The 48,330-nt window shown below is 74.2% G+C and carries 45 protein-coding genes; 26 read left to right on the forward strand and 19 right to left on the reverse strand.

Going from position 1 to position 48,330, the window contains the following annotated elements:
* On the forward strand, window positions 1-337 hold a 337-nt coding region (locus ACFPZN_RS43975), incomplete at its 5' end, for an HD-GYP domain-containing protein (RefSeq protein WP_378288771.1).
* Between the two features lie 469 nt (window positions 338-806).
* Window positions 807-1,940 (forward strand): PucR family transcriptional regulator, encoded by a 1,134-nt coding sequence (locus tag ACFPZN_RS43980; RefSeq protein WP_378288773.1) that lies wholly within the window; start codon window positions 807-809, stop codon window positions 1,938-1,940.
* A gap of 9 nt (window positions 1,941-1,949) precedes the next feature.
* Here ACFPZN_RS43980 and ACFPZN_RS43985 read toward each other — a convergent pair whose 3' ends face one another.
* A complete protein-coding gene (locus tag ACFPZN_RS43985; protein ID WP_378288775.1) occupies window positions 1,950-3,953 on the reverse strand; it encodes a hypothetical protein in 2,004 nt (667 codons plus the stop codon).
* A 298-nt stretch (window positions 3,954-4,251) separates the two neighbouring features.
* On the opposite strand from ACFPZN_RS43985, the gene ACFPZN_RS43990 reads away from it, so the two are divergent.
* Both ACFPZN_RS43990 and ACFPZN_RS43995 read left to right on the forward strand, forming a co-directional pair.
* Entirely contained in the window at window positions 4,252-5,211 is a 960-nt protein-coding gene (locus ACFPZN_RS43990) for an isopenicillin N synthase family dioxygenase (RefSeq protein ID WP_378288777.1), read from the forward strand.
* 14 nt (window positions 5,212-5,225) lie between these two features.
* Entirely contained in the window at window positions 5,226-6,653 is a 1,428-nt protein-coding gene (locus tag ACFPZN_RS43995) for a purine-cytosine permease family protein (RefSeq protein ID WP_378288779.1), read from the forward strand.
* Here the strand turns inward: ACFPZN_RS43995 and ACFPZN_RS44000 are convergent.
* The 5 genes from ACFPZN_RS44000 to ACFPZN_RS44020 form a co-directional block, all read right to left on the reverse strand.
* Window positions 6,605-7,894: an adenylosuccinate synthetase gene (locus tag ACFPZN_RS44000; RefSeq protein ID WP_378288781.1), complete on the reverse strand. Its 1,290-nt coding sequence runs from the start codon at window positions 7,892-7,894 to the stop codon at window positions 6,605-6,607. The two genes, ACFPZN_RS43995 and ACFPZN_RS44000, sit on opposite strands and share 49 nt — an antisense overlap.
* 31 nt (window positions 7,895-7,925) lie before the next feature.
* A complete protein-coding gene (locus ACFPZN_RS44005; RefSeq protein WP_378288783.1) occupies window positions 7,926-8,894 on the reverse strand; it encodes a hypothetical protein in 969 nt (322 codons plus the stop codon).
* 30 nt (window positions 8,895-8,924) lie between these two features.
* Window positions 8,925-9,965, reverse strand: a complete 1,041-nt coding sequence (locus ACFPZN_RS44010) for a serine/threonine-protein kinase (protein WP_378288785.1) — start codon at window positions 9,963-9,965, stop codon at window positions 8,925-8,927.
* On the reverse strand, window positions 9,962-10,768 hold the full coding sequence (locus ACFPZN_RS44015; protein WP_378288787.1) for an NUDIX hydrolase: 807 nt from the start codon (window positions 10,766-10,768) through the stop codon (window positions 9,962-9,964). The genes ACFPZN_RS44010 and ACFPZN_RS44015 overlap by 4 nt, the downstream gene beginning before the upstream one ends.
* A gap of 152 nt (window positions 10,769-10,920) precedes the next feature.
* Window positions 10,921-12,900, reverse strand: a complete 1,980-nt coding sequence (locus ACFPZN_RS44020; RefSeq protein ID WP_378288790.1) for an amino acid permease — start codon at window positions 12,898-12,900, stop codon at window positions 10,921-10,923.
* Window positions 12,901-13,136: 236 nt separating this feature from the next.
* Here ACFPZN_RS44020 and ggt point away from each other — a divergent pair, with 236 nt between their 5' ends.
* From ggt to ACFPZN_RS44035, 3 genes are all read left to right on the forward strand, one after another.
* Entirely contained in the window at window positions 13,137-15,071 is a 1,935-nt protein-coding gene (gene ggt, locus ACFPZN_RS44025; RefSeq protein ID WP_465252309.1) for a gamma-glutamyltransferase, read from the forward strand.
* Between the two features lie 56 nt (window positions 15,072-15,127).
* Window positions 15,128-15,526, forward strand: a complete 399-nt coding sequence (gene cutA / locus ACFPZN_RS44030) for a divalent-cation tolerance protein CutA (RefSeq protein WP_378288792.1) — start codon at window positions 15,128-15,130, stop codon at window positions 15,524-15,526.
* Between the two features lie 138 nt (window positions 15,527-15,664).
* A complete protein-coding gene (locus ACFPZN_RS44035) occupies window positions 15,665-16,534 on the forward strand; it encodes an oxygenase MpaB family protein (RefSeq protein WP_378288794.1) in 870 nt (289 codons plus the stop codon).
* A 19-nt stretch (window positions 16,535-16,553) separates the two neighbouring features.
* Here the strand turns inward: ACFPZN_RS44035 and ACFPZN_RS44040 are convergent, their stop codons facing one another.
* From ACFPZN_RS44040 to uraH, 6 genes are all read right to left on the reverse strand, one after another.
* Window positions 16,554-16,802, reverse strand: coding sequence for a metal-sensitive transcriptional regulator (locus ACFPZN_RS44040; RefSeq protein ID WP_378288859.1), 249 nt, complete (start codon window positions 16,800-16,802; stop codon window positions 16,554-16,556).
* Between the two features lie 320 nt (window positions 16,803-17,122).
* A complete protein-coding gene (locus ACFPZN_RS44045) occupies window positions 17,123-17,731 on the reverse strand; it encodes a histidine phosphatase family protein (RefSeq protein ID WP_378288796.1) in 609 nt (202 codons plus the stop codon).
* A 17-nt stretch (window positions 17,732-17,748) separates the two neighbouring features.
* Window positions 17,749-18,864 carry an alanine dehydrogenase gene (gene ald, locus ACFPZN_RS44050; RefSeq protein ID WP_378288798.1) on the reverse strand — a complete coding sequence of 372 codons (1,116 nt, stop codon included), beginning with the start codon at window positions 18,862-18,864 and terminating at the stop codon, window positions 17,749-17,751.
* A 206-nt stretch (window positions 18,865-19,070) separates the two neighbouring features.
* Complete coding sequence (locus ACFPZN_RS44055; protein ID WP_378288800.1) at window positions 19,071-19,880, reverse strand: SAM-dependent methyltransferase; 810 nt, start codon at window positions 19,878-19,880, stop codon at window positions 19,071-19,073.
* 112 nt (window positions 19,881-19,992) lie between these two features.
* Window positions 19,993-21,183, reverse strand: coding sequence for a glycerate kinase (locus ACFPZN_RS44060; protein ID WP_378288861.1), 1,191 nt, complete (start codon window positions 21,181-21,183; stop codon window positions 19,993-19,995).
* Window positions 21,184-21,325: 142 nt separating this feature from the next.
* Entirely contained in the window at window positions 21,326-21,745 is a 420-nt protein-coding gene (uraH, locus tag ACFPZN_RS44065) for a hydroxyisourate hydrolase (RefSeq protein WP_378288802.1), read from the reverse strand.
* A 90-nt stretch (window positions 21,746-21,835) separates the two neighbouring features.
* Here uraH and ACFPZN_RS44070 point away from each other — a divergent pair, with 90 nt between their 5' ends.
* The 8 genes from ACFPZN_RS44070 to ACFPZN_RS44105 all read left to right on the forward strand — a co-directional run bounded on the left by ACFPZN_RS44070 (window position 21,836) and on the right by ACFPZN_RS44105 (window position 31,389).
* Window positions 21,836-22,306, forward strand: a complete 471-nt coding sequence (locus ACFPZN_RS44070) for a PucR family transcriptional regulator (RefSeq protein ID WP_378288804.1) — start codon at window positions 21,836-21,838, stop codon at window positions 22,304-22,306.
* A gap of 65 nt (window positions 22,307-22,371) precedes the next feature.
* Window positions 22,372-23,694: a tetratricopeptide repeat protein gene (locus ACFPZN_RS44075; RefSeq protein WP_378288806.1), complete on the forward strand. Its 1,323-nt coding sequence runs from the start codon at window positions 22,372-22,374 to the stop codon at window positions 23,692-23,694.
* 153 nt (window positions 23,695-23,847) lie between these two features.
* The gene (locus ACFPZN_RS44080; protein WP_378288808.1) at window positions 23,848-25,137 is read left to right on the forward strand and encodes a DUF5685 family protein; all 1,290 of its coding nucleotides are present in this window, start codon (window positions 23,848-23,850) and stop codon (window positions 25,135-25,137) included.
* A 42-nt stretch (window positions 25,138-25,179) separates the two neighbouring features.
* A complete protein-coding gene (locus ACFPZN_RS44085) occupies window positions 25,180-26,862 on the forward strand; it encodes an AMP-binding protein (RefSeq protein ID WP_378288810.1) in 1,683 nt (560 codons plus the stop codon).
* 57 nt (window positions 26,863-26,919) lie between these two features.
* The gene (locus tag ACFPZN_RS44090; RefSeq protein WP_378288812.1) at window positions 26,920-27,240 is read left to right on the forward strand and encodes a hypothetical protein; all 321 of its coding nucleotides are present in this window, start codon (window positions 26,920-26,922) and stop codon (window positions 27,238-27,240) included.
* Complete coding sequence (locus ACFPZN_RS44095) at window positions 27,233-29,356, forward strand: bifunctional copper resistance protein CopD/cytochrome c oxidase assembly protein (protein WP_378288814.1); 2,124 nt, start codon at window positions 27,233-27,235, stop codon at window positions 29,354-29,356. Before ACFPZN_RS44090 ends, ACFPZN_RS44095 begins: the two co-directional genes overlap by 8 nt.
* A gap of 108 nt (window positions 29,357-29,464) precedes the next feature.
* On the forward strand, window positions 29,465-30,730 hold the full coding sequence (locus tag ACFPZN_RS44100) for a sensor histidine kinase (RefSeq protein WP_378288816.1): 1,266 nt from the start codon (window positions 29,465-29,467) through the stop codon (window positions 30,728-30,730).
* Entirely contained in the window at window positions 30,727-31,389 is a 663-nt protein-coding gene (locus tag ACFPZN_RS44105; RefSeq protein ID WP_378288818.1) for a response regulator transcription factor, read from the forward strand. Before ACFPZN_RS44100 ends, ACFPZN_RS44105 begins: the two co-directional genes overlap by 4 nt.
* Window positions 31,390-31,402: 13 nt before the next feature.
* On the opposite strand, the gene ACFPZN_RS44110 is transcribed toward ACFPZN_RS44105, so the two are convergent.
* On the reverse strand, window positions 31,403-32,311 hold the full coding sequence (locus tag ACFPZN_RS44110) for an LLM class F420-dependent oxidoreductase (protein WP_378288820.1): 909 nt from the start codon (window positions 32,309-32,311) through the stop codon (window positions 31,403-31,405).
* A gap of 102 nt (window positions 32,312-32,413) precedes the next feature.
* On the opposite strand from ACFPZN_RS44110, the gene ACFPZN_RS44115 reads away from it, so the two are divergent.
* From ACFPZN_RS44115 to ACFPZN_RS44125, 3 genes are all read left to right on the forward strand, one after another.
* Window positions 32,414-32,995 carry a TetR/AcrR family transcriptional regulator gene (locus ACFPZN_RS44115; protein WP_378288822.1) on the forward strand — a complete coding sequence of 194 codons (582 nt, stop codon included), beginning with the start codon at window positions 32,414-32,416 and terminating at the stop codon, window positions 32,993-32,995.
* Between the two features lie 70 nt (window positions 32,996-33,065).
* Complete coding sequence (locus ACFPZN_RS44120) at window positions 33,066-33,860, forward strand: SDR family NAD(P)-dependent oxidoreductase (RefSeq protein ID WP_378288824.1); 795 nt, start codon at window positions 33,066-33,068, stop codon at window positions 33,858-33,860.
* Window positions 33,861-33,993: 133 nt separating this feature from the next.
* The gene (locus ACFPZN_RS44125) at window positions 33,994-35,091 is read left to right on the forward strand and encodes a baeRF3 domain-containing protein (RefSeq protein WP_378288826.1); all 1,098 of its coding nucleotides are present in this window, start codon (window positions 33,994-33,996) and stop codon (window positions 35,089-35,091) included.
* Between the two features lie 27 nt (window positions 35,092-35,118).
* Here ACFPZN_RS44125 and ACFPZN_RS44130 read toward each other — a convergent pair whose 3' ends face one another.
* From ACFPZN_RS44130 to map, 4 genes are all read right to left on the reverse strand, one after another.
* The gene (locus ACFPZN_RS44130; RefSeq protein WP_378288828.1) at window positions 35,119-35,835 is read right to left on the reverse strand and encodes a metal-dependent hydrolase; all 717 of its coding nucleotides are present in this window, start codon (window positions 35,833-35,835) and stop codon (window positions 35,119-35,121) included.
* Window positions 35,836-36,003: 168 nt separating this feature from the next.
* A complete protein-coding gene (locus tag ACFPZN_RS44135) occupies window positions 36,004-37,008 on the reverse strand; it encodes a DNA polymerase ligase N-terminal domain-containing protein (protein ID WP_378288830.1) in 1,005 nt (334 codons plus the stop codon).
* A 19-nt stretch (window positions 37,009-37,027) separates the two neighbouring features.
* Window positions 37,028-37,675, reverse strand: a complete 648-nt coding sequence (locus ACFPZN_RS44140; RefSeq protein ID WP_378288832.1) for a ComEA family DNA-binding protein — start codon at window positions 37,673-37,675, stop codon at window positions 37,028-37,030.
* A gap of 124 nt (window positions 37,676-37,799) precedes the next feature.
* A complete protein-coding gene (map, locus tag ACFPZN_RS44145; protein WP_378288834.1) occupies window positions 37,800-38,651 on the reverse strand; it encodes a type I methionyl aminopeptidase in 852 nt (283 codons plus the stop codon).
* A gap of 69 nt (window positions 38,652-38,720) precedes the next feature.
* Between map and ACFPZN_RS44150 the strand changes: the two genes are divergently transcribed.
* Window positions 38,721-38,912: a hypothetical protein gene (locus tag ACFPZN_RS44150; protein WP_378288837.1), complete on the forward strand. Its 192-nt coding sequence runs from the start codon at window positions 38,721-38,723 to the stop codon at window positions 38,910-38,912.
* Between the two features lie 23 nt (window positions 38,913-38,935).
* On the opposite strand, the gene ACFPZN_RS44155 is transcribed toward ACFPZN_RS44150, so the two are convergent.
* On the reverse strand, window positions 38,936-39,538 hold the full coding sequence (locus ACFPZN_RS44155; RefSeq protein WP_378288839.1) for a hypothetical protein: 603 nt from the start codon (window positions 39,536-39,538) through the stop codon (window positions 38,936-38,938).
* 91 nt (window positions 39,539-39,629) lie between these two features.
* On the opposite strand from ACFPZN_RS44155, the gene npdG reads away from it, so the two are divergent.
* The 4 genes from npdG (at window position 39,630) to ACFPZN_RS44175 (ending at window position 42,402) form a co-directional block, all read left to right on the forward strand.
* Window positions 39,630-40,319 (forward strand): NADPH-dependent F420 reductase, encoded by a 690-nt coding sequence (gene npdG, locus ACFPZN_RS44160; protein ID WP_378288841.1) that lies wholly within the window; start codon window positions 39,630-39,632, stop codon window positions 40,317-40,319.
* 1 nt (window position 40,320) lies between these two features.
* The gene (locus ACFPZN_RS44165; protein WP_378288843.1) at window positions 40,321-41,346 is read left to right on the forward strand and encodes a potassium channel family protein; all 1,026 of its coding nucleotides are present in this window, start codon (window positions 40,321-40,323) and stop codon (window positions 41,344-41,346) included.
* Window positions 41,347-41,410: 64 nt separating this feature from the next.
* Window positions 41,411-41,734, forward strand: a complete 324-nt coding sequence (locus tag ACFPZN_RS44170; RefSeq protein ID WP_378288845.1) for a hypothetical protein — start codon at window positions 41,411-41,413, stop codon at window positions 41,732-41,734.
* Window positions 41,731-42,402, forward strand: coding sequence for a hypothetical protein (locus ACFPZN_RS44175; RefSeq protein WP_378288847.1), 672 nt, complete (start codon window positions 41,731-41,733; stop codon window positions 42,400-42,402). Before ACFPZN_RS44170 ends, ACFPZN_RS44175 begins: the two co-directional genes overlap by 4 nt.
* Before the next feature lie 75 nt (window positions 42,403-42,477).
* On the opposite strand, the gene panB is transcribed toward ACFPZN_RS44175, so the two are convergent.
* A complete protein-coding gene (panB, locus tag ACFPZN_RS44180; RefSeq protein WP_378288849.1) occupies window positions 42,478-43,341 on the reverse strand; it encodes a 3-methyl-2-oxobutanoate hydroxymethyltransferase in 864 nt (287 codons plus the stop codon).
* A 222-nt stretch (window positions 43,342-43,563) separates the two neighbouring features.
* On the opposite strand from panB, the gene ACFPZN_RS44185 reads away from it, so the two are divergent.
* The 3 genes from ACFPZN_RS44185 to ACFPZN_RS44195 all read left to right on the forward strand — a co-directional run bounded on the left by ACFPZN_RS44185 (window position 43,564) and on the right by ACFPZN_RS44195 (window position 48,046).
* A complete protein-coding gene (locus tag ACFPZN_RS44185) occupies window positions 43,564-45,138 on the forward strand; it encodes an MFS transporter (protein WP_378288851.1) in 1,575 nt (524 codons plus the stop codon).
* 13 nt (window positions 45,139-45,151) lie between these two features.
* The gene (locus ACFPZN_RS44190; RefSeq protein ID WP_378288853.1) at window positions 45,152-45,778 is read left to right on the forward strand and encodes a TetR/AcrR family transcriptional regulator; all 627 of its coding nucleotides are present in this window, start codon (window positions 45,152-45,154) and stop codon (window positions 45,776-45,778) included.
* Between the two features lie 144 nt (window positions 45,779-45,922).
* Window positions 45,923-48,046, forward strand: coding sequence for a SpoIIE family protein phosphatase (locus ACFPZN_RS44195; RefSeq protein ID WP_378288855.1), 2,124 nt, complete (start codon window positions 45,923-45,925; stop codon window positions 48,044-48,046).
* Window positions 48,047-48,330 lie beyond the last annotated feature (284 nt).

Here is a 48,330-nt window from a genome sequence, read left to right on the forward strand (position 1 = left end):
GCACCACCACGAGAAGATGAACGGCCGCGGCTACCCGATGGGCCTGGCCGGCGACGAGATCCCCGAGTTCGCGCGGGTGATCTCGGTGGCCGACGCGTTCGACTCGATGACCTCCACCCGCTCCTACCGGCCCGCCCGCTCCGTGGAGGAGGCCGTCGAGGAGCTGCGGCGCTGCTCCGGCTCCGACTTCGACCCGGTGGTGGTGGCCGCGTTCCTGCGCGCCCTCGACGCGCACGGCTGGCGGCTGCCCGGTCCCGTGTCGGTGCCGGGCAACGGCGTCGCGGAGGTGGCCCAGCAGGACCACGACGATCCCACCGCACCCATCGAGGTCCGCTGACCCGCTCCCCGGGTCAGGGGCGGGGCATGAGCTCCGGCTTCACTTGACGCTGACCTCCCCGCGCACGTGCCCCTCGTCCGTCTCGATCCGGTTCGCACACGACGGCTTCGAGACGACGAAGGAGAGGATCGTGTTCGGCCAGCAGGAGATCATGCATTTCGAGACCTTCGGGTACGTGGTGCCGCGCGAGGCGTTCGGCGGTCGCGCTGCTGGTCGTGCCGGGGTCCCATGAGCCGGGCTTCGCGCGCCGGTGCGCCGCCTACTTCCGGCGCGACCCGTCCTGCCAGGGTTTTTCCCGGTCGGCCGGTGCCCGCGGTCGTGCTGGAGACCGAGCCCGGCGACGCGATCGCGTTCGACCTGCGTCTGCTGCCCCTGTACCGGGCGGGTAGATCTTCGTAACCTGTCAGACATTCCTTGCGGCGGCGCTCCCGACGCCGCGCACGTCCCGACACCGTTCCGGAGGCTCCCGGTGGACAGGTCCACGGTGGTCGCCGCGACCGTCGCGTCGCTGCGGCAGGAGGCGGAGACGGTCGTGGACCTGGTGGTCGACCGCATCGTCGAGGAGATCCCGTCGTACGCCGCCGTGCCGCGCGAGCGGCTGCGCCCCGGGGTGGCGGCCAGCGTGCACGACGGGATCGGCTTCCTCCTGGACGGCGGGTTCCCCGGCGGGACGTCCCTGGCCGCCGCGGTGGACGCGGCGGCCGTGGGCGCCGACCGGGCCGAGCGCGGCATCCCGGTGGAGGACCTTCTGCACGCCTACCGGATCGGCGTCCGCACGGTCTGGGAGCGGTTCGCCACGGCGGCCAGGCGCAACGACGCGGACCCCGGAGAGGTCCTCGCCCTGGCCGAGCGGGTGTGGGAGTGGGCCGACGGCGTGATGGTACGGGCCGCCAGGGAGCATCGCAGGGTCGACCTGGAGGCGGCCCTGGACGCGCAGCAGAGGCGCGGCGCCTTCATCCGCGCCCTGCTGTCGGGCACGCTCGACCGGGCCGGGCTGCACCTGCAGTCGGCGGCGTTCGGGCTGGACCCGGACAGGGAGTACGTGCCGTTCCGCGCGCGGGGCGGCCGGGACGTGCGGGCGGTGGTGAAGGCACTGGTGCCCTACTTCCCCCACACGACCCCGCCCGTCACCCTCATCGACGGGGACGTGGCGGGGCTCCTCGCCCGGCGGCCGGTCGGCCGTGCGCGCGGCGACCTGGTGGTGGGGATCGGCCCGGCCGTGCGGCTCGCGGAGGCGGCGGGAGCCTTCGAACGCGCCACACGCGCGCTGGACACCGCGTCGCGGTTCAGCATGAACGGCGTGTACGACCTGGCCGATCTGGGCCTGCACGCGGCGGTCGTCGCGGAGTCCGAGGTCGGGGAGTTCCTTCACGAGCGCTACCTCGCGCCCCTGAAGGGGCTCCCCGACATCGAGCGCACTGTCGTCACGTACCTGGAGGGCGGGATGCACGTGGAGGACACCGCGCGCAGCCTGTTCGTCCACCCGAACACGCTGCGGAACCGGCTGCGGCGCTTCGAGGAGCTGACCGGCGCGGACCTGCGCGACCACCGGACCCTCGCCGAGCTCTGGTGGGCGCTGGCCCACCAGAGGCTCAACAGGTAGCGGGCTGCGCTACCGGGCGGGGGTGATGACGCAGGGCGCCCCGCCGCAGACGTCCACGACCTGTCCCGTGGTGAGGAAGACCGCCTTCTGGCGGCGCGCCTCGGGTGTGTTGCGCGGGTCGGAGTGCGGGTCGCGTCCCTCCGTGGGCGGGGTGTTCGTCAGGGGCGGCACAGGGGCGCCGCTGTCCCAGATGACGAGCGCGGACCCGTTGTAGGGGGAGGAGGGGATGGACGGGATCCCCCAGTACGGCACCTTGTCGGGCAGGCGTCCGGGGCGCACGGCCGGGGTGTGGATGCGGGCGCCGATCGTACGGGCCTGGACCTCCGCGGCGACCGGCGCCACCTGGTGGTCGCCGAACGCGACGTGCATCAGGACCCTGTGCCGGGGCGTGCCCGGGAGGGGCCGGTTGGTCATGTGGTGCGCGTAGCCGTTGGCCTCGCCGCGGTCCCACAGCATCTGGATGAGCCCGAAGGCGATCTGCTGGTCGAGCTTGTCCGGGTAGAAGGTGCCCAGGACCTGCCCGTAGGTCGGGTAGTCGGAGCTGCGGTTGAGCAGCGTGCTGTAGTTCATCGCGGGCACGCCCAGGACGGCGCGGCGGATGTCGGGGGAGACGGCGGTGAGCGCGCCGCCCATGATGCCGCCCTGGCTGTTGCCGTCGAAGGTGAGCTCGGCGCGGGTGTCGATGAGCGGCCGTCCGTCGGCGGTCTGGAACGCCTCGTGCCCGGTGAACCCCCGCGTCATGGCGCGGCCGAGGAAGGTGAAGCCGAGCATGCCCTGCTGGAGGCGGTCCGCGACCGTCTGGAAGCGGGTCAGGTCGGCCAGCGCGGTCACGACGTTGGGTATGTCCTCACTGGCCATGCCGATCCACTTGGTGGCGCAGAACGCGAAGCCGTGCTCGGCCGCCATGGCCTTGACGTTGCCCGCCGCCACCTCGCCCTCGCCGCCGAGCAGACCGTGCCCGTACAGGGCGGGCCTGGCCGGTCGCCCGTCGAACGCCGACCGCGGGATCTCGCACTGGAACGGGACGGGCTGGGTGTTGCCGGGCAGGCGGGCGGGCCTGCCGTCGCGGCCGAGGTGGAACCGCGACCCGGGCGGCCCGCCGGGCAGGTCGAGGTAGCTGGGGGCGAAGACCAGGCCCTTGACCTCGCGGCCGATCCGCTCGTCGACGTCGTCGGTCACCTGGGTGACGAGGAACGTGGGGGAGGAGCGGCCGAGGCGCTTCAGGGCGTCGTCGCGGATGTGCAGCATCCGCGAGGTCAGGCTCTGCCGGCTGGCGACGGTGAAGTCCCAGGCCAGGTAGAGCCCGTCCCGGCCGATGCCGTGGCGGTCCAGGTCGGCCAGCACGGCGCGGCCGGCGCGCTGCCGCTCGTGCAGCGGGTCGGAGGAGGGCAGCGTGGGGCCGAGGACCTTGGCGAACGCCGCGTTCGGCCTGAGGAGATCCCCGCCGGAGTCCCGCAGGCCGCGCAGCGCGACCACGTACCGGTGGCCCTCGCGGAAGTTGCGGGCGGGCCGGACGATCAGCGCCCGCCGCTCGGGCCGGTCCGCGTTCGCGTCCAGCTCCGCCCAGTACGGCCAGCGCTCGCCGGTCGCGGTGTCGATGACGACGATGGGCGCGTCGCGGCGCAGCGAGGCGCCGATGTCGGTGACGGGCGCGGCGCCGCTGCGCGCCAGGTCGACGCCCGGTACGTGGCCGAGCAGCATCGAGCCGGGGGAGAAGCCGTCGGCGCGGTTCCACTCCTCCGGGCGGACCGGGACGCCGAGCGCGTTGCGGAGCGTGGTCCGCATGTTCACGCGGCGCCCGGTGGCGGTGGAGCCGTCCCGGACCGTGTACCAGTCGCTGGGGAACGGCAGCAGGCACGCCGCCGGGTCGATCGGGTCGCATCCGTCGCCCGACGCCGGGGACGCGGACGCGGCGCCGGGCGCGGCCTGGGCCTCCGGGGACGACGGCGCGACGAGCACCGCCGTGAAGAGCGCCAGGGCCGCCGCCGCGACGCGCAGGACTCGGGTGCGCAAGGCCGACCTCCATTGCCGGACGCCGCGGGCTGGCCCTGACGTCGCCATCGGGGATTCCGTGGTGATCAGACCGCATGGCCCTGGACCGGTCAATCGGCCTTCGCACAACGGACGGCCGGCGGCCTTGTGCGTTCGCACTTTTCCCGCCCGCCCCCGCCGCGCGGCCGAAACGATCTTGTTTCGCGGGTGTTAAATCGCCCGGCCGGGCCGTTGCGGGTCGGTTTCGGGGCTTCTCAAGACGCCGCCGTCGGGTGATAGTTGGCCCGTCGTCTGCGGAGTCACCGAGGAGGAACGTTCCATGGACGCGGTCCCGACCATCGATCTCACCCCCTGGTTCCACGGCGGCGAGGACGACCGCAGGGCGGTGGCCGCCCGGGTCGACGCCGCGCTCAGCGCGATCGGCTTCCTGGTGGTCACCGGGCACGGGGTGCCGCCCGGCGTCAGGAGCGCCATCCGGGACGCCGCCCGGCGGTTCTTCGCCCAGCCCGAGGAGGTCAAACGCGCCTACGCGGTCACCGTGGGGGAGCGCGGCTGGCTGCCCCCGGGCGTGGAGGCCAACGCCTACGCCGAGGGCACCGAGACCCCGCCCGACCTCAAGGAGACCTTCGCCGTGGGCGCCGACCGGCGGATCGGCGACCCGCTCTTCGACCGGGAGTGGTTCCTGCCCAACGTCTGGCCCTCCGAGGTGCCCGAGCTGGAGGGGCTCCTCACCGACTACCTCGCGCGGATGCGCGCACTCTCCGACGAGCTCCTCGTCCTCTGCGCGGCCGCGCTGGGGCTCGACCCCGGCCACTTCACCGACTACACCGGGCACCCCTCGTACACGCTCAACATCAACCGCTACCCGCCGCTGTCGCAGCTCGGCGAGCCCGAGCCCGGGCAGTTCCGGATCGGGCCGCACACCGACTTCGGCACCGTCACGGTGCTGGACCGCCAGGACGGCGTGGGCGGCCTGCAGGTGTACTCGGAGGAGTCGGGGTGGGTGAACGCGCCCTACGTCGAGGACTCCTTCACCATCAACGTGGGCGACCTGCTGGCCGTCTGGTCGGGGAACCGCTGGAAGTCCAACCGGCACCGCGTCCTGCCGCCCGATCCCAGCGCGCCCGACGAGGAGCTGCTGTCGCTCATCTTCTTCTACGAGTGCGACCCCGGCGCCCGCATCCAGCCCCTGGCCCCGCCGATCGGCCGCACCGCGCTCGAACCGGTGCGCGCCCACGACTTCCTGCTCGAAAGGCTCGACGCCATCACCGTCGGCTGACTGAAAGGCTCCACATGACCGACCTCCAGGCCGGTAGGCAGCACACCGATCCGCCCGCCGGCGTGGTCGTGCGGGAAGGCGACTACGGCGACCGGCTCGCCGCCGTGGAACCGGGCGGCGCCGAGTTCATCCCGCTCGACCAGCGGCACGGCCGCCCGCTCAAGCTGCTGTGGACGTGGACGTCGCCGCAGCTGGAGTTCGCCACCATCTTCCTCGGCGTGCTGGCCGTCGCCGCGTTCGGCCTGTCGTTCTGGCAGGCGGCGGCCGCGGCGGTCCTGGGCACCGCGCTGGGCGCGCTCACGCACGGCGTGCTGTCGGCCCGCGGCCCCCGGCACGGGGTCGGCCAGATGGTGCTCGGACGCGTCCCGTTCGGCTACCGGGGCAACGCGCTGCCCGCGACGCTCAACACCATCGCCGGCGGCGTCGGCTGGTTCGCCGTCAACAGCGTCAGCGCCACCCTCGCCCTGGCCACCCTCACCGGACTGCCCAAGCCGCTGTGCCTGCTCGTCGTCGTCGCGCTCCAGGTGACGATCGGGTTCTTCGGGCACAACCTGGTGCACACCGTGGAGCGCTACGCGTTCCCGGTGCTGGCGGTCGTGTTCGCCGTCGCCTCCTTCATCATCCTCAGCAAGGCGAATTTCGGCGCCCCGGCGAGCGGCGAGGGCGGGGGCCTGGGCGGGTTCATCATCGCGACCGCCGCCGCCTTCGGGTACGCGGCCGGCTGGAACCCCTACGCCGCCGACTTCACCCGCTACCTGCCGCCCGGCACCGACCGGCGCTCCGTCGGCCTCTACGCCGGGCTGGGCGTCTTCCTCGGCTGCGTCAGCCTGCAGATCGTCGGGGCCGCGGCCGTCACCATCGGCGGCGACGCGCTGGGCGACCCGACCGGGACGTTCACCGGCCACCTGCCCGCGCTGGTCGCCGACCTGACGCTGCTGGCCATCACCCTCGGCGCCATCTGCGCCAACGCCATCAACATCTACTCGGGCGCGATGTCGTTCGTGACGCTGGGCGTGCGGCTGCCGGTGGCGCTGCAGCGCGCGATGGCCGCGCTCGCGTTCGGCGTCCTGGGCCTGGTCGTGGCCTACTTCGGGCTGGACGACGCGGGCCACGACTACGAGGCGTTCCTACTGATCATCGCGTACTGGATCGCGCCGTGGCTTGGAGTCGTCCTGGCCGACCTGTGGCTGCGGCGGGGAGGCGAGCCCGTCGACGCCCTCTTCTTCGACACCCGGCACCGCAACCCGGCCGGGCCGATCGCGATGGCCGCGGCCATCGCCGTGTCGGTCCTGCTGTTCTCCAACCAGGAGCTGTACGTGGGGCTCGTGCCCAAGCACGTCGAGTCGGTCGGTGACATCACCGCCCTCGTGGGCTTCCTCCTGGCCGCGCTCGGCTACATCGCACTGCGCCGGGTCTGGCGCCCGAGTTCCCCGAAGGAGTAGGCCCTGCTCTTGTCGAAGGCGGTGGGACCGTACGACCCCAGCGCCACGGGCGTGTCCAGGGCCTCTGAGATCGTCGCCAGGGGGTTGGACGTGAGCGGCGCGTAGACGGGACGGGCCGTCAGAAGGCGTTCGGTGAGCGCGGCCTGGGCTTCCAGGTCGCCCGCAGGGTGCACGGGGATGCGCTCCATGCCCTCGTAGGCGACGCACAGTTTCAGGTCCGTGCGCTCCTGCGCCACGTCCAGGTGCGTGACGGCCAGTGCGTCGACTGGGCCGGTGACGTCGAGGGCGTAGCGCAGGGCCACCGCGTCCAGGTGCCCGACGCGGAAGGCGCCCTGCCACGGCCCCGTGCCGTTGTGGCGGTCGGGCAGGTCCGCCGTGAGCGCGGGGTCCTCCGTGACGAAGGGCCCGGGGCCGTGGCGCGTGGCGTAGGTCCTGAGCACGCCCAGACGGGTCGCGGATCCGGGCGCCACGCCCGCCTCCGCCAGGAGCGTGTCCGCGTTCGCGAACGTGGTGGTGGACCAGGTGGTGTACGGGTGGAAGCCGTGCCACTCGTCCAGGAGAACCCCCTGCGCCCCCTCGAACACCACGTCGCCGGTGCGGAGGAGGTGGTGGAGGTGCTCCTCGCCCACGATGCGGACCCGCTCGGCGAACGCGGTGAAGGCGTCCACGCAGTCGTCCACCGGCGGCACCGCCTCCCCGCCCGGGAACTCCTCGCGATACCAGTCGCGCACGGCGGTGAGGCCGCGGCGCAGGCGCGCGGGGGAGAGGCAGTCGCCCGCGCGGGGCGCGTCCACGTGCGCGAGGGAGTATGCGACGGTCTCGCCGATGCCCATGCCGCACGACCCGTGCCGGGCCCCGCCACGGGCGCTCTCGCGCGCCCGGTTGGCGGCCCGGTGGTACGGCGTCGTGAGCAGCGCCCCGCGGTCGACGGTGAGGCGGTCCAGCGCGTCGTGCACGCCCAGGTCCCGCAGATGGGCGGCCTCGGCGGCCAGCGCCAGCGGGTCGACCAGCATGAACCGCGACAGGTGGGTCCGCACGCCCGGAACGAACGTCCCGGACCCGAACTGCGCGAACGTGTGGTGGCGGCCGTCCGGCGCCACCACGTTGTGCGCCGCCTGCGCGCCGCCGTTGAAGCGGACGACGGCGTGAACCGGCTCCGGCCCCCGCGAGCAGAGCCAGTCCACCACCGTGCCCTTGCCGGCGTCCCCGAACCCGAGGTCGACGACGATCACGTGCCCCATGTGCCCGCTGCCCTCCGCGGCCTCCGCCGGCTCACAGGCGGGTCGTGCCGGACGGGGCGGACCCCAGCCCGCGCGGCCCCGGCGACACCGCCACCGACGCGCGGGAGGCCTCCAGCCGGGCCAGCGCGCGCGACACCGAGGCACCTGCCTCCGAGCCCACCTCGTCCAGGTGGCCCAGCCCCTCCTCCAGGTCGATGGCCTCCTCGCCCAGCCCGACCGTGAGCGCGATCGTCTCGCAGACCGCGTCCAGGTCGTCCAGGTAGAGCACGTTCTGGCCGAGCAGGTCCTGCCAGAAGTCCTTCAGCTTGCGGCTGCGCGCGTGGTGGGCGCCCTCGGGGATGATGAAGTACACGTCGAAGCGGGTCTGGAGCTCGCGCACCAGCTCCCGGACCGGGACGTCCTCGGGGACGCTTTCGCCGATCACCTTCTCGATCTCGCGGCGCTTGGCGGCCGGGTACGCGAGCTCGTCGCCGATCATGAACAGGTACCCGCGGCGGCCGCGCTTCTCGTGGCAGTCGATCGCGGTGTGCCGGGACATGAAGTACATGGCCAGCTCGTAGGACTCCATCATCTGGCCGCCACCGCCGCCCTCCAGCAGGATTCTGCCGAGGTCGTCGTCCATCCGGTTGTCGGCCTCGAACTGGCCGACCTGCAGCGGCGCCCGGTCGCAGGTCGCGTCCCCGATCCCGCCGAACATGATGTGCGGGTGCTCCACGTAGCCCTTGCGCTGCAGCAGCCCGAGCAGGCTGGGCAGCTTGGTCTGCAGGGTGCGCGGCACCGTGCCCATGGACCCGGTGACGTCGAACAGCACCGCGATGGCCAGCGACTCGGGGTGGTCGTCGGAGTCGCGGCTCTCCCGGACGGTCACGCCGCGCGGGTCCAGGGACGGGTGGGTGGTGGTGGCGCCGCCGTCGCTGTAGGCGAAGGCGCTGGCGCCGGTACGGGCGCGGTAGGAGCTCGCCGCGTCGTAGACGTTGGTGGACCAGTGTCCGCTTCCCATTGGGGCTTTCCTCCCAGAGAGGGGCCGCGCTCAGCGGCCGGGCATGGTGAACGGGCGGAACCGGCGCGGGCCGTAGAGGCGTTCGAGCACTTCGTCGAACTCGGCCAGCAGCCGCCAGGCGTCGTCGGGGCGGCGGCGCTGCAGGGCCGTCAGGCAGCCCTTCGCGAACAGCCGCATCGGCTTGGGCGCCTTGTCGCCCATCAGGTGGGTCATGCATCGGGTGGCCATGTAGATGTCGGTGGCCGCGCTCGCCCGCTCCCTGGCCGGGACCTCCGGCGGGTACCAGTCGGCGTAGCGGGTCACCAGCGCCGGGACGCGGCCGCTGGAGTCGACCGGCGCGTAGCACCCGGGCACCGAGTAGCACCAGTCGACGAGCACCAGGCCGTGCTCCTCCGGATGGATGAGCACGTGCTCGGGCAGCACCGCCCCGTGCAGCACGCCCGCGCGGTGGGCGAAGCCGAGGCCCACCAGGAGGCGGCGCCACATCCATGCCGCGTCCCGGGGGTCGAGGCCGCCGGGGTAGGCGTCGTGCACCTCGGCCAGGGTGGAGAAGCCGTCGAGGGCCACGATGGCGTTGGCCCGCCGTTCGGCCCCCGTGTCGGCGTCGCGGTGGCGGAACGACTCCACCAGGCGCGGCACGTACGGCAGGAACCGTCCGTCGCCGTCCTTGGGGAGCTGCCTGAGCGCCACCGCCTCGCGCTCCAGCAGGTCGCCGTCTCCAGGGTCGCGCGGCAGCTTGATGACCACGGCCTGGGCGCGGGGCCCATCGCGGGGCCTATCGTGCTTCGCGTCGTAGAGGTCGGCCAGATCGCCGCCCGCCCGCTTGTCGCCCACGTGGAAGGTGTGGCGCCGGGTGGTGATGGTGACCGGGCCGGAGCGGTTGTAGCTGCGCCACAGCGCGTTCAGCCGGGTGAAGTCGTCGCCGGTACGGCCGCCGGTGGCGTCGGGGTGCACGAGCCGGGCCAGCTGCCGGTACGTGCGGGCCGCCTCTGCGGTGTCGAGGCCGAACAGGTCGGCGGGCGTGCGGGCGCGGCCGAGCCGGGCCAGCGCCTCGCCGAGGGCGCCCGTCATCGGATCTCCTCCTCCCGGCTGGGCCGGAGCAGCGCGGGGTGCAGCAGGCGCGCGTCCCCCGCGCGGTAGAGCTTGGGACGCGGCCCGCCCTTGCGGCCCGCCTTGTCGGAGGTGGTGCCGGTGCTCTCCACGAACCCGGGGACCGACAGCACCTTCCGGTGGAAGTTGCCCGCGTGCAGCTCCTCGCCCCAGACCGCCTCGTACACGGCCCTCAGCTCGGGGATCGTGAACTCGGGCGCGCAGAACGCCGTCGCCAGCGGGGTGTACTCCAGCTTGGCGCGAGCGCGCTCCAGGCCGTCGCTGAGGATCCGCGCGTGGTCGAACGCGAGCCTGCGCGTGGTGCCCGGGGCCTGGTCGCCCCCGTCGGTGAGGCCGAGCCGGCCGACCGGCGTCCAGGCCGCGTCGGCCGCGTCCCCGCCCGCCTCGGGGTCGGGCAGCTCGGGCGCGAAGGCGAGGTAGGCGACGGAGATGATGCGCATGCGCGGGTCGCGGCCGGGCTTCCCGTACGTGCGGAGCTGCTCCAGGTGGATGCGCTCCAGCGGCCCCTGCTTCGCGCTGAGCCCGGTCTCCTCGGCCAGCTCCCGCACGGCCGCGTCCGGCAGGTCCTCGGCGTCGCGCACGCCCCGCACGAAGCCGCCCGGCAGCGCCCACATCCCGGCGTGCGGGGCGTGCCCGCGCCGGACCAGCAGCACGTGCAGCTCGCCGTCGCGGATGGTCAGCGCGACGACGTCGACCGTGACCGAGACCGGGTCGTAGTCACGGGGGTCGTAGGACTCCAGGAACTCGCTCTCGCTCTCGGTCATCGCGGCCGGTCTCCATCCAAGTCAGTCTCAAGTTGAGTTCATCTCTCTATGAGAAGAACATAGGTCATGGTGGACCGTTCGTCCAGCCTGAATTCCGGCGAAACGGGGACGCCGCCCCTCCCGGTGGCCGGGAGGAGCGGCGTTCGTGCGGGTCAGCGGCGGTGTCGTCCGCCCGGGTGCGGCGGCTCCCGGTGCGGCGGGTCCTGCCGGGGCGGCTCCGCCTGCGGCCCGTCCGGGCGCCGCCGGTAGCGCGGCTCCCGGGGCTCGAGCGGCTGCGACAGCTCCGGCTGCGGCGGGCGCTGCGGCTGCCACGGCCGCCGCTCCGGCGACTGCCGCGCGGGCGGCTGCGGCTGGGCCGGGCCGTGCCCCTGCCCCTGGTGCGGGCCCCGGTGCGGGCCCTGGTGCGGGTCCTGGTACGGCGACTGCGCCGGACGTGCGGCCGGGTAGGCGTCCGTCCCGTACGGGGCGCTTCCGCCGGGCGGCACGGTGTCCACCCGCCGGCCGGCCGTCGCCTGCGGGGCCATCACCGGAGGCCGGCCCGCGACCCGGGAGCCGGGCGCGGGCGGGGCCAGCCCGGCCAGGTCCGGCGGCGGCGCCGACATCGGGGCGGCCACCGGGCGCGGCGGCGGGGGCAGGTCGAGGAGGCGCCGCATCTCGCTGCTGCGCCGCCCGTACAGCAGGTAGAGCGCCAGCCCGGCCGCCATCCACACCAGGAAGTAGACCCAGGTCTCGACCTTGAGGTTGAGCATCAGCCAGCCGGTCGCCAGCATCGCCAGCACCGCCGTGAGCGGGGCCGCCGGCATCCGGAACGGCCGGTGCAGGTCGGGCCGGCCGCGGCGCAGCGCCAGCACCGCCGCGCACACGAACAGGAACGCGAACAGCGTCCCGATCACGACCATCTGCTCCAGCGTGAGCACGTCGAGGGTCTGCGACATCACCGCCGCCGCGCCGCCCGCGGCCAGCGTCGCCCGCGACGGCACCCGGTAGCGGCTCATCCCGGCCAGCCCGCGCGGCAGCAGCCCGTCCCGGGACATCGAGAACACCACCCGGGTCAGGCTGATCAGCACCACCAGGATCACCGTGGTCAGCGCGATCACCGCGCCGATGTCGATGATCTTCCCCATGGAGCCGGCGCCGACCATGGTGAACGGCGTGGTCAGCACGACCTTGTCCGGGTCGAGCCGGCGGTAGGACACCATCCCGACCATGGTCACCGCCACCCCGACGTACAGCACGACCGCCACGACCAGGCTGGTCAGCATGCCGCGGGGCACCTTGCGCGGGGCGTCGTCGGTCTCCTCGGAGGCGGTGGCGATCAGGTCGAAGCCGATGTAGGCGAACGCGATCGCGGGCGCCGCCGCCAGGATCCCCCAGACGCCGAACACCTGCGGGGAACCGCCGGTGATCGCGCCGGTGAGCGCGTCCAGCACGCTCTGCCCGCCGCCGTCCCCGGCGGGCCGCGCGGGCGGGACGAACGGCCGCAGGTTGCCCGGGTCGAAGTAGGTGAGCCCGACCGCGATGACCAGGCCGATCACGATCACCTTGGCCATCACCATGAACCACAGCGTGCGCAGCCCGAGCCTGCTCCCGGTCGCCAGCAGCACGACGAGCAGCACCAGGATGCCGAGCGCGAACACGTCGAAGCCCTTGGGCTGCCCGATCACCCCCGCGAGCCACTCCGGGACCGGCACGCCCAGGTCGGACAGGGCCTGCGCGGCGTACAGCGACCAGGCCCGCGCCACCACCGAGGCGGCCAGCAGCAGTTCGAGGATCAGCGACCAGCCGACCACCCACGCCCAGACCTCGCCGAACGCCACGTAGCTGAAGGAGTAGGCGCTGCCCGCCACCGGCACGATCGAGGACAGCTCGGCGTAGGCGAGCGCGGCCAGCAGGCAGACCCCGCCGGCGATGAGGAAGGACAGGATCACCGCGGGCCCGGCGCTGGCGGCCGCCTGCACCCCGGAGATCTTGAAGATACCGGCGCCGATCATGACGCCCAGGCCGAGCACCACCAGGTCGCGGGTCCGGTAGACCACGCGCAGCCGGTGCCGGCCGCCGTACAGCTGCCCGGTCGCCTGCTCGACCGGCAGTCTCCGGAACATGGTGTTGCGCATGCGGCCATCCCAGGTCATAGGTTCTCCCCAAGCCCTGAACCCGCGCCGCTGTTCGCGAGACAGTCGATGTCTAAGCCCCTAACACTTCACCACATTTCGGTAAAACCGCAATTACTTTGCCCTGATCGGTTCCGGGGGCGGGGAACGGGACGGGAGGGGACGCGGGGTCCCCCGCGGGGCCGGGGGCGGTCGGGACGCTGGCGCCCCGGAGAGATCAATGACACTGTGGTGCCGCTGAGCTCCCGGGAGGTCCCGTGCCGTTGACCGCGTCCGCCGCCTCGTCCGCCGCCCCATCAGGCCCGTCGGGCCCGTCGGGCCCGTCCGCCACGGGCGCGTCCCGGCGCCGCAGGCGGCTCGCCCCGCTGGCCGTGCTGGTGCTGTCGGCCTCCCTGGCCGTTCCCGGCCAGGCCGCCGCCGCGCCCTCCGCGCCGGCCGCGCCCGTCCTGCCCGCGGCGCCCGCCGCGCCGGGCAAGCAGGCCGTGGCCACCGGATACGGCGGCGCGGTCGCCACGGTCGACCTCGACGCCAGCCGCACCGCCATCGAGGTGCTCAAGAACGGCGGCAACGCCATGGACGCGGCCGTCGCCGCGGGCGCCACCCTGGGCGTGACCGAGCCGTACGTCGCCGCGATCGGCGGGGGCGGCTACATGACCTACTACGACGCCAAGCGCCGCAAGGTCTACACCGTCGACGGCCGCGAGACCGCGCCCAAGGCCATGCGCGCGGACTCCTTCGTCGACCCGGCCACCGGCAAGGCCATCCCGTTCGACCAGGCGGTCACCAGCGGGCTCGGCGTCGGCGTCCCCGGCACCCTCGCCCAGTGGGACACCGCGCTGCGCCGCTTCGGCACCCGCGACCTGGGCACGCTGCTCAAGCCCGCGATCAGGGTCGCCGAGCGCGGCTTCACCGTCGACCAGGAGTTCCGAGACCAGACCGCCGTCAACGAGGCCCGCTTCCGCGACATCGTCCCGACCCGCGAGCTGTTCCTGCCCGGCGGCAAGCCGCCCGCGGTCGGCTCCACCTTCCGCAACCCCGACCTCGCCCGCACCTACCGCGAACTGGCCCGGCGCGGCCCCGCCTGGATGTACGAGGGCGGGCTCGGCCGCGAGATCGCGCGCACCGTGCAGAAGCCGCCGGTCGACCCCGCCGCCACCCGCAACGTGCGCCCCGGCCTCATGAAGGACGGCGACCTCGGCGCCTACCGGTCCCGGACGCCCGCACCCACCCGCGTCTCGTACCGGGGCCTGGAGGTGTACGGGATGCCGCCGTCGTCCTCGGGCGGCTCCACCATCGGCGAGGCCCTCAACATCCTCGACGACTTCCAGCTCGGCGCCGGCGACCCGGTCAAGGCGCTGCACTACTACCTGGAGGCGTCCAAGCTCGCCTACGCCGACCGCGGCCGCTACGTCGGCGACCCGGACAAGGTCGACGTCCCCCTGAAGGAACTGCTGTCCGACGGCTTCGCGCGCGAGCGCGCCTGCCTCATCAAGCCCGACCGGGCCGCCGCCGCGCCCGTCGCGCCCGGCTCGCCGGACGGCGACTACGCCCCGTGCGTCCCGCCGGGCGGCGCCACCCGCGCGCTCGCGTACGAGGGCCCGCAGACCACCCACCTCGTCGTCGCCGACAAGTGGGGCAACGTCGTCGCCTACAACGTGACCATCGAGCAGTTCGGCGGCAGCGGCATCACCGTCCCCGGCCGCGGGTTCATCCTCAACAACGAGCTGACCGACTTCACCCTCCAGCCGCCCGCGCCGGGGAGCCCGCCCGACCCGAACCTGCCCGGCCCGGGCAAGCGGCCCCGCAGCAGCATGGCCCCCACGATCGTGCTGCAGGACGGCAGGCCCCGGCTCGCGCTCGGCACCCCAGGCGGCTCCACGATCATCACCACCGTGCTGCAGATCCTCCTCAACCGGATCGACCTCGGCATGGACCTGCCCGCCGCGGTGGCCGCGCCGCGCGCCACCCAGCGCAACACCCCGCAGGTGTTCGCCGAGCAGGCGTTCATCGACCGGTACGGCAGGGCGCTGGCCGAACGGGGCCACCTGGTCGAGCTGTTCGCCGGTCCGCCCGCCGGGGTGATCGGCGCCGCGACCGGGCTGGAGTTCCTGCGTCCGGGCCTGGTGCAGGCCGTCGCCGAGCCGGTGCGGCGCGGGGGCGGGAGCGCCCTGGTCGTCCGCCCGTCCAAGTAGCCGCGGCGGCCGCGGCGGCACGACTACGATCAGGCGATGGGGGAAGGAGTCGTGCCATGGCCCAGTCGTACGTACAGGTGACGACGACGACCGACTCGCGTCCGGAGGCCGCGGAGCTGGCCCGGTCGGCGGTCGCCGAACGGCTCGCGGCGTGCGCCCAGCTGGTCGGCCCCATCGCCAGCACCTACTGGTGGGAGGGCGAGATCGAGTCGGCCGAGGAGTGGATGGTGGTGTTCAAGACCACCGGCGCCCGCTTCGACGAGCTGGCCAGCCTCATCACCGAGGGCCACTCCTACGACAGCCCCGAGATCATCGCCACCCCGGTGGTCGCGGGCAGCATGGACTACCTGGCCTGGGTCAGCGAGCAGACCGAGCCCGCCGGTGACGAGGACGAGGACGAGGACGAGGACGACCTCGGCGGCGACCTCGACGACGACTCCGTCCCGGTGGACTGACCGCCGCCCCCGCCCGCGGATCTCTCGCCGGACCGCCGCCCGCTATGCACTTTTTGTGTGACGTGGGGCATAGTGGGGAGAATAAGTCCTTGGTTACGTTCGGGGTGCGGCAGATCCCGGGCGAGGAGGTCGGCGACGGTGCACGAGGACGAGCACGGCGAGCGCGGCGATCACGGCCTGTTCGGGCCGGAGTCGGTGACGTGGCGGGTGATGGGCGAGCCCGTGCTGATGGTGGGCGGCATCCGCGCCCTGCTGCTGCAGGCGCTGCATCCCCAGTCGATGTGGGGCACCGCGCAGAACTCCGAGCTGATGGACCCGCACGCCGCCTGGGCCCGGCTCGGCCGCACGGTGGAGTTCGTCCGGGTGCGGACGTGGGGCACGCGCGAGGAGGTCGAGCGGGTGGGCCGCCGGGTCCGCAAGCTGCACTCCAAGCTGACCGCCCTCAACCTGCGCACCGGCGAGACGTTCCGGGTGGACGAACCGGAGAACCTGCTCTGGGTGCACATGGGCGAGGTCGACTCCTACCTCGACGTCGCCCGCCGCGCCGGGGTGCCGCTCAGCGACGCCGACGCCGACCGCTTCGTGGACGAGCAGCGCCGCGCCGCCGCGGTCGTCGGCCTCGACCCCGCCGGCGTGCCCGCCTCGGTCGCCGAGATGGAGGAGTACTACCAGGACATGCGCGGCCGAATCTGGGCCTGCCGGGAGGCGCGCGAGGGCCTGCTGCGCATGTTCAACCCGAACGTGCCGAGGCAGCTGCTGCCGCTCAAGCTGGCGGCGCCCGGCATCGGCCTGCTGGTCGTCTCCACGCTGCCGCGCTGGGCGCGGCGGATGTACGGGCTGCCCGGGCTGCCCACCTCGGACCTGGCGGCGACGCTGACGCTCAAGGGCCTCTACCGGACCACCCACGTCATCCCCGAGCGGCTGCGCTACCAGCCGGACGCGCTGCGGGCCCGCGAGCTGATCCGCGAGCGCGAGGACGGCGCCCGCCCCCTCGTCATCGCCTCCTGAAGAGGAGAGGGGCCGGGGCTCAGCCGCGGCGCATCAGGCGGCCGACGGCGGCCATCAGCTCGGTCGACATGACGTCCGACTTGCCCTCTTCGGCGCCCTCGGCCACGCAGTGCCGCACATGCCCGTCGAGCAGGCCCAGCGCCACCTTGTCCAGGGCGGCCTGCACGGCGCTGATCTGGGTCAGGACGTCGATGCAGTAGCGGTCGTCGTCGACCATCCGCTCGATGCCGCGCACCTGGCCCTCGATCCGCCGCAGGCGCGTCTGCAGCTGGTCCTTGGTGGCGGTGTAGCCCCGCGTGGGAGTGTCGCCGCGCGCCGGGGCGGCGGCGCCGGGCGCGCTGTCGCCCTGCGCCGCGGGCCGCTCCTGCGCCGCGGGCTGCTCCGGTGCGGGCCTGTCGTCCCTGGTGGGGGTCTCGCTGGTGGCCATCGTCGTCCTCGCAATCACTCCGGAGGGTGCCGTTCCGTGGGACCCGCCGGGGGATCAACCCTCTAGGGGTACCGTATATGCCCGCGCCGACGTTCCGTCCCCCCTGCGACCGGCCGGTTTCGTCCCCCGGTGACCGTTCTCGGCGGGGTCGCGGGCGGCGGTCAGCCGTGCTCGGCCGCGGCGGACGGCGGGACGTTCCACGCGCTGATCACCGGCCGGTCGTGCTCGGTGCCGAGCGCGGACAGGGTGCCGGTCTCCAGCGCGAACAGCCGCCCGTCGGCGGGCTCCAGTCCGAGCCGGCGCGCGGTCAGGACGCGCAGCACGTGCCCGTGCGCGACCAGCGCCACGTCACCATCGGCCAGCAGCGGCCGGATCCGGGCCAGCACCGCGTCGACCCGCTCGCCCACCTGCTCGACCGTCTCGCCGGGGTGGTCGGCGTCGCCGGGGATCACGCCGTCGGCCCACAGGTACCAGCCGGGGCGGTCCTCGCGGATCCGCGCGCTGGTGATCCCCTCGTAGCCGCCGTAGTCCCACTCCCACAGGTCCGGGTCGGTCGCGTCCACGCTCAGCCCGGCCAGCTCGGCGGTGCGCAGCGCGCGGGAGGCGGGGCTGCACAGCACCCGGGCGAACGGCCGGTCGCGCAGCACCGGCGCCAGCGCCCGGGCCTGCTCCTCGCCGCGCTCGGTCAGCGGGAGGTCGGTGCGTCCGGTGTGCCGCCTGTCGCGGCTCCACTCGGTCTCGCCGTGCCGCAGAACGATCACTTCCCCCATGCGATCCACTCTACGGGTCAGGCGAGGACGGCCTCCGCGGGCACGTGGGGCAGGCCGTGCGCCTCGGCGACGTGGTCGTAGGTGAGCCGGCCGTCGTGCGCGTTCAGGCCGTGGACCAGCGCGGGATCGGCGCGCAGCGCGTCCCGCCAGCCCCGGTCGGCGATCTCCAGCGCGTACGGCAGCGTGACGTTGGTCAGCGCGTGCGTGGAGGTGTTGGGCACCGAGCCGGGCATGTTCGCCACGCAGTAGAAGATCGACTCGTGCACCCTGTAGGTGGGCGCGTCGTGCGTGGTGGGGCGGGAGTCGGCGAAGCAGCCGCCCTGGTCGATCGCGATGTCGACCAGCACCGAGCCCGGCTTCATCGCGGCCACCAGCGTGTTGGGGACCAGCGTGGGCGCCTTGGCGCCGGGGATCAGCACCGCGCCGATCACCAGGTCGGCGGCGCGGACCTCCTCCTCGACCGTGTAGGCGTTGGACACCAGCGTGCGCAGCCGGCCCTGGTAGATCTCGTCGATCCGGCGGAGCCGGTCGACGTTGACGTCCAGGACGGTCACCGCGGCGCCCATCCCGACGGCGATCTGCGCCGCGTTCAGGCCGGAGACGCCGCCGCCGATCACCGTGACGCGGGCCGGGGCCACGCCCGGGACGCCGCCGGGCAGCACCCCGCGGCCGCCGTTGGAGCGCATCAGCGAGTACGCGCCGACCTGCGGCGCCAGCCGCCCGGCCACCTCCGACATGGGGGCCAGCAGCGGGAGGGCGCCGCCGGGCAGCTGCACGGTCTCGTAGGCGACGGCGGTCACGCCGGAGGCCAGCAGCGCCTCGGTGAGCCCGCGGGACGCGGCCAGGTGGAGGTAGGTGAACAGGATCTGGCCGCGCCGCATCCGGTGGTACTCGGCGGCGATCGGCTCCTTGACCTTGAGGATCAGCTCGCCCTCGGCCCAGACCTCGTCCGCGCCCTCCAGGATCTTGGCGCCGGCGGCGGTGTAGTCGTCGTCGGGGATGGCCGAGCCCAGGCCGGCGCCGCGTTCGACGAACACCTCGTGCCCGCGGCGGGCGAGCTCGTGCGCCCCCGCGGGGGTGATCGCCACCCGGTACTCGTGGTTCTTGACCTCGCGCGGTACGCCGACCTTCATCGCTGCCCCTCTGCGCCCTCCGGGGCCGCGGCCGCCGGATCTTTGCCCGCGATCCGGCCTCCGCGCCTCAGGACTTCCCGTCTCCACGCCTCAAGAGTGCGGTCTCTACGCTCAAGGGTGCGGCCTGCGGCACCCGCGCTGCCATCGGCAGCATGTAAAGGAAGGGCGCGGCTTGCTTACAGGCTGTAAGTGGGCGGGGGAGAGGATCAGGGCTTGCGGGCGATGCCGCCGTACATGAGGCGCTGCCCCACCGTCAGCTCGGCCGGGACCTCCCCGTCGGGACGCCACAGCGGCAGCGGCACCACGCCCGGCTCCAGCAGCTCCAGGCCGCCGAAGTAGGCGGTGATCTCCTCGGGGGTGCGGAAGCGGCCGGTGCCCAGCAGCGCCAGGTACTGCTCCTCGGCGGCGCGGGCCTCCTCGCTGGAGGCGCAGAAGTGGGTGACGAACAGGTGGCTGCCCGAGGGCACCGCGTCCAGCAGCGTCTCCACGATCCGCTGCGGCCCCTCCTCGTCGTGCAGGTGGTGCAGGATCCCGACCAGCATCACCGCCACCGGCCGGTCGAAGTCGATCAGCCGCCGCACGTCGGCGTCGGCCAGCACCTTCTCCGGCTCGCGCAGGTCGGCGGTGACGACCGTGGTGCGGTCGTTCTCGGCCAGCAGCGCCCGGCCGTGCGCCAGCACGATCGGGTCGTTGTCGACGTAGGCCACGCGGGCGTCGGCGGCCACCTCCTGGGCGACCTGGTGGGTGTTCCGCACGGTCGGCAGCCCCGACCCCAGGTCGAGGAACTGCCGCAGGCCCACCTCGCCGGCCAGGTACCGCACGCCGCGGCCGAGGATCTCGCGGTTGTAGGCGGCGACGTCGTACAGCTCCGGGATGATCTTCACGATCTGGTCCACGAAGGCGCGGTCGACCTCGAAGTTGTCCTTGCCCTTCAGGACGACGTCGTAGGCCCGGGCGATGCTGGGCTTGGTCACGTCGATCCCGAGCGAGGCCCAGTCGTACTCCTGCTCCGCCATCAGCGGGCCCTCCACCCTCGCGCGACCCCCGTACGGCCGTGTCGGAACGATCGTAAACGCGGGCGGGCCGCCGCGCCGCCCGGTTATGGATCTTTGTCCGAAGTGACGGTGCTCACAGTCGCGCCGCGCCGGGCGTGCGGCCGGGCGGCAGCCACTCGTCGGCGATCGCGACGGTCAGCTGCTCCAGCAGCGGGCCCGCCTGCCGCATGCAGCGCGCCGCGTCCGGCTCGATGTCGGTCAGCGCGTACACCGCCTGGACGCGGGCCTTGCGGGCCTGCTCGCCGGTCAGCCCGCGGCGTCCGACCGCGGCGACCACCGGGACCCCGGCGCGGGCCGCGGCGCGGGCCACCCCGATCGGCGCCCGGCCGCGCAGCGACTGCACGTCCAGGCAGCCCTCCCCGGTCACCACCAGGCGGGCGCCCCTGGCCTTGTCCACGAAGCCGAGCAGGTCGAGCATCAGGCCGATGCCGGGCTCGACGGTCGCGCCCAGGAACGCCAGCGCGGCGAACCCCACCCCGCCCGCGGCCCCGGCGCCCGGCCGGTCGCGCGCGGCGGTGCGGGACGCCGCCTCCGCCAGATCGGCCCAGCGGCGCAGCCCCGCGTCCAGGGCCCGGACCTCCTCGCGGCCCGCGCCGCGGCGCAGCGCCTGGCCGGTGGCCGAGCCGTTGCGGCCCAGCAGCGTGCCCTCCGGCTCCCCGGCGACGATCACCTCCACCCCGGACAGGTCCGGCATCCCGCGCAGGTCCAGGCGGTGCAGCCCGCGCAGCGCCGCCCCGCCCGGCGGCAGGTCCTTGCCGAGCCCGTCCAGCAGCCGCCCGCCCAGGCCCTGCACCAGCCCGGCGCCGCCGTCGGCGCAGGCGGCGCCGCCCACGCCGAGCACGATCCGGCGCGCCCCGAGCCGCAGCGCGTGCGCGAGCATCTGGCCGGTGCCGAGGCTGGTGGCGGTGAGCGGGCTGGGCCTGCCGCCCGGCAGCCGGCGCAGCCCGGACGCCTCGGCCAGCTCCACCACAGCGCTGCGGCCGTCCAGGGCCAGCGACGCGGTGACCGGGCGGCCGGTGGGGCCGCGCACCTCGACCTCGACCCGGCGCCAGCCCGCGGCGATGACCGCCTCGGCGGTGCCGTCGCCGCCGTCGGCGACCGGCAGCTCCACGATCGGCGCCCCCGGCCTGGCGCGGCGCAGCCCGGCGCCCAGATGGCGGGCGACCTCGGGCGCGGTGAGCGATCCCTTGAACTTGTCCGGCGCGAGCAGGACGTGACCGCCCGGGGGGTGGTCGGGGGGAGAGTCCGGGGACGACACAGCCACGCCTTTCAAGCCGGGAGGGAAGGCCCTACCTTCTGCTTACGTCATGAAGGCACTATTTGACACCCAGATCGCGTGCCGCGGCGCTCAAACCCGAGGACCGGCAGGGGGCGCCCGGTCTCGCTGCCCGCTCTGACCGCCCCGCCTAACTGCCGCGGTACGTGGAGTAGCCGTAGGGGCTCAGCAGCAGCGGGACGTGGTGCCGCTCGGCCGTGTCGGCGATGGTGAAGATGATGCTCACCTCGGGATAGAAGGTGGCCGTGTCCAGCCCGGCGAAGTACATCCCGGTGCCGAAACGCAGCCGGTAGGTGCCGTTCCCCGGCGCCGGGGAAGGGGTTCCGCCGCCGGTCCCGTCATCCGCGGCGCCGCCGGACGGGGCGCTCCAGCGGCCGTCTGCGTCGGTCGCGCCCACCGCGAGCGGACGCCAGGTGGTGCCGTCGTAGGCGTCGAGCCGTACCGGCACCTCGGCCGCGGGACGCCCGCGCTGGGTGTCGAGGACATGGGTGGAGACGTGGACGGGCGCGGGCCCGGGCGCCGGTTCGGTCGCAGGGGTGGACGGGGTCATGCGGCTAGTACAGCAGCCCGTGAACTCTCCGCCGACTTCGGGGGAGCGCTGCGTAACGGACCAAGTCCGCTATAGCCTGCCTTGGTGCGAATGCGACAGTCTGTGGGTGCGCTCGGCGACCGTGCGGGTGCGGGAGGCGGCGTCCGCGGCCGGGTGAGGGACCGTTCCAGGAACGGCGGCGAGCCCGGGCACGGCGGCGGCACCGGGCACGGCGGCCCGGGGCACGGCGGTGATCGGGGCGACCGGGGCGACCGGGGCGACGTCGACTCCTACGCGCTGCTGCTCGCCTCGGTGCCCGAGCAGACCCGCTGGTCGTTCCGGACCCGGCTGCTCGGGCCGCTGGAGGAGTACGACAGCGTCCGGCAGGCCGAGCTGCTGCACACCCTGGAGGTCTTCCTGTCCTGCTCGGGGTCCTGGAACCGCACGGCCACCCGGTTGCACGTCCATGTGAACACGCTTCGGTACCGGATCCGGCGAATCGAGGAGCTGACGGGGCGCGATCTGGGCACACTGGAAGATCGGGTCGACTTCTTCCTCGCGCTGCGGGCGACGCGGCGGTGATGGGCCGGAGCGCGGGACCCGGTGGGGAACCCTCGGAGCACAACCTCGTAGGCGGTGGTCACACGATGGATCGGGAGACACTGGGACAGCGCATCAGAGCGCTGCGGATCAGGCAGGGCGTCAGCCAGGCGCAGCTGGCCTTCCCGGAGCTGTCCGACAGCTATATCTCGCTGATCGAGAGCGACAAGCGGGTGCCGGCGCCCAGCGTGATCGAACTGCTCGCCGCCAAGCTGAACTGCTCGCCCACCTACCTGGTGAGCGGGGTCAGCGAGGACGTGGTCGACCAGCTGCGGGTGACCCTGGACTACGCCGAGATCGCGCTGCAGAACGGCGCGGCGGAGGAGGCCAGGGCCCGGTTCGCCGAGGTGCTGGCCAACGCCGACGCGGTGGCGCTGCCCGACATGCTGCACCAGGCGCGCTGGGGCCACGCGATGGCGCTGGAGGCGGCCGGCGAGCTGGAGGACGCGATCTCCGGGCTGCGCGCCCTCACCGCCGAGGCGTCCGCGGAGGCCGACCTGGACCACTGGGCCAGGGTGCACGTCGCGCTGAGCCGCTGCCTGCGCGAGCGCGGCGACATCAGCGCGGGCGTGGAGGTGGCCGAGGAGGCGATGCGGCACCTGATCGCCAGCGGCGCCGACTCCACCGACGCCGCGGTGCACCTGGGCGCGGCGCTGCTGGCCGCCTTCATCGAGCGCGGCGACCTGGTCCGGGCCCGGCAGCTGGCGCTGCAGCTGGTCGAGCGGGCCGAGCGGATCGGCAGCGCGCGGGCGCGGATGGCCGCGTACTGGGAGGCCGCCTACGTCGCCGAGATCCGCGGCGAGTACGAGGACGGCGTCGCGCTGGCCGAGCGCGCGCTCATGCTGGCGGGCAAGGAGGGGCCCGGCGGGGTCACGCCCAGCGACGACCCGCGCGACCTGGCCCGGCTCCGGATCGTCTACGCCGGGCTGCTGCTGCGCGCCCGTCCCGCCGAGGCCGCGCGCGCCCGCGACCTGCTCGGCCAGGTCCGCGCCGAGATCAACGCCAGCTCGGCGGGGGAGATCGACGTGGCCTGGTGCCTGACCGAGCTGGCCCGTGCCGAGACGGCGCTGGGCCGTCCGGGGGAGGCGGTGGCGCTGGCCGAGCAGGCGCTGGAGCTGCTGGGCGACGCGCCGCGCCGGGCGACCGCGTGGGCGCTGACCGTGCTGGGCGAGGCGTGCGCCCGGCTGGGCCGCCGCGAGCGGGCGATCGAGGTGCTCACCCGGGCCGCGACCCACCTGGAGCAGATGGAGTCGTCCCGGGAGGCGGCGCAGACCTGGTTCGACCTGGCCGAGCTGCTCGCCGAGACCGACGCCCCCGAGCGGCCCCGGCTGGACGCCTACCGCCGCGCCCTGACCTGCGCGGGAGTCTGACGGCGGCGCGGCCCGGCGGCGGTGTCCGGCGCCGGGCCGGAGGGGCGCCCGCGGATCGGGAGGAACCCGGCCCGGCATGATCGCGTCGATGGTGTGTCGTCGACGTTCCGTCGCGACGCGACCACCCTCGCCACACCAAGGAGCGCGCCGCCGATGTTCGGAGTGGTACGGCCGTGCAAGCACGTCTTGTGCGGTTCCCTGTTCAAGGACTGGATGGCCCACCTGTGCGGGCTCTGCCTGACGCTGCGCGACCAGCACGGCCAGGCCGCCCGCCTCGTCACCAACTACGACGGGCTGCTGGTCTCGGTGCTGGTCGAGGCGCAGCGCCCGGAGCTGTCGCCGCGCCGCAAGGCCGGGCCGTGCGCGCTGCGCGGGATGAAGGCGGCCGAGGTGGTCGAGACGCGGGCGCAGGGGGCGCGGCTCGCGGCGGCGGTGTCGCTGCTGCTGGCGGCGGGCAAGACCCGTGATCACGTCGCCGACGGGGACGGCCCGTACGGGCGGCGGCTGGTCGCGGCGGCCGCGGGCCGGATGGCCGACCGCTGGGACGCCGCGGGCGCCGGGACGGGCGCGGCGGTCGGGTTCGACCCGTCGGTGCTGCGCGAGGCGGTCGCCCGGCAGCCCGAGCTGGAGGCGCGCTCCGCAGCGGGCGCCGGGCTGGGCCTGGTGGAGCTGACCGAGCCGACCGAGACCGCCGTCGCCGCGGTGTTCGCGCACACCGCGGTGCTGGCGGGCCGGGAGGGCAACGCCGAGACCCTGGCCGAGGCGGGCCGGTTCTTCGGGCGGCTGGCCCACCTGATCGACGCGGTCGAGGACGTCCAGGACGATCTGGAGTCGGGCGCGTTCAACCCGCTCCTGGCCACCGGGACGGGCCCGGACGAGGCGCGCCGCCACTGCGATGACGCGCTGCACGGGCTGCGGCTGGCGCTGGCCGACCTGGAGTTGGAGCAGCCGCGGCTGGTGCGGGCGCTGCTGGAGCGCGAGGTGGGGCGCTCGGTCGAGCGCGTCTTCGCCGCGTACCCGCCGCCTCCTGGCGGTCCGGGCCAGCCGCCGCAGCAGGGGGCGTACGGTCCGCAGCAGCCCTACCCGCCGCAGCAGCCGCACGGCGGTGCTTACCCGCCGCCCCCGCAGCCCGGCCAGCCGGCGCACGGCGGGCACCACGGCGGTGGCGGCGACTGGTCCGGCGGCGGTGGTGGCGGCGGTGGCTGGGGCTTCGGTGGTGGCGGGCACGGCGGCGGGCACGGTGGTCGGCCGCAGCGGCCGGGCCTGCCCATCCCCTGCTTCACCGGCTCCCTGGTCTGCCTCACGTGCGGTGTCTACCAGCCGAAGTGGAGCAAGTACCACGGCAAGAGCTGCGGCAAGCGGTGCTGGTGCACCCGGCACTGCGACGGCTGCGACGGCTGCGACGGTTGCTGCGACTGCTGCTGCTGCCCCTGCGACGGGTGACCCGCTCTTGACCAAGCGCCTGCTTGGTGACACGCTCGCGGGGTGGCGCACGCGACCTTCGCCGAGATGCTGCTGGCCCGGGCCGGCGACGACCGTCCCGGGCTGCTGTTCGAGGACGAGTCCCGCACCTGGGCCGAGGTCGTCCGGGAGGCCCGGCGGCGCGCCGGGCTGCTGGCGGCCCTCGCGCCCGCCCCGCCCGGCCGGCCCTCGCCCGGCCGCCGTCCCGCGCACGTCGGCGTCCTGCTGGAGAACGTCCCCGAGTACGTCTTCTGGATCGGCGCCGCGGCGCTGGCCGGGGCCACCGTCGTCGGGATCAACCCGACGCGGCGCGGGGCGGAGCTGGCCGCCGACATCCGGCACACCGACTGCGACCTGATCGTCACCGATCCCGGCCGCGCCGGGCTCCTGGACGGCCTCGACACCGGCGTGCCGGACGGCCGCGTCCTGCTCACCGGGTCCGCCGCGTACGCCGCCGCCCTGCCCGAGCCCGCCGACCCGGTGCCGGCCGACCCGGCGGACCGGCTGCTCCTGCTGTTCACCTCCGGCTCCACCGGCGCCCCCAAGGCGGTGGCGTGCGGGCAGGGCAGGCTCGCCGCGATCGCCCGGCACGCCGAGCGGATGGGCATCACCCGCGACGCGGTCACCTACGCCGCGATGCCGCTCTTCCACGGCAACGCCGTGATGGCCAACCTGGCGATGGCCGTGCACGCCGGGGCCGCCGTCGCGCTGCGCCGCAGGTTCTCCGCCTCCGGCTTCCTGCCCGACGTGCGCAGGTACGGCGTCACCTACTTCAACTACGTCGGCCGCGCGCTGGCCTACATCCTCGCCACGCCCGAACGCCCCGACGACGCCGACAACACCCTCCAGGCCCTGTTCGGGACGGAGGCGTCCGCGCAGGACCTGGCCGGGTTCGCCGCCCGCTTCGGCTGCCGCGTCATCGAGGGGTACGGGTCCAGCGAGGGCGCGATCTCGCTGCGGAAGACCCCGGACACGCCGCCCGACGCCCTCGGCGTGCCGCAGGAGGGCGTGGAGGTGGCCGTCCTCGACCCGGAGTCCGGTGCCGAGTGCGAGCGGGCCCGCTTCGACGCCGGCGGCGGCCTGCTCAACCCGGGCGCGGCCATCGGCGAGATCGTCGGGCTCAACGCGGCGGGCGCGTTCGAGGGCTACTACAACAACCCCGAGGCCGACGCCGAGCGGGTGCGCGACGGCAAGTTCTGGAGCGGCGACCTGGGCTACCGGGACGCCGAGGGCTACTTCTACTTCGCCGGGCGGAGCTCGGACCGGCTCCGCGTCGACAGCGAGAACTTCGCCGCCGCGCCGGTCGAGCGCATCCTGTCGTGCTGGGACCCGGTGGTGATGTGCGCCGTCTACCCGGTGCCGGACCCGCGCACGGGGGACCAGGTGATGGCCGCGCTGGAACTGCGGGACGGGCGGCCGTTCGACGCCGGGGCGTTCGCCGCCTTCCTCGCGGCCAGGCCCGATCTCGGCACCAAGTGGGCGCCGCGGTTCGTCCGGATCGTCGGGGCGATGCCCCTCACCGCCACCGGCAAGGTCGACAAGCGGCCCCTGCGGAAGGCCCGCTGGGACGTCCCCGGCGGGGGAGAGGACGTGTGGTGGCGGCCGGGGCGGGCCCTGGCCTACGAGCCCCTCACCCCCGAACAGGCCGGAGCCCTGCGCGAGGAGTTCCGGGCCAACGGCCGGGCGCACGTACTGACGACCCTATGACAGGGGCTCAGTAGGGTAGGAAGCGTCTTCCTTTCGCACGAGAGAACCCGGCCTCCCATGACGACCCTCATATCCCTGCCGCGGGCGCGCCGCGCCGTCGCCGCGCTCGTCCTGTCCCTCGGCGCGCTCACGGCCGTCGCGGCGCCCGCCAGTGCCGTCCCGGTCGGCGCCGCCGCCTCGGTCGCCGCCGCCCCGGCGCACGGGGCCGCGCCGGCGGAGGGCGAGAAGAAGGACTCCGGGGCGCCCCCCTGGATCATGATCGGCGTCGGCTCGCTGGTCGGGATCGGCATCGGGATGGTGATCGTGTTCCGTGCGAAGCGCAACCACCCGATGCCCGGCCCCGGCGCGGGCGAGCGGAAGCGGGGACGCGGTGAGTAAAGCGGCCGCAACGGCGTCCGGGACCGCCCGGAGCGGCGGGCCCGACCTGCTGCGCGCCGCCGCGATCGCCGTCGCCGCCTCGGTCGCCGGGCTGGTGGCCGCGCTGGTGCTGGGCGGCGCGGCGGCGGAGAAGGTGATCCCCGGGCTGGGCGACGCCGGCACCGTCACCCGCTGGGGCCTGCCGCTGTCGCGGCTGGCGATGAACCTCACGGCCGCCGTCACCGTCGGCGCGCTGCTGGCCGCCGCGGCCCTGCTGCCCCTGAACGGCGGACGCGGCGGGAACGGCGGGCGCAGGGACGCGCCGCGGCTGACCGACGACGCGACCGGCTACCTGCGCGCCGCGTCCTGGCTGGCCGCCGCCTGGGCCGCCGCCGCCGCGGCGACGCTGGTGTTCACCGTCGCCGACGTGCTCGGCCAGCCGGTCGGGCAGATCCTCACCGGCAGCGAGCTGAGCAGCTACGTCGGCCAGCTCCCGCAGGGCACCGCGCTGATGATCGTGGTCCTGCTGGCCGTGGTGGTGGCGCTGCTCGCCCGCACCACCACCACGCCCGCCGCCGCGTTCGGCCTGCTGGTCATGGCCGGGATCGCGCTGCTGCCGCCGCCGCTGACCGGGCACTCCTCCTCGGCGGCCAACCACTCGGTCGCCACCACCGGGGTGGCGCTGCACGTCCTGGCGGTCGCGCCGTGGGTCGGCGGCCTGGCCGTGGTCGGCGCGCACGCGATGCTCCGCCGCGACCGGCTGGACGTGGTCGCCGACCGGTTCAGCCGGATGGCCCTGTGGTGCTTCGTGGTCGTCGGAGCCAGCGGGCTGGTCAACGTCCTCGCCCGCATGCCCGATCCCGGCGAGCTGGTCGGCACCAACTACGGGCGGCTGGCCATCGGGAAGATGATCGCGTTCGCGCTGCTCGGCTGGTTCGGCTGGTGGCACCGCGGGCGGACGCTGCCCGCCCTCGCCGAGCGCAGGCCCGGCGCGTTCACCCGGCTGGCCACCGTGGAGGTCGCGGTCATGGGCGCCACCGCCGGGCTCGCGGTGGCGCTGGCCCGGACCGCGCCGCCCCCGCCCACCGCCGACGAGTCGGCCGTCAAGGTCCTCATCGGGTACGACATGCCGCCCGCGCTCACCCCGGGCCGGCTGGCGACGCTGTGGCAGTTCGACTTCTTCTTCGCCGCGCTGGCCGCCGTGCTCACCGCGCTCTACCTGGCCGGGGTCGTCCGGCTGCGGCGGCGCGGCGACCGCTGGCCCGCCGGCCGCACCGCCGCCTGGCTGCTCGGCGTGCTCACCATGGTGATCGTCACCCAGACCGGGATCGCCAGGTACGCGCCGATCCTGTTCAGCGTGCACATGGTCCAGCACATGGTGCTCAACATGCTCACGCCGATCCTGCTGGTGCTGGGCGCGCCCGTCACGCTGGCGCTGCGCGCCCTGAAGCCGGCCCGGGCCCGCGGCGACCGCGGCCCGCGCGAATGGCTGGTCGCGGCGCTGCACAGCCCCGCCACGGCGGTCATCGCGCACCCGGCGGTGGCCACGGTGATCTTCGTGGCGGGCACGTTCGCGCTGTACTTCACCCCGCTGTTCGAGTCCGCGATGCGCAACCACCTCGGGCACATCGCGATGAGCGCGCACTTCCTGGCCGCCGGCGCGCTGTTCTTCTGGGTGCTGATCGGGGTCGACCCGGCGCCGCGCAAGCTGCCCTACCCCGGGCGGATCCTGCTGCTGTTCGTCACGATGCCGTTCCACGCCTTCTTCGGCATCGCGCTGATGAACCTGGGCGAGCCGCTGGCCCGCGGCTGGTACACCGCGGTCGACCCGCCGTGGGGCGCCTCGCTGATCAGCGACCAGCACACCGGCGGCGCCATCGCCTGGGGCTTCGGTGAGATCCCCACCTTCATCGTGCTGATCGCGATGGCGTTCCAGTGGTACTTCGACGACCAGCGGCAGGCCCGCCGGCTCGACCGCAAGGCCGACCGCGCCGAGGAGCGCCGCGCCGCCCGCGCCGCCGCCGGCGGGGACGCGGGCGGAGGCCCGGAGCCGATCGACGAGGACGACGAGCTCGCCGCGTACAACGCCCGGCTGGCCAAACTCGCCGAGCGCGACGAACGGTCCCGCAGATCCTGAGCGGCCCGCCCCGGCCGGTCCGCCCGGGCCGGCGCCTCCCCCGTGCGGGGGAGGGGACGGAGTCTCGCGGATGAGGCCGCCGCCTCGGCGGTCTGCCAGGATCGAGGGGTGTTCCGCAGCCCCCTCCGCCCCGCCGCGCTCCTCCGGCCCCTGATCACCCGGACGTACTGGCGGCGCTGGTCCTACCTGGTCACCGGCGGGGCGCTGCTGATGCCGTACTGGTTCCTGGGCATCGGCATCACCCCCGCCCTGCGGCTGGAGGGGGCCGCCGTCAACCTGGTGCTGATCCTGATCGTGCTGCCGCTGATCGGCACGTTCGTCACCGGCCTGGTCCCGGCGGTGCGGCTGCTGGAGGGGGCCGGGACCAAGGAGCTGCTGGGCGGGCCCATCGCCGCGCTGCCGGTCGGTGCCGCCCGCACCTGGGAGAACCGGATCCGCGCCTGCGCCTGGTTCATGCTGCACCTGCACGCCGGGGTGGTGATCAGCGGGCTGAGCCTGGCCGTCCCCCCGTTCGCCGTGGTGCTGGTCCTGGCGCCGATGGTGTCCTGGGAGGACCGGCTCACCGCCCCCTACGGCCTGCCGGCGGGGTGGGACTGGATCATGCCGTTCTGCGGCGTGGCCATGCTCGCCGCCGTGCTGGCGCTGATCGGCGTGACGGGGGCGCTGCTGTCCCGGCTGGCGCCGCGCCTGCTGGGCCCCTCCGCCGCCGAACGGCTGGAGGAGCTGGAGGCCCGCGCGGTGCGGCTGGCCGAGCGCAACCGGCTGGCCCGCGAGCTGCACGACTCGGTCGGCCACGCGCTCAGCGTGGTCACGCTGCAGGCGGGCGCGGCGGGACGCGTCCTGGACAGCGACCCGGAGTTCGCCCGGGAGGCGCTCGGCGCGATCGAGGAGTCGGCCCGCTCGGCGCTGGAGGATCTCGACCACGTGCTCGGGCTGCTGCGCGAGGACGCCTCCTCGCGCACCGCGCCCCAGCCGACCCTGAAGGACCTGGACCGGCTGCTGGAGCAGACCAGGATCGCGGGCGTCGACCTGGACGCGGCGGTGGGCGCCGAGCTGGAGCAGCTGCCCGCCGCGGTCTCGCGGGAGGCGTACCGGATCGTCCAGGAAGGACTGACCAACGCGCTGCGGCACGCCGGGAAGGTGCCGGTCCGGCTCCGGATCGGGGTGCGCGGCGACCGGCTGGAGGTGGAGATGAGCAATCCGCTGGCGGGCGCCCGGCCCGCCGGGCATCACGGCGGCGGGCGCGGGCTCGGCGGCGTGCGCGAGCGCGTCACCGTGCTGGGCGGCGCCATGGACGCCGGGCCCGGCGCCGACGGCGACTGGCGGCTGGAGGTCGCGCTGCCGCTGCGCGCGTTCCACGGTGAGGCGTCATGACGATCGGCGTGCTCCTGGTGGACGACGAGCGGCTGATCCGGGCCGGGCTGAAGGCGATCATCGACGCCGAGCCCGACCTGGAGGTGGTCGGCGAGGCCGGCGACGGCGCCGAGGTGCCCGGGCAGGTGTCCCGGCTGCGGCCCGACGTGATCCTGATGGACGTGCGGATGCCCAGGCTGGACGGCATCCAGGCCACCCGGCACATCCTGGAGACCGTCCCGGAGCCGCCCCGCATCATCGTGGTCACCACGTTCGAGAACGACGAGTACGTCTACGACGCGCTCAAGGCCGGCGCGCACGGCTTCCTGCTCAAGCGGACCAGGCCGGAGGACATCCTGCGGGCCGTCCGGATGGTGGTGGACGGCGACACGCTGCTGTTCCCGGCGGCGATCCGGGCGCTGGCGGCCGAGCACCGCGCCGCCGGCGGGGGCGGCGCGACGGGCGGTGCCCGCTGGCACGGGCGGCTCACCGAGCGGGAGGGCGACGTGCTGCGGCTGATGGCGCGCGGGCACTCCAACGCCGAGATCGCCGCGGAGCTGTTCGTCAGCCCGCAGACGGTGAAGACGCACGTCGGGAACGTGCTGGCCAAGCTGCAGGCGCGGGACCGCACCCAAGCGGTGATCTTCGCCTACGAGACCGGCTACATCGTCCCCTCATGAGGTCCGGGAGCGGTCAGGCGCCGCGGCGCAGCGAGCCGGCCAGCTCGATCACGCGGGCCCGCGCGGCCGCGTCGCCCCGCGGGCTGACCAGCAGGTCGGTCGTCCCGGCGTCGGCGAAGCGGCGGATCGCCGCGGTCACGGCGCGCTCGTCGCCCGCGACGATGGTCTCCTGGACGCCGTCCAGGCCCTGGCGGTCCAGGATCGCGCGGTAGGCGGGGAAGTCGGAGGCGAAGCCGAGCTCGCCGGCCAGGGAGCGGCGGGCGCCGTCCGGGTCGCCGGTCAGCTCGATGATCACCGAGGACACGATCCGCGGCGCGGGCCGGCCCGCCTCCTCGGCCGCCTTGGTGATCGCCGGCACGATGTGGTCGCCGGTGGCCTCCGCCCCGACCCAGGTGGTGATGGTGCCGCCGGCCAGCTCGCCCGCCAGCCGCAGCATCTTGGGGCCGAGCGCGGCCAGCAGGACGGGCGGGGGAGCGGCGCCCGGCACCGACACCTTGGCCACGGCGGTGATGGTCTCGCCGCGGTAGTCGACCTCCTGGCCGTTCAGCAGCGGGAGCAGGGCCGTGAGGTATTCGCGGGTGTGCCGCAGCGGCCTGGCGTAGGAGTAGCCCAGCCGGTCCTCGATCAGCGGCGGGTGGCTCGGGCCGACGCCGAGGGTGAACCGCCCGCCGCTGAGGACCTGGGCGGTCAGCGCCTGGCCGGCCAGCGCGACCGGGTGCCGGGGATAGGTCGGGACGATGCCGGTGCCGACCTCGATCCCGGGGACGTCGCGGCCCGCGATACCGGCCACCGTGATCGCGTCCCAGTCGGTCAGCTGGCTCAGGAACGCGCTGTCGAGCCCCGCCTCGGCCGCCTCCCTGATCTCCCCGACCAGCTCCTCCAGCGTGGCTCCGCCGCCGCCGACGAACCGTCCGATCCGCATGATGCCTCCCGATACGCAGCAAGGTGAAGCGGAGATTCCGCTTCCGGTCGTCCACGGTACACTAACCTGAACGTGAAATTCCGGTTGAGGGGGAGGGCGCCCGTGCGGGCCGACGCGCGCAGGAACCGCGAGCGCATCGCCGCCGCGGCGCTCCGGCTGTTCGCCGAACGCGGGGCCGCCGCGTCGATGGAGGAGGTCGCGCGGGCGGCCGAGGTCGGCGTCGGCACCCTCTACCGGCACTTCCCCGACCGGCGCGCGCTGCTGGACGAGATCGCCGTCACCGCGCTCGACCGGCTCCTCGGCTTCGGCCGCGAGGTGGCCGACGAGGCCGAGGCGGCCGGCGAGGCCGGACGCGGCGCCCCGGAAGGCCCGGACGCGACGCCGCACTGGGACGCGCTGGTGCGCTTCGTCGAGTACTGCACCCTCCAGCCGCTCGCCCTGGTCAAGCAGCTGTCCGGCGGGACCTCCGCGAACCCGGACCGGCACGAGAAGGAGCGAGCCTCCGACGCGCTGATCGCCGAGCTGGCCGGGCGCGCCCAGAAGGAGGGCACGCTCCGCGGCGACCTGGCGCCGGACGAGGTCGTCGCCGTGCTCAGCGCGGCCGTGTGCCGTCCCGGCGCCCGCTTCGACGACCCCCTCACCCGCGTGATGCTCGACGGTCTCAGGAACCGGGCCCCGGGATGAGGGGAGGACGGGCCGTCCTGGGTACGGCGGAACCTGGCTGACCCCTTCCGCCGGCGCCGAGGATGGAGTGATGACGACCGTACTGATCACCGGATCGACCGCGGGCGTGGGCCGCCGCCTGGCCCGGAGCCTGGCCGAGCGGGGCGACACCGTCCTCGCGCACGGCCGCGACGCCGCCAAGCTCGACCTGCTGGCCAAGGAGCTGGACGGCGCGCGCCTCACCACCTTCACCGCCGACCTGGCCTCCCTCGCCGGCGTCCGGGCCCTGGCCGCCCGCGTCGCCGAGACCCGCGACCGGCTGGACGTGCTGGTCAACAACGCCGGGGTGGGCTTCGGCGGGCAGGGGGCGGGCCGCGAGACCGGCGCGGACGGCCACGAGCTCCGGCTGTCGGTCAACTACCTGGCGCCCGTGCTGCTCACCCGGTCGCTGCTGCCGCTGCTGCGGGCCGCCGCCCCGTCCAGGATCGTCAACGAGGGCTCGCTCGGCCAGGAGCCGATCGACTTCGGCGACCTGGACATGGAGCGGGACTACGACGGCGTGGTCGCGTACCGGCGGAGCAAGCTGGCCCTGGCCGCGTGGAGCTTCGACCTGGCCGAGGAACTGCGCGCCGACCGGATCGCGGTGAACTGCGTCCACCCGGCGACGTTCATGGACACCGCGATGGTGCGGGACGCGGGGGTCACGCCGCTGTCGACGGTCGACGAGGGCGCGGCGGCGGTGCTCCGGCTGATCGACGCGCCCCCGGAGGTCACCGGCCGCTTCTACGACGGCCCGCGGGAGTCCCGGGCCCATCGCGACGCCTACGACCCGGAGGTGCGGCGCCGCCTGCGGGAGGCGAGCGCGGCCCTGCTCGGCACGGTGTGATCGGCAGGTGTGATCGGCGCGGTGTGAGCGTTCCCACGCCGCGGCGGCCCGATTCTCCCGCCCGTCTTACGCATGATTTACCTGCGATTCGTTACAAAAGAGACAGCAGAGAAGGCCATCCGATCGGGGGATCATGGACGCCGTCGCCCTGTCCGACCTGCGCAAGCCGCGCGACTACCCGGCGGTCTCGGTGCTGATGCCGACCTGCCGCCGCACCCCGGAGAACCGCCAGGACCCCATCCGCCTCCGCAACCTGCTCGCCGAGACGCGGCGGCGGCTGCGCGCCGACGCGCGGATCGCGCCGGACACCGCCGAGGAGGTGCTGCGCGGCCTGGAGCGGGCGGCCGGCGAGTTCGACCCCCGGCACGCCGCCGACGCGCTGCTGCTGTTCGCCGCCCCGGGCGGCGAGCACCACACCTTCACGATCGACCAGCCGGTGGACGAGCGCGTCATCGTCGACTCCGGCTTCGCCATCCGCGACCTGGTCGCCGCGCACACCCGGACCCGCCGCTACTGGCTGCTGGTCCTGTCGGACCACGGCACCCGGCTGTGGGACGGGCGCGGCGGCGAGCTCACCGAGACGGCGCGCGGCGGGTTCCCGATGACCGCCGAGCCGCCCGGCGAGGAGGGCGAGGCGGGCCGCCGGTCCCCGCGCACCGGGCACTCCGAGGAGCGGCGGCACCGCGCGCTGATCCGCGACGTGCTGGCCGGCCTGGACGCCGTGCTGGCCCGCGACCGGCGGCCGGTGATCGTCGCGGGCGTCACCCGGCACCAGGCGTTCTTCGACGAGATGGCCGGTCCCCACGTGACCGTGGCGGGACGGATCGACGGCGGCTACGAGGGCGCCTCCGCGGGCGCCCTGGCCGACCTGGTGCGCCCGGTGCTGCAGGCCTACGAGGACCTGCGGGAGGTGGCGGTGCTGGCCGAGCTGGAGGCGGCCCGCGGCCTGCGCCGCTACGCCGGCGGCCTGGAGGAGGTCATGGGCCTGGTCGAGGAGGGGCGCGGCGAGCACCTGGTGGTCGAGCGCGGCTTCTACTCCGCGGCGGTCCTCGACCACGGCGAGACCATCCCGGTCGAGGGCCCCGTCGGCGCGCTCAAGGGCCACGGCGTCGTGGACGACGTGGTCGACCGCGTCATCGAGACCGCGCTGGAGTACGGCGGCGAGGTCACCTTCGTCTCCGACGGCTTCCTGGTCGACCACGACCGCATCGCCCTGGTCACCCGCTTCTGACCGCCCGCCCCGCCCGCGCGGGCGGGGCTAGCCGCGGGTGAGCCAGTTGGTGGCGATGTCGCCCAGCATCGAGCGGATGGTCAGCACGGCGACCCCGAGCGTGAGCAGCGGGGTGATGACCCAGCGCTCCACCTTGCCGTCGGTGCGCGGGATCACGGGGATGTCGATGCGCCACTTCATCGGCCAGAACACCGGGCAGCCGCGCGGCGTCAGGCAGTCCCCGACCACGTGCGCCAGGCAGCCCAGCGCGACGGCGAAGCCCGCGAAGCTCATGTCCAGGTCGTGCATGAGATAGACGGCCAGGGCGGCGACCGCGCAGTCGGCCAGCGCGGACTGCGGCTCCTTGCCCTCGAAGTCCAGGCCGATGCCGCGCAGCCCGAAACCGACGATCACGAACAGGGCGGCCCACCAGCCGTACACGAAATGGGTGGCCAGCGCGTCCATCGCCAGGCCCATCAGGACCGCGAACAGGATCGAGTGGGTGGCCTGCCGGTGCCCGCCCGACGCCTTGCCGACCCACTTGCACAGGTTCTTGGTGATCGGGCCGAAGGTGTTGGCGATGCGGCCGTTGTGGTGGTCGATGTCGGGCAGCAGCGCCGCGCCCGCGCACACCACGGCGCCCGCGAGGAGCTGACCGGGGGACAGCGACAGCGCGTGGTCTCCGAGCAGCCTTTCCTGGCTGAGAAGCGGTACGGTGCCCAGCCACACCAGCGCCCCGCTGAGGGCGTGCGTCTGCCCCATCATCCGCGGTCACCCCCGATATCCACTTGTGCCAACCCCGTCGTCCCCGCCCTTCTCCTCGCGGACTCTAACCCCTGAAGGACTGTTTTCAGGGGCGGCGCGCCGATGACGCCTTGTGTCCATTTGGATTGGGTACGGGCGTTTCCGGTTCCCGTTCTCCGGCGATTCCGCTCAGACCGGCACGTAGCGCCAGGCCCCGGACCGCTTCCCCGGCTCGTACGGCGCGTCCAGCCGCTTGGCGAGCACTCCGGGAAGCCCCTGGGACCGCGCCGCCTTCCGCACCGCGTCCGCCTCGCCCGGGTACCACGGCGCGGTCTGCCAGCGCGGGCCGTTGAGGTCCAGGTCGTCCAGCAGCTCGCGGCGCCGCCGGTACGGCTCGTCCAGCAGCGGCCGCCCGTCCAGGTACAGCAGGTCGGACAGCAGGTACGTCTCCTGCCCCTCCACCTCGGCCAGTTCACCGTCCAGCACGGCCGGACGGGCGCCCAGCGCCGCCCCCAGCCGCGACCCGAGACCCGCCGGGCCGCCGGTCTCGCGGGCGCGGCCGTCGGTGAAACGGGTCCGCCCGCCCTCGACGTAGGCCAGCAGCCGCCGCCCGCCCCACGCGAACTCGAAGGCGTACCGCGTGCGGTCGCGCGGCAGCCGCCCGTGCTCCTCCGGCAGCATCGGCCGCACCGCCTCGGGCACCGGCTCGGCGTCCGGATCCGCGGGCGGGTCCATGCGGTGGATCATCCAGTTCTTCCCGCGGGTCCGGAAGAGCACGTACCGGCCGGACACGCGCGAGCCGTGCAGGACCACCTTCACCTCGCGGTCCGACCATTTCTCGGTCTCGTACGTCCCGCGATCCCAGATCATCATTTTCCCGGCGCCGTACTCGCCCTTGGGGATATCGCCCTCGAACGCCGCGTACTCCAGCGGATGGTCCTCGGTGCGCACGGCCAGATGGTTGTTCTCCGGATCGGCCGGGACGCCCTTGGGCACCGCCCAGGACACCAGCACCCCGTCCCGCTCCAGCCGCACGTCCCAGTGCAGGCTCCGGGCGTGGTGCTCCTGGATCACGAACGTGTCGTCGTCGCCCTCGGGCAGCGGCCCCTCCGCCGGAACCGGCTCAGGGGTCCGCGCGGCGGCCCTCCTGCCCCGGTACTCGGCGAGCCGGTCACCCTTCTTCGCGGTCGCCACACCCGGTGCCTACCCATCCTCAGGGGATGAAGACGGCGTAGTCGGCCACCTCCGCCGTCAGCGTCGCGGGCAGGCCCGCCAGCGCCGACAGCTCCTCGGCGGACATGAACCCGCCGGTCTCCGCCCGCACCCGCTCGATCCGCACCGCCAGCTCCGGCGTCACCCCCGGCAGCAGCGTCAGCGCCTCCGCCGGCGCGTGGTTGACGTCCACCAGGCCGCCGTCGTTGTACTTGCGGGGCAGGTCGGGACGGCCGATCCGCAGTTCCTTGGCCAGCCCCGGATCCCCGGCGGCCAGCTCGCGGGCCTTCTGCCGCAGCGCCCGCTGCCGCCGCACCGCCTCGATCGCCGCCTCGTTGTCGACCCCCGACAGCCCGTGCGGGTCGAACACCTTCCGCCGGACCGCGAACGCGTGCCCGCACCCCACGAACGCCAGCAGGAACGTCAGCACCCCCACCGCGCCCTGCGTGCTGTCCGGCTCCTTGTCGATCCCCGGCAGCAGCGTCAGCATCAGCACGAACACCGCGACGTAGACCGCCGAGGCCACCGCCAGGTGGGTGCTGCGCCGCCACACGGCCGCGACGGCGAAGGTGAACGGGGTCGCGTAACCGAGTGTCAGGAAGGGCAGGGCCGCCCAGGTCACGCTCATCGCCGCGCGTCCCGGCGGCATGCTGTCCGAAGGTACCCGCGGTTCGTACGGCACTGGGGCTTTCATCAGAAGCGCACTCCCGAGCCGGTCTGGGGAGATTGGGCTCTAGATCCTTTTTGTACCCGTGGTCATGGTCGTGGAAGGGTCAGGGAAGGGTCAGGATCTCGTGGCCGTCCTCCGTCACCAGCACGGTGTGCTCGAACTGCGCGGTGCGCCTGCGGTCCTTCGTGACGACCGTCCAGCCGTCGTTCCAGATGTCGTAGTCGTGCACGCCCAGCGTCAGCATCGGCTCGACCGTGAACGTCATCCCCGGCTCGATGACCGTCGTCGCCGTCGGGTCGTCGAAGTGCGGCACCACCAGCCCGGAGTGGAACGTCGTCCCGATCCCGTGCCCGGTGAAGTCGCGCACCACCCCGTACCCGAACCGCTTGGCGTACGACTGGATCACCCGGCCGACCACGTTCAGCGCCCGGCCCGGCGCCACCGCCCGGATGCCCCGCATCATCGCCTCGTGCGTCCGCTCCACCAGCAGCCGCGACTCCTCGTCCACGCTCCCGCACAGGAACGTCGCGTCGGTGTCGCCGTGCACCCCGTCCACGAACGCCGTGATGTCGATGTTGATGATGTCGCCGTCCCGCAGCACCGTGTCGTCCGGGATGCCGTGGCAGATCACCTCGTTGATCGAGGTGCACAGCGACTTCGGGAACCCCCGGTACCCCAGTGTGGACGGGTAGGCGTCGCGCTCCAGCAGGAACTTGTGGCCGATCACGTCGAGTTCGTCGGTCGTGATCCCCGGCCGGATGTGCTTGCCGACCTCCTCCAGAGCCTGCGCCGCGATCCGCCCCGCCACCCGCATCCGCTCGATGATCTCGGGCGACTTCACGTCCGGTTCACCCGTTCTGGGGCGCTTCTTCCCTACGTACTCCGGACGCGGAATGTGCGCCGGTACCTTGCGCATGGGGGAGACGCGGCCAGGCCGGAGTAGTTGGGTCGTCATAGTGAGGGAGTGTAGTCAGCGCGCCCCGGGCACGAATCCCTAGGCGGCGGCGAGAAACGAGGAGGCGGTATGAAGGGCGACTCTGCCAAGGACGACGGCGACTGGTGGTTCTGCCTCAAGCACATGAAGGTCGAGCACGGGCCCGGCTGCCCCAACAAGGACCGGATGGGCCCCTACGCGTCCGAGACCGCCGCCGCCGGAGCCCTGGAACTGGCCCGCCAGCGCAACGAGCAGTGGGCCCGCCAGGACGAAGAGGACTGAGCCCGGAGGACTGACCCCGCGAGTCAGTCGACCGTGGGGCCGCTCACCGCCTCCAGCAGGCGGGCGAGCCGTCCCCTGAGGCCGCGGGGGCCGCCGCTCCGCGGGGCGGCGTCCCGCGCGGCGGCGCTGACCAGATGCTGGGCCCCGTCGAAGGTGATCAGCCCCTCCCCGGCCGGGACGGTCAGAGCCTCGTGCGCCAGGCCGCGCAGGTCGCGGTCGCCGCCCTCCAGGGCCAGGACGACCGCGCCGGTGCGGCGCGCGTCGTCGACCCGCTCCAGCAGCGGCACCGGGGCCTCGTCCTCGGCGACGACGAAGAGCGTCTCGCCGCGCCCGGCCGACTCCAGGCGCTCCAGGCCCACCGCCAGGTGGGACGGCGCGCCCGGCGGCGGCGACCAGCGCACCAGGGTGGGGGACAGGCCCGGCAGCCCGCCCAGGCGGCTCTCGTCGTCGAGATGGGCGGCCATGTGCCAGGGGTCCCCGGCGGGGGTCCCCACCAGCAGCAGCCCGCCGGGGGTGCGCGCGCTGGTGCGCAGCGCGCTCCCGAACTCCCCGGTGCGCTCCAGCCATCCGGTGGCGGCCAGCACCTCGCGCAGCATCGTGACCTGCTCGGCGTCCACGGCCTCCATGGTGCCCGACGCGGCCGCGCGCGCAGGCGGTTTTCGGCATGCGGCAGGGCGGTCTGACCCGCGGGTGACCCCACCTGGCAGACTCGATCGCATGACTGAGGCGCAGAAGACCCCGTACGACCTCCCCGACGTGACCGGCCTGAAGATCGGGATCCTGGGCGGCACCGGCGACCAGGGCAAGGGGCTGGCCCGGCGGTTCGCGCTGGCCGGCCACGAGGTGATCATCGGCTCGCGCAAGGCGGAGCGGGCCCAGGAGGCCGCCGACGACCTGGACGAGGGGCTGCCGGTGCGCGGCGCGGAGAACCCGGTCGCGGCGTCCGAGGCGGACGTGGTCGTGATCGCGGTGCCGTGGGAAGGGCACCGGCCCACGCTGGAGTCGCTGCGCGCCGAGCTCGCCGGGAAGATCGTGGTCGACTGCGTGAACCCGCTCGGCTTCGACAAGCGCGGTGCCTACCCGTTGCCGGTCGAGGAGGGCAGCGCCGCCCAGCAGGCCGCCGCCGTCCTGGAGGACAGCCGGGTGGTCGCCGCTTTCCACCACGTCTCGGCGGTGCTGCTGCTCGATCCCGAGGTGGCGGAGATGGAGCTGGACGTGCTGGTGCTCGGCGACGACCGGGAGGCCACCGACCTGGTCCAGGCGCTGGCCGGCCGGATCCCCGGGATGCGCGGGGTGTACGGCGGGCGGCTGCGCAACGCGGGCCAGGTGGAGGCGTTCACCGCCAACCTGATCTCCATGAACCGGCGCTACAAGGCGCACGCCGGGCTCCGCGTCACCGACGTCTGACGTGCCGGAGCGCGGGGCGGCCCGGGTCCTGCTTCCGTCGTCCCGGCCCGGGCCGATGCGGGCCGTGCTGCGGCGGGTCGGGATCGCCCTGCTCCTGCTGTTCGCGGTCGTCGCCGCGGTCTACGCGGACCGCGACGGCTACCGCGACAACGCGGGCGGCCCGCTGTCGCTGCTCGACTGCTTCTACTACGCCACCGTGACCGTCTCCACGACCGGCTACGGTGACATCACGCCGGTCAGCCAGGGCGCGCGGCTGGTCAACATCGTCTTCGTCACTCCGGTGCGGGTGCTGTTCCTGATCGTCCTCGTGGGCACGACCCTCGAGGTGCTGGCCGAACGCACCCGCGCGGACTGGCGGCTGTCCCGCTGGAGGGGCCGGGTGCGCGACCACATCGTGGTGGCCGGCTACGGAACCAAGGGCCGTAGCGCCATCAAGACCCTGCTGACCGCCGGCGTCGACCGCGAGCACATCGTGGTGGTCGACCCCGATCCGCGCGTCGTGGCCGAGGCCACCGAGGCGGGGCTGGTGGGCGTCATCGGGGACGCCACCCGCAGCTCGGTGCTGCGCCAGGCGGCCGTGGACCGCGCCAGGGTCGTGGTGGTGGCCAGCGCCCGCGACGACACCTCCGTGCTGATCACGCTCACCGCCCGGCAGCTCAACCCGTCCGCCAAGATCCAGGCGGCGGTGCGGGAGTCGGAGAACGTCCCCCTCCTGCGGCAGAGCGGCGCCGACCACGTCATCACCACCTCCGAGGCCGCGGGACGGCTGCTGGGCGTCTCCACCAGCCAGCCCAACGTGAGCGAGGTCATCGAGGACCTCCTCGAACAGGGCACCGGGCTCGACCTGGTCGAGCGCGAGGTGCGCCCCGGCGAGGTCGGCGGCCCGCTGCGGGACCTGCCCGAACCCGCGATCGCGCTGGTCCGGGACGGGCGGACGCTGCCGTACGACGACGGCGCCTGCGCCCGCCTGGAGCCCGGCGACCGCGTCATCGTGGCCCGCTCCAACGGACGGTGGCGGGAGCGGTAGCGGGCGTCCGCGCGTCCAAGTGCCGGACCCCCGTATGATCGGAAGCCCCCCAGGGCAGGTGAAGATGAGGCAGATCCGGTCGGCCGACCCGTGGAGCACGTTCCTGACCGCGTCCGGCCGGGGCAGCGCCCTGGCCGCGACCTCCGCGAGGCCCCCCGCGACCCACCCCGACCACGGTGACGCGCCCGACGCCGCCGACCTCCCCGAGGCGTGCCGGCTGGTGGTCGCCAGGCTGGGCGAGGGGCGCGGCCCGCTGAGCCTGGAGCAGCTCCACCACTCCACCGGCCTCGGCCTGCTGGAGGTCGCCGACGCCGTCGAGCGGCTGCTCGATCGCGGCGTGGTGACCGTGGAGCGCGAGGTCGACGAGCTGGTGCGGCTGCGGGAATGATCGGCTATCTGGTCGCGGTCTCGCTCAGCTGCCTGGTCGGCGTCGCCGAGCTGATCAGCCGCTACCGGGACCGGCCGACCACCCTGGTACGGGTGCCCAGCACCTGGGCCTACGTCCTGATCAACGGGGCCGCGGGGGCCGGTTCGCTGCTGCTCCTGCACACCTTCGACTGGAAGTTCGGCGTGAAGTCGCCGGACGTCGCCGGCGCCACCCAGGTCCTGGTGGCCAGCCTGGGCTCGATGATGGTCTTCCGCAGCGCGGTCTTCACCGTCCGCGTCGGCGACGAGGACGTGGCCGTCGGCCCGAGCACGCTGCTGACCTCGCTGCTGGCGGCCGCCGACCGCGGCGTCGACCGCATGCAGGCCAAGACCCGCGCGCACGAGGCCGGCGAGATCATGCGCGGCGTCTCCTTCGCCAAGTCCCGCCTGGCCCTCCCCACCTACTGCCTGGGCCTCCTCCAGAACGTCTCCGCCGAGGACCAGGCCGACCTGAGAACCGCCGTGGACGCCCTGGCGGGCAGCGAGATGACCGACGCCCAGATGGCCCTCAACCTGGGCCTGCTCCTCATGAACGTGGCGGGCCCCGACGTCCTGAGCGCCGCCGTGGACACCCTCCGCGAAGAGATCTCCATCGCCGGCGTCCCCGCCGCCGTCCCGGCGCCCCGGTAGCCGCTCCACACGCCCGCGAGGCCGCGTCCTCACGGACACGGCCTCGCGAGCGGGGGTGGGGTTTCCCGGGATGGCTCAGTGGTAGGTGTGCTCGGGAGCCGGGAACACGCCTCCGACGACGTCGTCGGCGTAGCTGCGGGCGGCGTCGCCCAGGATGGTCGCGAGGTCGGCGTACTTCTTGACGAACTTGGCGGTGCGCGGGGTGAGGCCGGCCATGTCCTGCCAGACGAGGACCTGGGCGTCGGTGTTGTCGCCGGCGCCGATGCCGATGGTCGGGATGGACAGGGAGGTGGTGACCTTGGCGGCGAGGTCCTCGGGGACGCATTCGAGGACGACGGAGAAGGCCCCGGCCGCCTCGAGGGCCTTGGCGTCGGCCATGAGCTCGTCGCCGGCCTGGCCGCGGCCCTGGACGCGGTAGCCGCCGAAGACGTTCACCGACTGCGGGGTGAGGCCGAGGTGGGCCATGACCGGGATGCCCGCGGCGACCATCGCCTCGACCTGGGGCAGGATGCGGCGGCCGCCTTCGAGCTTGACGGCGTGGGCGCCGGTCTCCTTGAGGAAGCGGGTGGCGGTGGCGAGCGCCTCGCCGGTGCCGCTCTGGTAGGAGCCGAAGGGGAGGTCGGCGACGACCATCGCGCGCTGGGAGCCGCGGACGACGGCGGCGGTGAGCGGGATGAGGTCGTCGACGGTGACGGGGATGGTGGAGTCGTACCCGTAGACGACCATGGCGGCGGAGTCGCCGACCAGGAGCACGGGGATGCCCGCCTCGTCGAACACGCGCGCGGTGAGGGCGTCGTACGCGGTGAGCATCGGCCACTTCTCGTGCCGCTCCTTGGCGGCGGCGATGTCGCGCACGGTGACCCGTCGCCCGCCCTTGCCGCCGTACAGGGCGGTCGGCTGCTGGGCGTTCTGCTGGGCCGGGGCAGCGGAAGAAGACACGGTGAAGAACCTCCAGTCTCGAGGCGCCACGGTGGCGTACCCGGACGGATCCGATGATCCCACTCACCCAACGATTCGGGTAGCCCCCAGATTCCTTCGCCGGACCGTTCCAGCAGGGGCCCGGCCGTTACGAAACGCTACGGTTGCGTATCGGATCGACCCGGGCGTACGCTCGTCACGAGATTACGAAACGCTTCCGTATCGGAGCCCCCCGGGAGGGCCGTGAACCGCGAGACCGTCCACCGCCGCCGCTGGTACATCCTCGGCGTGCTGAACTTCAGCCTGCTCGTGGTGGTGCTGGACAACACCATCCTCAACGTGGCCCTGAAGACCATCGCCGACCCCGAGGCGGGCCTCGGCGCCACCCAGAGCCAGCTGGAATGGGCGATCAACTCCTACACGCTGGTGTTCGCCGGGCTGCTGTTCACCTTCGGCGTGATCGGCGACCGGCTGGGCCGCAAGCGGGTCCTGGTCGCGGGCATGGCCCTGTTCGCGGTGGCCTCTCTGCTGTCGTCGTACGCGCAGAGCCCCGGCCAGCTGATCGCGGCCCGCGCCCTGATGGGACTGGGCGGCGCGGCGATCATGCCGCAGACCCTGTCGATCATCACCAACGTCTTCGAACCGCACGAGCGGGCCCGCGCCATCGGCATCTGGAGCGGCGCGGTCGGCCTGGCCATCGCCATCGGCCCGGTCACCGGCGGGCTGCTGCTGCAGCACTTCTGGTGGGGCTCGGTGTTCCTGATCAACGTGCCGGTCATCGTGCTCGGCGCCGTCCTGATCGCCCTCCTGGTGCCCGAGTCCCGCAACCCCGACCCGGGCGGCCTCGACCCCGCCGGGGTGCTGCTGTCGATCGCCGGCCTGGTCACCCTCTCGTACGGCATCATCCAGGGCGGCGAGCGCGGCGCCTGGCTGGAACCCGGTGTGCTCGGGCCGATCGCCGCCGGCCTCGCCGTGCTCGCGGCCTTCGCCTGGAACGAGGCGCGCATCGACCACCCGGCCTTCGACGTGCGGCTGTTCCGCGACCCGCGGCTGTCGGCCGCCGTCGCCGCGATCGCGCTGTGCTTCTTCGCCGCCTCCGGGATGTTCTTCTTCACCGGCTTCTACCTGCAGTCGGTGCGCGGCCTCAGCGCCCTGCAGTCGGGCGCGATGCTGCTGCCGTTCGCCGCCGCCCAGCTGATCTTCTCCACCCGCAGCGCCGCCATGGTCCACCGCTTCGGCGCCAGGGCCGTCTGCACCGCCGGGCTGCTGATGATCGCCGCGGCGCTGGCCACCTACCCGCTGATCGGCGTCGGCACCGGGACGCCGCTGTGGGCGCTGGGCGTGATCTTCTTCGTGCAGGGCGCCGGGATGGCCAACGTCATGCCGCCCGCCACCGAGTCGGTCATGTCCGCGCTGCCCCGCGAGAAGGCCGGCGCGGGCTCGGCCCTCAACAACACCGCCCGGCAGGTCGCGGTCGCCATGGGCGTCGCCGTCCTCGGCTCGGCGCTCGCCGCGATCTACCGCGACCGGCTCGCCGAGCCGCTGGCCGCGCTCCCGGCCGGCGCCCGCGCCGCGGCGGGGGAGTCGATCGAGGGCGCGCACGCGGTCGCCGCCCGGCTCGGCGCCGCCGGGCACGGCCTGGCCGGACAGGCCGACGCCGCGTTCGTCGAGGCCATGCGCACTACCGCGGGCGGCGCCGCCGTCGTGGCGCTGCTCGGCGCCCTGGTCGTGCTCAAGTGGATGCCGGGCCGCGCCGCCCGCGACACGCCCGAACCGGAGGGGACCGACGCGGCGTCCCGCGAACGCGCCGGGGTGTGACAATGGGACTCCGATGAGCGAGACGACGACACGCGACCCCGCCGCCCGCGCCCCCGGCCGCCCCCGCAGCGAGCGCGCCGAGAAGGCGATCATCGAGGCCGTCCTCGACCTGCTGGCCGAGGAGTCGGGGGTGGCCGCCGTCTCCATCGAGGCCGTCGCCGCCCGCGCCGGCGTCGGCAAGACCACCATCTACCGCCGCTGGCCCAACAAGGAGGCGCTGATCGTCGGGGCGCTGGCCGCGGCCAAGCGCCCCCTGCACGACCCCGAGCACGGCTCCCTGCGCGCCGACCTGGTCGAACTCGCCCGCCAGATCGGCGCCGAGCGCGGCGACCGGCACGCCCGCTGCTTCTGGAACGTGGTCGGCGGCGCCGAGAAGCACCCCCGGCTCTACGCCCGCTACCGCAACGACGTCATCGAACCGCGCCGCGAAGTGCTCCGGCGGGTGCTGCGCCGCGGCCTGGAGCGCGGCGAGCTGCGTCCCGGCGTCGACCCCGAGGTCGCCATCGCGCTGCTCGTCGGCGCGCTCGCCCACAAGACCCCGCGGGACCGGCTGCCCGAGGGCTTTCCCGAAGCGGTCGTCGACACCGTACTCGGGGGTATCGGCACCGAAGCCGCCCTTGGGACGAATGCCGAACGCTAGAATCGCGGCCCCATCCAAGAGAACTTCCGCACTAATTCGGCGTCCGGCACGTGATCTTCTCCCTTGATCGCGCCTCATGCCCCATACTGGCGCTTGGAGTGCTAGGACGACCGGCTGTCTGGAGCGCGTCTGGTGAGATCCGTCATGGCGTCGCGAGGCGATGCGTCCACCGCCGATTCCGCGTCCCGCACCCTCGTTCTGGGCATCGACGGGACGCGCCGGATCGTGCAGTGCGGGCCCAACGCCCGCGCCGTGCTGGGCTACGCCCCCGGAGACCTGATCGGCCGCGCCGCGGGCGAACTGGCCTGCGACGAGGCCAAGGCCGAGCTGGAGACGCTGCTGGAGGCCATCGCCTCCGGCCAGGAGCGCACCGCCGTCCTGGCCGTCCGCCGCGGCGACGCGGAGCCCGACGGCGAGGGCGGCACCACCGACGCCGTCGTCACCGCCCAGCCCATGGTCGGCGGCGACACCGGCGCCGCCCCGATGGGCCTCCTGCACGTCCGCGTCGCGCTCCCGCTCAGCGAGCGCTACCAGGACCCGGCCCTCATGCGCCGCGCCCTCCTGGACGACCCCCTCACCCGCTTCGGCGCCTCCCTCGACCTCGACCAGTCCGCCAAGGGCCTGGTCGACGTGATCGTCCCGCACTTCTGCACCACCGCCTCGGTGCTGGTGCTGGAGAGCCTGGTCGCCGCCGACGAGGTGCACAGCGAGTCGGGCTCGGCCGTCCTGCGCCGCATCGCCGTCACCTCCGACGACGGCAACGCCCTGTGGACGTCCACGTTCCCGGTCGGCGAGGTGCTCGTCTACCCCGAGGGCACCCCCTTCCGCGAGGTCCTGGAGAGCGCCCGCCCCGTCCACCTCCCGCACGTCGACGCCGGCGTCGCCGGCGACATCGCCGCCCGCTGGCGGCGCACCCCCGCGGGAGAGCTGCTCACCGGCGTCTCCATGGTGCTGCTGCCGATGATCGCCCGCGACACCCTCCTCGGCTTCATCTCCTGCACCCGCGTGCCCGGCTTCCGCCGCTTCGACGCCTACGACGTCGAGATCGGCATGGAGTTCGCCGCCCGCGCCGCCATCGTCATCGACAACGCCCGCCGCTTCAGCCGGGAACGCGCCACAGCCCTCGCGCTGCAGCGCAGCCTGCTGCCGCACCGGCTGTCGGCCCCCTCCTCCGTCGAGGTCCGGCACCGCTACCTCCCCGGCAGCCAGCTGGTCGAGGTCGGCGGCGACTGGTACGAGTCCATCGCGCTCCCCGGCGCCCGCGTCGCCCTCATCGTCGGCGACGTCGCCGGGCACGGCGTCCGCGCCGCCGTCACCATGGGCCGGCTCCGCACCGCGCTCCACACCCTCGCCAACCTCGAGCACCCGCCCGCCGACGCCCTGCACGTCATGCACGAGCTGATGGTCGAGCTCGGCGAGCAGGAACCGCACTTCGCCACCTGCCTGTACGCGGTCTACGACGCCACCTCGGGCACCCTCGAGGTCGCCTCCGCCGGCCACCTGCCGCCCCTGCTCGTCGGCCCCGACGGCACCACCCGGTACCTGGAGGTCCCACCCGCCCCGCCGCTCGGCGTCGCCGGCTCGGCCACCATCGAGAGCCGCGAGTTCGAGGTCGAGGACGGCAGCGTCTTCGTCATCTACACCGACGGCCTCGTGGAGAACCGCGGCCGCGACATCGACGACGGCCTCGAACGCCTCCAGGGCGTCTTCGGCCCCGACACCGTGGACCGTCCCATGGAGGAACTCGCCAAGGCCACCCTCGCCGGCGTCTACGCCGACCGCCACCGCGACGACATCGCCGTCCTCCTCGCCCGGCTCCGCCGTATCCCCGGCGACCGCTTCACCACCTGGACGCTGCCCGCCGACCCCGCCGCCGTCCGCCGCGCCCGCGGCCTCGTCCGCACCCAGCTCGACGAATGGGACCTCGGCGAACTCGCCTACACCACCGAGCTCCTGGCCTCCGAGCTCATCACCAACGCCTGGCGGTACGCCCCCAGCGGCCCCATCGAGCTGCGCCTCCTCTACGAACGCACCCTCGTCTGCGAGGTCCTCGACCGCTCCGCCGCCCTGCCCCGCCTCCGCCGCGCCGCCGACGACGACGAGAACGGCCGCGGCCTCCTCGTCGTCAGCCAGCTCGCCCACCGCTGGGGCACCCGCCGCACCGCCACCGGCAAGGTCGTCTGGTGCGAACAGACCATCCCCGGCGTCGACCCGGACCCCCCAGAACCCCAAAGCACCTGGCCAGGCCAGGCCCACCACAGCATCTAACTGGGGGCCACCCCCAGACCCCAGGCGGGGTGAGCGGCCCCTTCGCTCGCCTGGGGGCTCGCTACGCGGCCCCTCACCCCGGTGGGGGGCAGCCCCCCACACCCCCCGGCAGGGGGCTCCGCCCCCCACACCCCCCGGCAGGGAGGGCTCCGCCCCCCTGCACCCCCGGCCTGTGTTTATCTGGGGGGCCACCCCCCAGACCCCCGGGGCGGGGTGTTCGCGCCCTTCCGCTCGCCTGGGGGCTCGCTCCAGGGCGCGCACCCCCCGGTGGGGGCTCCGCCCCC

This window comes from Actinomadura rugatobispora, assembly GCF_042656285.1.
In the GTDB taxonomy this organism is placed as follows: domain Bacteria; phylum Actinomycetota; class Actinomycetes; order Streptosporangiales; family Streptosporangiaceae; genus Spirillospora; species Spirillospora rugatobispora.

Bases quoted from the DNA above. Each gene is read 5' to 3' on its own strand.
- ACFPZN_RS43990 (WP_378288777.1), top strand. From the start codon at position 4,252: ATGGACGCGGTCCCGACCATCGATCTCACCCCCTGGTTCCACGGCGGC.
- ACFPZN_RS43995 (WP_378288779.1), top strand. From the start codon at position 5,226: ATGACCGACCTCCAGGCCGGTAGGCAGCACACCGATCCGCCCGCCGGC.
- ACFPZN_RS44000 (WP_378288781.1), bottom strand. From the start codon at position 7,894: ATGGGGCACGTGATCGTCGTCGACCTCGGGTTCGGGGACGCCGGCAAG.
- ACFPZN_RS44005 (WP_378288783.1), bottom strand. From the start codon at position 8,894: ATGGGAAGCGGACACTGGTCCACCAACGTCTACGACGCGGCGAGCTCC.
- ACFPZN_RS44010 (WP_378288785.1), bottom strand. From the start codon at position 9,965: ATGACGGGCGCCCTCGGCGAGGCGCTGGCCCGGCTCGGCCGCGCCCGC.
- ACFPZN_RS44015 (WP_378288787.1), bottom strand. From the start codon at position 10,768: ATGACCGAGAGCGAGAGCGAGTTCCTGGAGTCCTACGACCCCCGTGAC.
- ACFPZN_RS44020 (WP_378288790.1), bottom strand. From the start codon at position 12,900: ATGACCTGGGATGGCCGCATGCGCAACACCATGTTCCGGAGACTGCCG.
- cutA (WP_378288792.1), top strand. From the start codon at position 15,128: ATGGCCCAGTCGTACGTACAGGTGACGACGACGACCGACTCGCGTCCG.
- ACFPZN_RS44045 (WP_378288796.1), bottom strand. From the start codon at position 17,731: ATGGGGGAAGTGATCGTTCTGCGGCACGGCGAGACCGAGTGGAGCCGC.
- ald (WP_378288798.1), bottom strand. From the start codon at position 18,864: ATGAAGGTCGGCGTACCGCGCGAGGTCAAGAACCACGAGTACCGGGTG.
- ACFPZN_RS44055 (WP_378288800.1), bottom strand. From the start codon at position 19,880: ATGGCGGAGCAGGAGTACGACTGGGCCTCGCTCGGGATCGACGTGACC.
- uraH (WP_378288802.1), bottom strand. From the start codon at position 21,745: ATGACCCCGTCCACCCCTGCGACCGAACCGGCGCCCGGGCCCGCGCCC.
- ACFPZN_RS44070 (WP_378288804.1), top strand. From the start codon at position 21,836: ATGCGACAGTCTGTGGGTGCGCTCGGCGACCGTGCGGGTGCGGGAGGC.
- ACFPZN_RS44075 (WP_378288806.1), top strand. From the start codon at position 22,372: ATGGATCGGGAGACACTGGGACAGCGCATCAGAGCGCTGCGGATCAGG.
- ACFPZN_RS44080 (WP_378288808.1), top strand. From the start codon at position 23,848: ATGTTCGGAGTGGTACGGCCGTGCAAGCACGTCTTGTGCGGTTCCCTG.
- ACFPZN_RS44090 (WP_378288812.1), top strand. From the start codon at position 26,920: ATGACGACCCTCATATCCCTGCCGCGGGCGCGCCGCGCCGTCGCCGCG.
- ACFPZN_RS44105 (WP_378288818.1), top strand. From the start codon at position 30,727: ATGACGATCGGCGTGCTCCTGGTGGACGACGAGCGGCTGATCCGGGCC.
- ACFPZN_RS44110 (WP_378288820.1), bottom strand. From the start codon at position 32,311: ATGCGGATCGGACGGTTCGTCGGCGGCGGCGGAGCCACGCTGGAGGAG.
- ACFPZN_RS44120 (WP_378288824.1), top strand. From the start codon at position 33,066: ATGACGACCGTACTGATCACCGGATCGACCGCGGGCGTGGGCCGCCGC.
- ACFPZN_RS44125 (WP_378288826.1), top strand. From the start codon at position 33,994: ATGGACGCCGTCGCCCTGTCCGACCTGCGCAAGCCGCGCGACTACCCG.
- ACFPZN_RS44130 (WP_378288828.1), bottom strand. From the start codon at position 35,835: ATGATGGGGCAGACGCACGCCCTCAGCGGGGCGCTGGTGTGGCTGGGC.
- ACFPZN_RS44140 (WP_378288832.1), bottom strand. From the start codon at position 37,675: ATGCCGCCGGGACGCGCGGCGATGAGCGTGACCTGGGCGGCCCTGCCC.
- map (WP_378288834.1), bottom strand. From the start codon at position 38,651: ATGACGACCCAACTACTCCGGCCTGGCCGCGTCTCCCCCATGCGCAAG.
- ACFPZN_RS44150 (WP_378288837.1), top strand. From the start codon at position 38,721: ATGAAGGGCGACTCTGCCAAGGACGACGGCGACTGGTGGTTCTGCCTC.
- ACFPZN_RS44155 (WP_378288839.1), bottom strand. From the start codon at position 39,538: ATGGAGGCCGTGGACGCCGAGCAGGTCACGATGCTGCGCGAGGTGCTG.
- npdG (WP_378288841.1), top strand. From the start codon at position 39,630: ATGACTGAGGCGCAGAAGACCCCGTACGACCTCCCCGACGTGACCGGC.
- ACFPZN_RS44170 (WP_378288845.1), top strand. From the start codon at position 41,411: ATGAGGCAGATCCGGTCGGCCGACCCGTGGAGCACGTTCCTGACCGCG.
- ACFPZN_RS44175 (WP_378288847.1), top strand. From the start codon at position 41,731: ATGATCGGCTATCTGGTCGCGGTCTCGCTCAGCTGCCTGGTCGGCGTC.
- ACFPZN_RS44190 (WP_378288853.1), top strand. From the start codon at position 45,152: ATGAGCGAGACGACGACACGCGACCCCGCCGCCCGCGCCCCCGGCCGC.
- ACFPZN_RS44195 (WP_378288855.1), top strand. From the start codon at position 45,923: ATGGCGTCGCGAGGCGATGCGTCCACCGCCGATTCCGCGTCCCGCACC.